We start from the raw sequence: 57,671 nt of genomic DNA, 5'->3' as shown, positions 1-57,671 counted from the left end.
GAGCACGGTCAGCCAGTTCAGGGTCGCCGGGTAACCGTCTCGCTTCTTCTTGTCGGTATAGGGCCGACGCAGCGAGATCGCCCTCTCGGCCACCTCGAGATGCGAAACGTCGACTGGATCGACCACTTCGACGCCGATCGCCACGAGGTCTTCGATCACGTCGTCGACGTAGCCGTCGGCCTTGTCGTGAGCCGCGTCGACAAACCTCGTGAGGTCGCGCCGCAATCCCAGTCGGTCGTACATGCGCGCCTGGACGCTCAGGGCCGCGATCATCTCCGCCGATTCCTCGCGGTAGCGGCTCGCAACCTCGAGTACGACCAATCGCGGCACGACGACGCGGTGTCCTAGTGCGCGCGCGTCGGCGATTGCGGTGTCGAACCGTGCACCCCTGGTCAGGGCCGAAGAATCGAGAACGATGATCATGGGCTCGATTCTCTCTCGAGAAACCGGACGAATGCGCTAATCCACCCCGAACCGTTACTTGATCTTGAAGATCACTGCCCGCTGAACGATGAAGTTGATGACCGTCGCGGTGCCCTGCGCGATGACGAAGGCCAGCGGCATGCGCCACCACTCGTCGGCGAGCACATGCAACATCACTGCGTTGAGCCCGACCTGAACGGCAAAGGTCACCGCGTACAGCACGACAACAGCGATAAACCGGGCGCGCGAAGGCTCGGCCTTGAACGTCCACCGGCGATTGATCAGATACGCCGTGGTGGTACCGGCAACGAAGCTCAGAGCTTTTGCTGCGGTGTACGACAGCCCCAACGCGTGGAGCAGCGCATACAGCCCGTAGTCCACGACCGCCGACAACCCACCCGTCGCGACGAACCGGACGATCTGCGTTTTCAGGTCCAACGCGTCGTCGGCGATGTCCGTCGTGACAGGAATCTCGACGGGCAGCGGGACGTGGGGTTCGTGCTGGTGACTTGCAGGTGTTTCGGGCACGACGACGAGAGTAACCACTCGAGTCGGAGCCGTCGGCACTACTCCCAGGTAACCTCTACCTTGATGTCCACGACAGCAGAAGAGACGCCGAAGCCGGCTCTCCACACCCAAGCCCGCACCCTCACCGGTTGGGGACGCACCGCCGCCACCACTGCACAGGTGCTGTCCACCCCCGACGTGGAAGTGATCGCGAACGCGGTCGCCCAGGTTGCGGAACAGAACGATTCCAAGCCCTCGCATCTGCGACGGGGCGTCATCGCGCGCGGCCTCGGCCGCTCGTATGGTGACCCAGCGCAGAACGCCGGCGGCCTGGTCATCGACATGAATGCACTCGACCGCATCCACCGCATCGATCGCGACACCGCTCTGGTGGACGTCGACGCCGGCGTGAATCTTGATCAGCTGATGAAGGCTGCTCTGCCGTTCGGCCTGTGGGTTCCGGTCCTGCCGGGTACTCGCCAGGTCACGATCGGCGGCGCCATCGGCTCGGATATCCACGGCAAGAACCACCACAGCGCGGGCAGCTTCGGCAACCACGTCGTGTCGTTGGATCTGCTGACGGCCGACGGCAAGGTGCGCACGCTCACCCCCAAGGGCGGACGCAACGACCCCAAAGCCGCATTGTTCTGGGCCACGATCGGCGGCATGGGCCTGACGGGCATCATCTTGCGGGCGACCATCAAGATGACACCGACCGAGACGGCGTACTTCATCGCCGACGGCGACGTCACCAACAGCCTCGACGAGACCATCGCGCTGCACAGCGACGGCAGCGAGGCCAACTACGAGTACTCGAGCGCCTGGTTCGACGCGATTTCCGCGCCCCCGAAGCTCGGTCGTGCGGCAGTCTCGCGCGGATCGTTGGCGAAGCTCGACCAGCTTCCGGCCAAGCTGCAGAAGAACCCGCTCGCGTTCGACGCACCGCAGTTGTTGACGTTCCCCGACGTCTTCCCCAACGGGCTGGCCAACAAGTTCAACTTCACCGCGATCGGTGAGGTCTGGTTCCGCAAGTCCGGCAAGTACCGCGGCAAGGTCCAGAATCTGACGCAGTTCTACCACCCGCTCGACATGTTCGGTGAGTGGAACCGGGCGTACGGATCCAACGGATTCCTGCAGTACCAGTTCGTGGTTCCGCCGGAGGCCGTCGACGAGTTCAAGAAGATCATCGTCGACATCCAGCGCAGCGGGCACTACTCGTTCCTCAACGTGTTCAAGCTCTTCGGCGAAGGCAATCAGGCGCCGCTGAGCTTCCCGATCCCGGGCTGGAACATCTGCGTCGACTTCCGCATCAAGCCGGGCCTGAACGAGTTCGTCACCGAACTCGACAAGCGTGTCCTCGAATTCGGCGGACGCCTGTACACGGCCAAGGACTCGCGGACGTCCGCGGAAACCTTCCACGCCATGTACCCGCGCATCGACGAGTGGATCGCGACGCGCCGCAAGTACGACCCCACAGGCGTTTTCGCCTCCGATATGTCCAGAAGGCTGGAACTGTGATCAACGCTGTAGGTAACCCGCAAACCGTTTTGCTTCTCGGTGGAACCTCCGAGATCGGCCTCGCCATCTGTGAGGAGTACCTGAAGAAGGCGCCGTTGCGCGTCGTTCTGGCGGCGCTCCCCGGCGATCCGGGACGCGAAGCTGCGGTCAAGCAGCTCGAAGCCAAGGGCGCCACCTCGGTGGAGCTCATCGACTTCGACGCCGTTGATTTCGAGTCGCACCCGAAGGTGATCGACCAGGCGTTCTCGAACGGTGACGTCGATGTCGCCATCGTCGCCTTCGCACTGGACGGTGACTCCGAAGAGCTGTGGCAGAACCAGCGCAAGGCCGTTCTGGTGGCAAACGTCAACTACACCGCTTCCGTCTCGGTCGGTGTTCTTCTCGGCGAGAAGATGAAGGCTCAGGGCTTCGGCAAGATCATCGCGATGTCGTCGGTTGCCGGCGAGCGCGTCAAGCGTGCCAACTTCGTCTACGGCTCCACCAAGGCAGGCCTCGACGGTTTCTACCTCGGGCTCGGCGAGGCTCTCGCGGAATTCGGACCGCAGGTGACCGTCGTTCGTCCCGGCATGGTGCGCACGCAGTTCAGTGCCCACGTCAAGGAAGCTCCGCTGACGGTCAACAAGGACATCGTCGCGAAGCTCGCTGTTGCCGCCTCGGACAAGGGCAAGGAAATCGTCTGGACTCCCGGCCCCTGGCGCTTCGTCATGATGGGCCTGCGCCACGTGCCGCGCCCGATCTTCCGGAAGTTGCCGGTTTAAGCTCCTCCCGTGCCAGAAACAACAACTGCTCCGAGTACAGACCTTTCGACCCCGTCGCCGTGGCGTAATGCCGCGGCGACGGTGGTGGAAATGGCCCTCGGAGCGCTGGTCGCCGCTGTTGTAGCTGCTGTCGGGCTCTTTGCTTTCGGCCGAGTGCAGTGGCCGGCGTTCACCTCTTCCAACGTCACGCAGGCAGTCACGACGGTGCTGCAGGTGCTCTGCATCGCAGTGGTCGGTGTTGCGGTTCTGATGTTCCGTGCCCGCAAGGCCGAGCGGGTCGCAAAACTCCTCTCGTGGGCCGGGCTCTCCGGCTTCGTCACCACGACGCTCGGACTTCCCCTCGCCGCGACGAGTCTGTATCTGCACGGCGTCTCGGTCGATCAGCAGTTCCGCACCGAGTACCTGACCCGGCTGACGGATTCGGCTGCGCTGCAGGACATGACGTACGTGGATCTGCCGCCGTTCTACCCGGCCGGCTGGTTCTGGGTCGGTGGACGCGTCGCGAACCTGCTGGGTATGGACGGTTGGGAAGCGTTCAAGCCGTACGCGATCGGCTCCCTGGCGGTCGTCGCCGTCGTAGCACTCGTGTTGTGGACCAAGCTGATTCGACGCGATTGGGCCGTCGTCGCAGCATTGGCCGTCACTGCCGTCGTGTTGGCGTACAACTCCCCCGAGGCATACGGCGCCGTCATCAACCTCCTGATCCCGCCGGTGCTGATCCTGGCGTGGGGTGCGCTCGATCGCCCGGGTGCTTCTCGATTTGCCGGAGCCGGCGCAATTCTCGGGACGGGCCTGTTCCTCGGTTTTGCCGCAACCGTCTACACGCTGTATCTCGGATTCGCCGCGTTCGCAGTGACTCTGATGGCCGTCGTTGCCGCAGTACTTGCCGCCCGCGCCCAGAACACGTGGAAAGCCGCACTGGGACCCCTCATTCGACTTGCAGCAATTGCAATCATCTCGGGTCTGGTTGCTCTGACCGTTTGGGCGCCATACCTGCTGAAGGCACTCTCCGGTGCCACTGCAGAGTCCGGCACCGCAATGCACTACCTCCCAGATTCCGGTGCGGTGCTGCCCTTCCCGATGCTGAGTTTCTCGCTCGTCGGCGGCCTGTGCCTGCTCGGCACGGTCTGGCTGATTTCGCGTTTCCTGTTCTCCCGCCGCGCCCGAGCACTCGGTATCGGCGTCATCGCCGTGTACCTGTGGGCGCTGCTGTCCATGACGTTCACCGTTGCCGGCAGCACGCTCCTCGGATTCCGGCTCGAGCCGGTACTGATCGGACTTCTCGCGGCCGCCGGCGTGTTCGGTTTCTTCGAGTTCGCGGGCTGGATCGTGCTGGCCACCAGCGAGAATCCCCGAGTCAAAGCGGTACTCGTTGCACTCGGTGTCATCGGAGCCATCGCTTTCGCGCAGAACATCCCGCAGGTGCTGGCGCCGGATATCGCTGTGGCATACAGCGATACCGACGGCAACGGCGAGCGCGGCGACAAGCGACCACCGGGCGCCGAGGCCAATTACGCCGACATCGACCGGATCATCCGCGAGCAGTTGGGACGCGAACCCCGTGACACGGTGGTGCTCACCGCCGACATCGGCTTCCTGAGTTTCTACCCGTACTTCGGTTTCCAAGGGCTGACGTCGCACTACGCAAACCCCCTCGCCGATTTCCGTGCGCGCGCCGCGCTGATCGAGCAGTGGTCGGAACTGAAGACCCCTGACGAACTGATAGCTGCGCTGGACTCGGCGCCGTGGCGCAGCCCCGACGCCTTCGTCTTCCGCCAGGGCGCCGACGGGTACACACTGCGGTTGGCCGAGGACGTCTATCCCAACGACCCGAACGTCCGCCGCTACACGGTCACGTTCCCCAAGGAACTGTTCGACGATCCTCGTTTCACCGTCACAGAGCAGGGTCCGTTTGTGGTCGCTACCCGCTCTGACGCGAACTAACCAGGAGATACGTCACAAAAGGCTTACCGTCGGGGTCGTTGACGCGACCCCGACGCACCCCTAACTTCATACCGTGACCCGAACCGATGCCCGAGCGGCAATGATCGATGCAGCCGAGCGTCTGGTTGCCGAACGAGGCCTGGCCGCTCTGACGCTTCGTGACGTTCAGACCGAAGCCGGTCAGGCCAACAAGTCGGCCGCGCAGTATCACTTCGGTTCACGTGAAGGTTTGCTGGCGGCAGTCGTCGAGTCCAGAATGCGACCTGCCGCTGACCGTCGGCGTGAGTTTCTCGACATGATCGATCTCGACCCGAATCCGCCGACCATGCGTGCCCTCGTCGAGGCTCTCGTCCTGCCGTTGGCAGAACAGACCATCTACCGCGAGGGCACTTTGTACGCGCGGTTCCTGGTGCAGTCGATCTTCGACCCGGCCATGTCGTCGACCATCCGCGATCACATGCAGGCCGAGAGCTTCCGCGAAGTTCAGCGGCGGATCATCGCTGCTTCGTCGTTGCCGACAGACATTGCCGAACTTCGGGCGGGAACTCTGACCGTGCTCACCGTCGTCACGTTTGCCACGTGGGAGGGTCGCGTCGACAGCCGCGATCGGGCTCACGTGATCGCTGCTGACCTGATCGAAAGTTGCCTCGGAGCACTCTCGGCCCCGGCTGCGCAAATCTGACACGCCACCCGGCGAGTTTGTTTCCGAAACTGCCGGGGTACTCAGCCCCTCCAAGCGCAGTCGAGCAAACGGCCGCATCAACCACCGGCGGGGTAGGTGATGACAGTGAGCGAACTCGTTGCGCAAAGCCGCGAGCTAGTACCGCATCGTGCAGTTCTCGATTCCGCAGAGCATGTTCTGGTCATTGCACGCGGCAAACCGTTCGGGCGCGAGCAGGCCTTTCACGAAGTGTTGAGCGTCGCGATTCGCAACCGCATCGAAGTCCTCACTCTGGCAAGGGCTCTCATCGACGTTTCCGAGTCTCGCGATTACCGCACGATCCCGACCGACACCGCGCACACCGTTGCGGTGCTCGAATGGGGTGAGCTACTCGAGATCCCGACCGAACACCACGAGAGGTCCAAGGCTGAATCGGCCGGGGACATCGATGAATCGAGCGAACCCGACGATCCGGTCGAGCCCGAGTACCTGGTCGAGACCGATGTGGGCGGACGTGTCGTCTTTGTCGCCCTCGCGTTCACGGTCGGCGGGATAGTCGGATTCTTCGCGCACGACTGGGCACTCCTGCTTCTGATCACCGCCGTGTACCTCGTGTGGATCGCGGCACGGTTGGTCGCGAAACTCGTCAGTGTTTCCCGCAGTGCCCATTGGGCAGACGCTTCGCCTATACGCGGCACCGATTCGACCATACGCAAGGCGGAGAGCCCCCACCATCACGCTGTTGCAGCGTGACGGCGGGAGCACCCGCTTCCGCTAAAGCCTCTGCGGTACACCGTAAGTGACGACGGTATCGCCATTCGACGTGACTGCCTTCGCGTACGGTCTGATAGTCACCGGCCCGATTGCTCCCTGTACGTATCCGTGAATACCGGACAGGCGGACAGCGGCCTCGGGACCGTCGAATGTCTGATCCTCGAGTAGCGCGACGTCGGTGATACCGCCCGGCGCCAGATCGACATCGAGTTCCTGCGACGGAATGATGTCACCGCCGAGAATGAAGTGATTGGTGAAGTCCACGCCCAGCGCCGGGTCTGGTATGAGTCCGATGCCGATGTCGGTGCCACTGTCTATCGCCCAGTCCAGACCGGGACTGTTGAGAACGACCGTCGCGCCGGTCAACGCGATCGGGTAACCGATCTGATAGCCGATCGTCAGCTTGGTTCCGGTGAAACTTGCTGCATCCGGCCCGTCGATCTTCACGCCGGCAACCCCGTCGTGGAAGAACTCGACGCTCAGCGGCGAGCTGTCGAGTGGCGGAAAGACGTGGATAGCGGTATCTGCTTGGTAGACCTCTATCCGATTTCCTTTGACGTCGGTGATCGAACTGGTGTTGTCGACGCCTGCCGACGCCGTCCCACCCCCCAGGACAACGGCCAACAGGGCCACTGCTCCCACTGCGCTACTACGAACTGCTGTCTTCGACATGCACAAGCACCATCCCATCCGGTATAGGCCCCGGACGTAGGTTCCAACTCTTCGTCGAGGATGGGATTCGTCGGGGCTGCCTGAACAAACGCGAGCAAGATCCTTGTTGCGATACCCCGGTCACGAACCCGTCAAACGATGCACGAAAACATTACTTTCCGGACAAGTCGGGCGGACCGGTTTGTCTCGCTGACTGCGCCCGCTCGCGGACGCGAACCGTTTTGTTCGTTACTCTGACAGTGGAAGTTATCGAATCGAGACCTAAGTAGGCCACCCCGAACTTCTGAGAACGCCACTTCAGGGATGGGCGCCAGAACCGAAAGGCACCGACTGCATGACCGAGACCCTGCCCGACGTCCAACTGCTCGAAGAAGCACGTCCAGGGCGAGTCCGTTCAGCAATCAGACGCTCGGTCGTCCAGCGCGGCCGTCTGGTCGATCTCGCGATCATGGTGACGTTCACCGTCGCGGCGATCTACGTGATGTCGAACCTGTGGAGCGATCTGCAGTCCGGCTACCTGTTCAACGCGGGCCGCGACCAGGCGATGTGGGAATGGTTCTTCGCCGACACCGCCCACGCGCTCGCCCAGTTCCGCAGCCCGCTGTTCAGTGACCTGCAGAACTACCCACTCGGCGTGAACCTGATGGCCAATACCGCCATGTTCGGGATCAGCATCCCGCTGGCCCCGATCACGCTGATCTTCGGACCCACGGCCACGTATGCGATCGGGCTGACTGCCGGCCTCGGCGGCACCGCTATCGCCTGGTACTGGGCATTCTCGCGGCACGTACTGACCGGCGTCTCGGTCCGCTCCAAGGTCGCCGCCGCCGTCGGCGCGGGGTTCTGCGGATTTGCACCGGCCATGATCTCGCATGCCAACGGCCATCCGAACTTCGTCGCGTTCTTCGTGCTTCCGTTCATCTTCTTGCAGGTAGTGCGCATCTCGAACGGCAAGCGCCCGGTTCGCGACGGAATCGTTCTCGGCCTGCTCGTCGCGTGGCAGATCTTCCTCGGCGAAGAGCCGCTCCTCATCTTCACGATGTCGGCGATGGTGTTCGGCGCCGCGTATGCCCTGCCCGGCCTGGCCAAGTCGCGCCAGGCGATCAAGCGTGCGATGCCCGGCCTCGTGATCGGCGGTGCAGTCACACTGCTGATCACCGCAGTGCCGCTGTGGTCGCAGTTCTTCGGCCCAGCGAGCTACGACGGCGTCTCACACGGCCAGGCCGGCAACGACACCGCTGCCCTCACCACGTTCCCGACCGAATCGGTTGCGGGAGATCCCGAGGGCGCCGAGTTCCGGATGAACCCGACCGAGGAGAACGCGTACTTCGGGTGGCCGCTGGTGATCCTGCTCCTCGGTGCCACGGTGTGGTTGTGGCGCATCCGTCTGACCCGCGCTGCCGCCGCCGTGATCGTGGTCATGGGTGTGCTCTCGCTCGGTTCCGAACTGATCATCGACGGTGACAAGACCGGCATCACCCTGCCGTGGAAACTCCTCGCCGACCTGCCGCTGTTCGAATCGGTGCTCGAATCCCGTTTCGCCATGGGCGCGATTCCGGCGATCGGACTGCTGCTCACCCTCGGCACCTACCGCGCCTTTGTCGAACTTCGTGGACCGCGCCGCACTGCTGCCGGTGTCTGGCTGGTGGCTCTCGCCGTCGCGATGATTCCTCTCATTCCGACGCCCATCGACGCCGATCAACGATCTGCGACGCCCGAATTCATCACCAGCGGCTCGTGGGAGAACTACGTCAGCGACGGCACCCTGGTGACGGTCCCCGTCGCGAGCGCGGAAGACGCCCGCGCACTGAGTTGGCAGGTCGACGCCGACTTCGGGTTCCCGATTGCCGGCGGATACTTCGTCGGCCCGGATTCGAAGACCCGCGCCGGAATCTACGGCGCCGAGTCCCGGCCCACCTCGACCCTGCTGGTCAATACCAAACAAACCGGCAAGGTCCCGTTGATCGACGTGGGCACCAGGGCGAACGCACTGACTGACCTGCGGTACTGGCACGCCGACGTTCTGGTACTTCCGCGATTCAAAGGCGACGACGCCCTGCGCCACACTGTCGACGAACTGGTCGGCTTCGAGGCCAAGCGCGTCGACGACGTGTGGGTGTGGGACGTACGAGACCTCGTGAGCGGCAAGACCTCGAACCAGAGCTAGTCAACGGCGGGGTTGATCAGCGAGTCATGATCACCGGACCGTCTTCGGTGATCGCGACAGTGTGCTCACTGTGCGCAGCCCTGGCGCCCGAAACGGTACGAAGGGTCCACCCGTCGGCGTCGTGCCGGTAGTCGTCGGTTCCGTCGGCGATGAGCATCGGTTCGATGGCGATGACCAGGCCGGGACGCAGCCGGAAGCCTTTGCCTGCTCGACCTTCGTTGGGCACGTCCGGTCCTTCGTGCATCTCACGGCCGATGCCGTGACCACCGTGATCGGCGAGCATGCCGTATCCGAGGCCGCGCGCGTACTGTCCGATCGCGGCACCGATGTCGCCCAATCGGTTTCCGGGCTGGGCGGCGGCGATCCCGCGGGCCAGTGCCTGATCGGTCGCGTCGATCAGTGCCTGATCCTCACTGCTCCCCTGCCCGACAGTGAAGCTGATGGCGGAGTCGCCGCACCATCCGTCGAGTCTCGCACCGCAGTCGATGCTGACCAGGTCACCGTCACGGAGTCGGTACCCATTCGGGATACCGTGCACCACAGCATCGTTCACGCTCGCACAGATGGCACCGGGGAACGGTGTCGGCGCCGTTGCCGGCCGATAGTTCAAGAACAGTGCCGAGGCACCGGCCGCCGAAATAACCTCCGCGGCAACGGCGTCCAATTCGAGCAACGTCACCCCGACGCTCGCCGCCTCACGCGCTGCAGCCAGAGCCTGCGCCGTGATTCTTCCCGCCGCCGCCATCGCGTCGATTTCGCCTGCGGTCTTGATTTCGACCATCTCGAACACCTTCCTTGTCGAATAACTATACCGGTATTACTATAAGCACATGGTGCGCGTACCGCTGACGGCGGAAGAACTCGAACGAGGACTACGACTGGGTGAACTCCTGCGATCGGCACGGGGAGACCGAAGCATGGTTCAGGTAGCGCTCGACGCCGGCATCTCGGTCGAAACGCTGCGCAAGATCGAAACCGGCCGCATCGCGACACCCGCCTTCTTCACCATCAGCGCGGTCGCGGAAGTGTTGGGTATTTCACTCGACACCATCGCCCGAACACTTGAAACACCACAATCCCAACAGGAAGTTGCATCCTGAGTAGTTCTCTCAGGATGTGCGGGCCCACACTCGCCTAACATCGTTCCTTGTGCCGTCTGAAGTAGTAGTGCCCCCGAAACCCGTGCCCACTGGCCCCGAAGCTCCCCGAGAATCGGATTCCCAGAGAGTCCGGACGGCACGACTCATCGCGATAGTCACCGGCCTTCTGGGCCTGCTTCTTGCACTTGCGACGCCGTTCCTGCCTGTCAAGCAGGAAGCCGCAAGCATCGACTGGCCGCAGGGTGGGACCGTCAACAGCGTTTCGTCGCCGCTGATCTCCTACTCGCCCACATCGCTCGACATCAGCATCCCCTGTTCCACCCTCGGCCAGTTGGGCGGCAGCGGCGGCACACTGCTCTCGACCATGCCGAACGGGGCGCCGGACCGAAACGCACGCGGCCTCACCGTCCGCACCACTGCCGACCGCCTCGAAGCACTCACTCGCGATTCGGTTCTGATCTCAGCTCCGCTCGATCAACTCGGCGGATGCACCGCGCTCACCATCACGACCAACTCCGAGCAGACCGTCGCGGCCGTCACCGGTGTCGACGGCGTCGGCACCACCCTGACCGGCGACTACCGCCCACAGGTTGTCGGCATCTTCACCGACTTGCAGGGCGCAGCGCCCGCCGGACTGTCCGCCCACATGGACGTCGACTCCCGGTTCTCGTCCAGCCCCACATTTCTCAAACTGTTCGCGATGATCGTCGCGGCACTCTCGACCATCGTCTCGCTGTACGCACTGCACCGGATCGACGGCGTCGACGGCCGTCGTGCGCGGCGGTTCCTGCCGGCGCGATGGTGGAAGTTCACCGGCATCGACGCCCTGGTGATCGGCACGCTGGCTCTGTGGCATGTGTTCGGCGCCAACACTTCCGACGACGGTTACCTGCTCGGCATGGCCCGAGTCTCGGAGCACTCCGGGTACATGGCCAACTACTTCCGCTGGTTCGGAGTCCCCGAAGCGCCGTTCGGTTGGTACTACGACGTGCTGGCACTGTTCGCGAAGGTCAGCACCGCGAGCATGTGGATGCGCCTGCCCGCGTTGATCGCCGGCATTCTGTGCTGGATGGTCATCAGCCGCGAGGTGATCCCGCGACTCGGGGTTGCGGTGCGCCGCAACAAGGTTGCCATCTGGACTGGCGGGCTCGTGTTCCTGGCCTTCTGGTTGCCGTACAACAACGGCCTGCGTCCCGAGCCCATCATCGCCCTCGGCGCTCTGCTCACCTGGTGCTCCATCGAACGCGCGATCGCCACCGGACGACTGTTGCCCGCCGCGATGGCAGTGCTGATCGCCGCATTCTCATTGGCCGCCGGCCCTTCCGGGCTGATCGCGATCGGCGCGTTGATCGCCGGCGCCCGGCCGATCCTGCAGATCCTGATCGCCCGTGGCAAACGCGTCGGCTTCCTGTCTCAGATCATGCCGATCCTCGCGGCCGGAACCGTGGTTCTCGTCGCGGTCTTCGCAGATCAAACCCTCGCGACAGTTCTCGAGTCGACGAGGGTGCGAACGGCCGTCGGGCCGAACGTTCCGTGGTTCGAGGAACGGTTGCGTTGGGACGCATTGATGACCATCTCCCCCGACGGTTCGTTGGCGCGCCGCTTCGGCATGTTCGTCATGATTGTCGGGCTCGTCTTCTGCGTCATGATGATCCTGCGCAAGGGCCGGATCCCGGGCACCGCGATCGGGCCGTCGCGCCGGATCCTCGGCATCGTGTTCGCGTCACTGCTCCTGATGCAGTTCACCCCCACCAAGTGGACTCACCACTTCGGTGTGTACGCCGGTCTGGCCGCCACGGTTGCCGTGCTCGCCGCCGTCGGCGTGAGTGCGTCGAGCATGCGTTCGAAACGAAACCGCGCGCTGTTCGCCGCGGGCATCCTGTTCATCCTCGCTGTGGCGTTCACCAGCTCCAACGGCTGGTGGTACGTCTCGAGTTACGGCGTCCCGTGGTGGGACAAGCCGCCGTCAATCGCCGGCAAGGGATTCTCGACGGCCTTCCTCGGTCTGACGATCCTCGCGCTCCTGTTAGCCGCGTGGTACCACGTCATGGAGCCGCGCGAGCGAAACGGAGCGGAGGACAGCGTCAAGAAGACAAGGCGACTCCGCCTTCTCGCCCCGTCACCGTTGACCATCGCCGCCGGAGCCGTAGTGCTGTTCGAGGTGCTGTCCCTACTCAAGGGCGCGGTTGCTCAGTACCCCGCGTATTCGATCGGCAAGTCCAACATCGAATCGGTCTTCGGCGGAAGCTGCGGTCTCGCGGGCGAGGTACTCGTGGAGTCCGATCCGAACGCCGGCGTTCTGCAATTGACGGATCGGCCCACCGATCTCGCCGGCGCGGGTGCGTTCGGCGCGAGTGAGTCGACCGGATTCTCGCCGGACGGAGTCGCCGGCGACCTCACGGCCGACGCCGAAGATTCGACGGCAGGCAGTGCAAACAGCCTCGACACCTCGACCTCGCAGTCCGGCACCACCACGCCGGGAACCGGATCCGGCACCGCCGGTGGCTCGCAGTCGACGGCGGGCGTCAACGGCAGCAATGTCGCGCTCCCGTTCGGGCTCGACCCCGCAAAAACCCCGGTGCTCGGTAGTTACGGGGCTGCGCAGGCTGCTGCGCTGACCACCGGTTGGTACTCACTGCCCGAGCGCAACGACGCCGCACCGCTCCTGACCGTCGCGGCCGCCGGACGCATCCGCTACGTCAACTCCGACGGCATCGTCACCCCCGGTGCGGTCCTGCAGGTCGAGTACGGCAAGAAGCAGGCAGATGGGAGCGTCGACGCACTGGGACGTGTCGATCCGATCGACATCGGCCCGTCGCCGTCGTGGCGCAACCTGCGCGTTCCGATGGATCAGCTGCCCGCCGACGCCGACACCGTGCGTCTGGTGGCCAGTGACACCGACATCAGTGCCGACCAGTGGCTGGCGGTCACACCGCCACGAGTGCCGACCATGCGCACCCTGCAGGACGTCGTCGGATCCACCGATCCCGTGCTGATGGACTGGGCTGTCGGTCTGGCCTTCCCGTGCCAACGTCCGGTGGATCACCTGTACGGCGTCGCCGAGATCCCCGACTGGCGCATCCTGCCCGACCGCATCGGCGCGGAGTCCACCAACGCCTGGCAGGACCACTACGGCGGCGGGCCGCTCGGCTGGACTACCGAACTGCTCTCGGCCAGGGCATTGCCGACCTATCTGGACAACGACTGGGATCGTGACTGGGGTTCGCTCGAGCAGTACACACCGCTCGATTCGGACGCAGTTCCCGCGCAAATGAACGTCACCACCGAGACGCGTTCTGGCACCTGGACGCCGGGCCCGATTCGTTACCAGTCGTAACTGTTACGCGTGGACCTACCAACCACCTGGGCACGGTAGGTCCACGCTCAGCCCTGACATACCATCGGTAGCCGTGCCCGACGCAGTGACAGCTTCACCTCAGACTTCGAGTTCGCCGCCTCCTGCTGGTCAGGATGCCCGCGAGCGTTTCCATCGCACTCGATGGGTTGCGATCATCGCCGGCTTGCTCGGCTTCGTGCTCGCACTGGCAACTCCGCTGCTTCCCGTCGTACAGACGACGGCGTCGGTCAACTGGCCGCAGAACGGCGTGATCGGCGACGTCGAGGCACCTCTGATGGCGCAGGTTCCCATCGACGTCAACGCGTCGATCCCCTGCACCGCGGTCAGCGCACTGCCCGAGGGCGGCGGCATCTTGCTGTCGACGGCACCTGCACAGGGCGACGGCGCGGCACTCTCGTCGATGTTCGTCCGGGTGTCCGCGACCAGCGTCGACGTGCTCGATCGCAACGTCGTCGTCGCTTCGGCGGCGCGCGAGGACGTCGAGTCGAGTCGCTGCGGCGCCATCGCGTTCAGCTCGGACGTCAACCGGACCACCGCAGAGTTCGTCGGACTGAACTATCCCGACGGCAACCCGGTTCGTGGTCAGCTCGACGGTGACTTCCGCCCGCAGGTGGTCGGTGTCTTCAGCGACCTGCCCGACGGCGCTGCCCCCGAGGGCCTCGGCTTCTCGATGACAATCGACTCACGTTTCTCGTCGAGCCCCAGTGCCTTGAAGCTGGTCGCGATGATCGTGGCCGTCCTCTCGACCATCGTCGCTCTGGTCGCCCTGGCCCGCCTCGACGGCACCGACGGACGCAAGCACCGCCGCTTCCTGCCCGCACGCTGGTGGAAGTTCTCCGGCATCGACGGGGTTGTGGTCGGAACGCTGGTCGTCTGGCACTTCATCGGCGCGAACACCGCCGACGACGGTTACCTCCTCACCATGGCCCGAGTCTCGCCGGACGCGGGATACATGGCCAACTACTTCCGTTGGTTCGGTGTTCCCGAGGCCCCGTTCGGTTGGTACTACGAAGTGCTGGCCGTGATGGCGAAGATCTCGACCGCGAGCCCGTTCATGCGTCTGCCCGCTCTGCTCGCGGGAATCCTGTGCTGGATGGTCATCAGCCGCGAGGTCGTCCCGCGTCTCGGCCGGGCGGTTCGGCGGAGCAACGTCGCCCTCTGGACCGGCGGGCTGGTGTTCCTGTCCTTCTGGTTGGCGTACAACAACGGTCTTCGCCCCGAGCCCATCGTGGCTCTCGGCGCACTGCTCACCTGGTGCTCCATCGAGCGCGCCATCGCCACCGGACGCCTTTTCCCTGCGGCGACCGCGATCTTGATCGGCGCCTTCACTCTTGCCGCGGCGCCCACCGGATTGATGTGTATCGCAGCCCTTCTCGCCGGTGTGCGCCCATTGGTGCGCATCGTCGTCAAGCGTCACCGGCTGGTCGGCACACTGCCGCTTCTCGCTCCGATCGCCGCCGCCGGAACCATCGTGCTGGTGGTCATCTTCGCCGATCAGACCTTCGCCGGCGTCATGGAAGCCACCCGCGTCCGAACGATCATCGGCCCCAATCTCGAGTGGTATCAGGACTTCCTGCGCTACTACTACCTCTTCGTCCAGACGGTCGACGGCTCGGTTGCCCGACGCTTCGCGTTCTTGACGATGATCCTGTGCCTCTTCACGACGCTCTTCGTGTTGCTGCGCCGCGGCCGCGTCCCCGGCGCCGCGACAGGTCCGTCGTGGCGCCTTGTCGGCGTCGTCTTCGGCACGATGTTCCTGATGATGTTCAACCCCACCAAGTGGACTCACCACTTCGGTGCGTACGCGGGCATCGCCGGTTCTCTCGCCGCGCTGACGGCCGTCGCCGTGTCCGCGTCGGCCCTGCGCTCGCGTCGTAACCGATCGGTGTTCGTGGCCGGACTGCTCCTGATGCTGGCGTTGACGTTCGCCGGCATCAACGGCTACTGGTACGTCTCGAGTTACGGCGTGCCGTGGTTCGACAAGACCATCTCCTACGACGGCCGTGAATCCAACACACTCTTCCTCGCGCTCTTTGCCCTCGCCTTGGCTTTTGCCGCGTGGCAGTACCTGCGTGAGGGATTCGCGGCCCCGCCCGAGAAGCCGAACACGGCCAAGGGCAGACGAATTCGCAAGTTCGCGGCCGCTCCCCTCACCGTGATTGCCGGTCTGATGGTCCTGTTCGAGGTGCTCTCGCTACTCAAGGGTGCAGTGTCGCAGTACCCGGCGTACTCGCTGGGCCGAAGCAACATCGAGGCACTCGCGGGCAAGACCTGCGGCATGGCCGAGGACGTACTGGTCGAGACCGACGTCAATTCCGGGAATCTGCGGCCACTGACCGCTCCCGGATTCAACGCCGAGGATCCGCTGTCCGGAGTTGATTCGAAGGGCTTCTCCCCCAATGGAGTTCCCAGCGATCTGACTGCGGATTACATCGAGGTCAAGCAGGGCATGGGCAATACCGACAACCAGAGTGTCGGCCCCAGCTTCGCCACCGGCTCCGGCGCCGGAACCAGCGGCGGCACCGGCAACGTCGGCGTCAACGGCAGCACGGCCAAGCTCCCCTTCGGTCTCGATCCTTCGAAGACGCCGGTCATGGGCAGCTACCAGCCCGGCGTGCAGGAACCCGCTTCCCTCATCTCGAGTTGGTACGGATTACCCACTCGCAGTGAGGAATCACCGTTGGTGGTCATGTCCGTCGCCGGGCGCGTGTGGTCCGTCGACAACACCGGAGCCATCACGTACGGCCAGTCACTGCTGGTCGAGTACGGCAAGACTCAGCCCGACGGAACCGTGCAGGTTCAGGGTTCGTACATGCCGCGAGACATCGGACCCGCACCGTCGTGGCGCAACGTCCGTATCCCGATCGACGAACTCGCGCCGGACGCCGACGCCGTACGGGTGGTTGCGTTCGATCCCAACCTCACGGGCGATCAGTGGATGGCATTCACCCCACCGCGCGTGCCCAAGCTCGAGTCCCTGAACTCGTACATCGGCAACGAGCAGCCGGTTCTCCTGGACTGGGCTGTCGGCCTTCAGTTCCCGTGTCAACGTCCGTTCACACATCAGAACGGCGTGGCCGAGATGCCGAACTTCCGTATCCTCCCGGATCGCCCCCTGGCCGTCAGTTCCACCGACACCTGGCAGTCCGCGGACAACGGCGGCCCGCTCGGGTTCACCGAGGTCATTGCCGGTGCGACGACGGTTCCGACGTACCTGAAGGACGACTGGGCGCGGGACTGGGGATCACTCGAGCGCTACGACCGGTACTTCCCGAATGCTGTTCCGGCAGAGGTGGAGACGGGGACCGCAACCCGCTCGGGCATGTGGATGCCCGGCGAGATGCGGGTGCACTAGCCGGCACTACCTACTCGGGGGACTGCTCGGGTGCGACGTACGGAGACGGCCGAGACCGCTCCGACAACGATGACGCACCCGAGCAGCTGCCCGACACCGGGCCTTTCGCCGAGCAGCACAACCGCCAGTAGTACGGCGAGTACAGGTTGCATGAGCAAAAGCGTCGCGCCCACCTCGGCGGGAAGCCGAGGGAGCGAGTGCCCCATCAGCATCCAGCCGAACACCTGGCCGACCAGCGCCAGTGCCGCGAGCCAGCCGAACGCTTCCCAACCCGGGACGAAATCGATCCGGCCCCACAGTGATCCGATGACGGAGCCGGCGATGCCCGCGGACGTCGTCGAGATCAACACCTGGCTCGCTGCCCGATCCGCCTCGCCCGTACGGCCGACCACGAAGATGTAGCCGCCGTAGGCGATTCCGGAGACGAGCGAGAGCGCCGTTCCCCACAGCAAGTCGTCGCCGGTTTCCCCACCCCCGAACACGCCGCCCGCCAGGGCAATTCCCGTGAACATGAACGGTAGGGCAAAAACGAAGCGCATCGGAACCCGATTACCGAACACCAACCAGGACAGTGTGGGCACCACGATCACCTGCACGTTCACGACGACGCTCGCCATCCCCGCGCCGATCATCAGAATCGACTGCGACCACAACGCAAAATCCAGCCCGAGCAGCAGACCGCCAAGCACCTGCAGAACGACTGCCCGCCGGCTCGGCTTGCCCACCCGGCGGTATTCCCGCCACGCCAACCACGCCAGTGGCGGCAGGGCCAGGAAACAACGGAAGAAAACGGCGGTCGAGGGCCCGACATCGGCCAGCTTGATGAGGAGCGAACTGATCGAGATCGCGGCCGCGCCTCCGACCACCAGCAATCGAGGGTCGATGCGCCCCCGAGGAGTTCGGGTGGGTGTCGGTGTCTGCGCAGTCGCGGAGGTCAGAGTGGTCACTCGGCAATGTTCCTGCCGCTAACTATTCAGCACAAGCAAATGTTCAGACCGTATATTCGGTAGTATTACTACCGTGTTGAATCTCGAAAGACTTCGCGCCCTGCACGCTGTCGCCGAGAACGGATCAGTGGCGGCAGCCGCCCGCACCTTGCATGTCACACCATCCGGAATTTCGCAGCAGTTGAACAAACTCGAGCGCGAAGTCGGTGTTCCGCTCCTCGAACCACAGGGCCGCGGTGTGCGGCTCACCGAAGCCGGCCGGATCCTCGCGCGCCGAACCGCAGAGGTTCTCTCGACGCTCGCCCAGGCCGAGGCGGAAATCGCGTCGCTGCAGAGCGAGGTGACGGGCCGCGTGCGTATCGGCGCCCTGGTCTCCCCCAGCAGGACGGTGCTGCCGCGAGCCATCGCCGAGATCAGGCATGCGCACCCCCAGCTCGAAATCACCTTCAACGAAGGCGAATCCGAAGAACTGCTCCCCGCACTGATTCGCCGCGACCTCGACGTCGTGGTGGTCGACAGTTGGAGCACTCTGCCCGTCGAACTTCCCGACGGACTCTCCTTCACTCCCGTGTACGACGACGTGGCTCTGCTCGCTCTCCCCGCGTCGCATCCGCTGGCGGAGAACAAGGTTGTCGCGCTCAGCGAGCTGTCCGAGCACGCCTGGGCGACGTGGACGCGGGGAACGGACTTTCACACGTTCACCGTCAGGACTCTGCGCGCGCAGGGGTTCGACCCTCGAATCGAGTACGAGGTCGCCGAGTTTCCCACCCAGGTCGAATTCGTCGCTCAGGGCCTCGCTGTCGCTTTGATCCCGCGACTGGCGAGAGTTGTACCACCGGAAGGTGTTCGAATGCTCGACACTGTTCCGCCGCTCGGCCGAGACATCTACCTGGCCTGGCGGACAGACAGCGAAAGGCCGGCCGTCCTGGCGGCGATAGAAGCGCTACGCCGCCAGTTCGACGCCCTCGGTGACAAGAAGAATTAGAGCGGCATCAAGTTGTGCTTGCGCGGGTTCTTGAAGATCGTCTTGTCCTTGAGCAACTTCAGAGCCTTGCGGATTTCGAGACGCGTCTGCGAAGGCTCGATCACCGCGTCGATGTATCCGCGCTCAGCCGCGATGTACGGCGTCGCGACGAACTCGTTGTAGAAGTTGATCAGCTGAGCACGCACCGCGGGTGCGTTCTCGCCCGCCTCGGCGAGCTGACGACGTCCCATGATGTTGACGGCACCCTCGGCACCCATCACGGCGATACGTGCCGTCGGCCACGCGAGGTTGATGTCGGCACCGAGCTGCTTGCAACCCATGACGGCATAACCGCCGCCGTACGCCTTGCGAACCACCACCGTCACCTTCGGCACAGTGGCTTCGATGTACGCGAACAGGAAACGCCCGCCACGCTTGATGACGCCGACCTTTTCCTGATCGACGCCGGGAAGGAAGCCCGGTGTGTCGACGACAAAAACGAGCGGGATGCTGAAAGCGTCGCACAGGCGCACAAAATGGGCAGCCTTGTCGGAGCTGTCTGCATCGAGGGCACCACTGAGGTACGTGGGCTGGTTGGCCACGACACCGACGGGCAGGCCGTCGACGCGGGAGAACCCGGTGATCACGTTGTGCGCGACCTGGGCTCCGATTTCGTGGAAGGTTCCGTCGTCGAAGATCCGCAGAATGATGTCGTGCATGTCGTAGCCGGCGTTGTCGGCATCCGGCATGAAGGCGTTGAGTTCGAGATCCGACTCGGTGATCTCGGGTTCGAGGCCCGGGTTGATCAGCGGCGCCTTCTCCGTGCACGAGGACGGCATGAAGCTCAGGTACTCGCGGACCCAGTCGAATGCAGCCTTCTCGTCGGGAGCGACGTGATGGATGTTTCCGTACTCCGCCTGCTTGCGTGCTCCGCCCAGATCCTCGAGGCTGACCTCTTCGCCGGTGACCGACTTGATGACGTCGGGTCCGGTGACGAACATGTACGACTCTTCGGTCGCGACCACGACGTCGGTGTTGATCGGTGCGTACACGGCACCGCCGGCGCACTTACCGAGGATGACCGAGATCTGCGGGCAGACGCCGGACAAAGGCTCCTGACGTGAACCCATGTTGGCGTACCAGGCCAATGAGGAAACGGCATCCTGGATTCGAGCTCCACCGGAATCGTTGATACCGACGACCGGGCAACCAACCTTCAGCGCAAAATCGTTGACAGCTGCGACCTTACGGCCGAACATCTCTCCGGCGGCACCGCCGAACACAGTCTGATCGTGCGCGAACACGGCAACCGGCCGCCCCTCGACGGTTCCGTGACCGGTCATGACGCCGTCGCTGTACGGATTGTCCTCGCCCGCCATCTTCACCAGGGCGCCGACCTCGACGAAGCTACCGGGATCGAGCAACATGTCGATGCGCTGGCGCGGCGTACTGTGCCCTGCTGCATCGCGCTTGGCAATGGCCCGAGCCGAGCCGGGTTCCTTTGCCTTCTCCAACTTTTCGCGGAGTTCAGCGAGCTTCTCCGCGGTGGTTGTCGTCACTTCTGAACTCCGGTTTCCGATGCTTTGGTCTGGGCTGTCTCGATCTGGGCCAGCTTTGTGGTGAGGTCTGCCGCGACCTTCGCGATGTACGGCTCGTCGACGATCTGCAGGTGATCCCCACCGATGTAGACGACCTCGAGGTTCTTCACGTAGTCACCCCAACCACCGTCTGCCTTGCGGGTCTTGAATGCAGGCTCCAGCGTCATCAGCTCGTCGTGGTACTTGTCGGCCATGTAGAGCACGACGTCTCCGTCGTAGCTGCTGAACGCGGCAGTCTGGATGGCGCGGTTGTCCAACCAGGACGTCCGCTGATGCTCGATGATGCCGCCGGGAATCTTGGCGCCGCTCATCTTGATCATGTCCATCAAGATCTGGATCTGATCCTCGTCGGCTTCGGTGGAGGCCAGAACGTCAAGCGGCAGCGGAACATCCAGGTTGTAGGTGCGCTTGGCGAACTTGCCGTAGCGCTCCCAACGCTTGCGACGTTCCTCCTCGGTGTCCGGCACGACCTCGCCGGCCATCACGGTGTCGAGAAGTCCGACCACACGCACGTCGGCGCCCTGCTCACGCAACAACTTCGCGACCGCATACGACATCACGCCGCCGAACGACCAGCCGCACAGCACGTACGGCCCGTCACCCTGGATCTCGCGAAGCAGCGGAACGTAGGCAGCAGCGCGGGTTTCGATCGAGCCCTCGACCCGCTCGAACCCGTACATCGGCGTGCCGGCAGGCAGGCGCTTGAGCAAAGGCTCGTACGTCACCGTCGAACCACCGGCAGCATGGAAGACGAATACCGGTACGGCCGTGGAACCTTCAGGACGGGCACGCAGAGTACGAACGAGTCCGTCGATCTTTCCGTCGTCCTCGAGGTACTGGCGAACGACGTCCGCAAGCTCTTCGATGGTGGTGGAGTCGAGAACGTCGTCGAGAGTGATCTCGCCGCCCGCACGCTCGGAAAGCCGAGCAGCAAGCTTCTCGGCGACCTCGTCACCGACGATCGGCAGATCGTTGAAGATGCCCTTGGCCGACTTCCCGGTGACGACGGCCCACGTCGCAAACGTCAAGCGCTCGGCCGCATCTCGCGGCGGAACGTCGGAGCCGGCATCGTCGGCAGTTCCGGCACGCGAAGGATCGGCGGGCGCGGCAGCCGGTACAGCCGCCGCAACGGGAGCAGTGGCAGGTAATTCCGTCGCCACCTCGGCGGGAGCAGCGTCCTCGTCGTCAGCAGCATCGGCCGCCAACTTCTCCGCGGCCTGCTTGTCGGCCATCGCCTGAACCTCTTCGCGATTGTCGATCGCGTAACGCAGGTACTTGTTGACCTCGTTGAGGCTCGCGTCCTTGACTGCTTGGAGCTGGAGCTGAGGAATGTCGAACTCGTACTCGACGCGGTTCTTGATACGCATCGCCATGAGCGAGTCGAGACCCAGTTCGATGAGCGGAACCTCGGCCGGAAGATCCTCCGGCGAGTACCCCATCGACTCGGCGACAACGATCTTGAGGCGGTCGTCGAGGCTCTGCGAACCGTTCGGATCCCACTTGTCTCCGGCGTCTTCGACGACCTCGGCCAGGGTTTCCATCGTTGCGCTGGTCTTGACCGGCGCGCTGACGACCAGCTCGGGCAGCGGCTCACCGGACGTGACGACGGCGTCGAACAGCAGACGGAACGTAGCGCCCTCACGAGCGTGCACCTGCACCGACGCTCCACCCGGGTGCGGGTTGAGTGTCGTCGTCAGGGTCGCGGCACCGGCCAGCTCACCGTGCGGAACAGTGGCGGTCAGAGAGACATCCGAGAGCACCTGTCCGGCAGCAGCGCTCACCAGCACCGCCAGGTCGGTGACGGCGGACGCGTCGACCTCCCACACGTGGCGGCCGTCGGGCAGAGCGACGTGCGAACCGGGAACGCGAGCCGAACCACCGGCACTGACGCGAATGTCGAGCCAGTACGGCTTGCGCACGAACGCGGTACGCGGAACTGATGCGAAATCGCCTGCGGGAAGCAGAGATTCGAGATTCACGGCATGGCCGTGCACGTACAGCTGCGCGAGAGCAGCAAGCACACCTGCGGACTCGTCTTCCTTACGCTTGAGCGTCTGGATGAGCTCCATGTCGTGCAGGCCCGAATCGAAAGCAGTGGCCGCCACCGACATCAGCGTCACCGGGTTGGGTGCAAGCTCGACAAAAGTGGTGTGGCCGTGGGCAACTGCACCGCGCACCGCATTGGTGAAGTACACGCTGTGGCGAAGACCCTTGACCCAGTACGCCTCTTGATGGATCGGCTCGTGACCGGGACGGTAGAAGGTGTCCTTGTCGACGGACGAGTAGACGCCGAGCTTCAACGTGGTCGGCTCGATACCGGCCAACTCCGCGGCGAGTTCGCCGAGCAACGGATCTACCTGCGACGTATGGCTGGCGCCCTTGGTCTGCAGGACACGCGCCATCTTGCCGTCGGCCTCGGCGGCAGCGACGATCGCCTCGATGTCCGGCTGCGGTCCACCGATCACCGTGTGCGTCGGAGCTGCGTAAACGCAGACCTCGAGCTTGGGGTACGTGGGCAGCAGCGCCTCGATCTCGGATGCGCTGTACTCGAGCAGTGCCATCAGACGGATGTCGTCACCGACAAGTGCGCCCTCGGCCTCACCCATCAGCCGTGAACGTGAACAGATCACGCGGACAGCGTCTTCCAGGTTCAGACCGCCGGAAACGTACGCGGCAGCGGCCTCACCCATCGAGTGCGGAACCACGGCTTCGGCCTCGGCTCCGTGGTGGCGCAGCAACGCAGCCAGACCGACCTGGATGGTGAAGATTCCCACCTGTGCGGTCTCGACGTTGTACTCGATCGAATCGTCGAGGAACATCTCGACCATCGAGTAACCGGCCTCGTCCTGGATCAGCGCGTCGACCTCGTCGACGGCTGCCTTGAAGGCCGCGTTCTCCGTGTACAACTGCTTGGCCATCTTGCGGTGCTGCGAGCCGAAGCCCGAGAACACCCACACCGCACCCTTGGGCGACGGCGAGTCGGCCGAGAAGACGCCCTGGGCCGGCTTGCCCGCGGCGACAGCGCGCAGCGAGCTGATGGCCTCGGACCGCGTCTTCGCCACAACAGCGGCGCGCGAGCGTCCGTGGTTGCGACGCGAAAGTGTGCGGGCGACGTCGGCGAGGGGCGTCTTGCTTCCCTCTTCGGTCTCGAGCCAGTCGGCCAGATCGGCAGCTGCGCGGCGACGACGCGAAGGCAGCGCGCCGGACACGGCCAGCACAACCGTGATCTCGTCCTCTGCTGCCGGTTCGTCCACGACCGGGGCATCCACAACCGGTTCTTCGACGACGGCGTCGGCAGGCACGTATTCCTTAACCACGACGTGGGCGTTGGTTCCGCCGAAACCGAAGCCGGAAACACCGGCGACGGCCTTACCGGTGTAACGCGGCCAGTCGGTGGCCTCGGGCGTCACCTGCAGGTGCGCCTTCTCGAAGTCGATGTGCGGGTTGGGGCCCAGGTAGTTGATCGTCGCGGGAATCTTGTTTTCCTGCATCGCCAGAACGACCTTGATCAGGCCGGCGGCGCCTGCAGCTGCTTCCAGGTGCCCGAAGTTGGTCTTCGCGCTGCCGAGCAGTGCCGGCTTGTCGTCGTCACGGCCACGACCGACGACCCGGCTGAGAGCGTCGGCCTCGATGGGATCACCGAGATCGGTGCCCGTTCCGTGGGCCTCGATGTAGTCGACGGTGGTCGGCACGATGCCGGCGTCGCGGTACGCAAAACGCAACACGTCGGCCTGGGCGTCAGGGTTGGGCGCGAGCAGACCGTTGGAACGGCCGTCCTGGTTGATCGCGGATCCGGCGATCACCGCCAGGATGGAATCGCCGTCACGCTCGGCGTCTTCGAGGCGCTTGAGCACAACGAGTCCACCACCCTCGCTGCGAACGATTCCCTGAGCCTGAGCGGAGAAGGCACGCAGTTTGCCGTCGGGAGCGAGCATCCCGGTCTGATCGAAACCGAGGGTTCCGGGAGGGGCCAGCAGCATGTTGACGCCACCGGCCAGCGCGATGTTGGAATCGCCGCTGCGCAGCGAGCGCACAGCCTCGTGAACGGCAACCAGCGAAGACGAGCACGCGGTGTCCAGAGCGATGGACGGTCCACGGAAGTCGAAGAAGTACGAGACCCGGTTCGCGACGATGGCCGTCGACGTTCCGGTCAGCGCATACGGGTGCGCCGTCGTCGGATCACTGACCGCGAGCAGCTGGTAGTCGTTGGCGGAACTGCCGATGAAAACACCGACCTGCTTGCCCTTGAGCCCACTTGCCGGAATGCGAGCGTGCTCGAGTGCTTCCCACGCGAGTTCGAGAGCGAGGCGTTGCTGCGGATCGACGTTGACGACCTCGAGCGGAGACATCGCGAAGAACTCGGCGTCGAAACCCTTGACGTCGTCGAGGTACCCGCCCTTGGTGTTCGCGTTCTCGACCGCGGCCTTGATGGCGGGATCGGACATGAACTCGGCCCAGCGGTCCTCGGGGAGGTCGCTGATGCCGTCGCGTCCGGCCGCCAGCATTTCCCACATGTCCGAAGGCGTGTGCCCGGCACCGGGGAATCGTGTGGAGAGTCCGACGATGGCGATGTCGTGAGCGTCCGTCGCGGCGCCTGAGACGTAGTACGACGCGTCGATGGTCTCCTCCGGCGCCTCGGGCTCACCTTCGATGATCCGAGTCGCCAGCGAAGCGATGGTGGGATGTTGGTAGGCAACCGTGGCGGTCAGCGTGACGCCGAGCAGATCCTCGATGTCACCGCTCAGCGCAACTGCGTCGCGTGAAGCGAGCCCGAACTCTTCCATCGGGCGGTCGTCCGTGATCGTCGACACCGGCTGACCGGTCGCGTTGGCGATCCAGTTGCGAAGCCACTCACGCAACTGCGCGACACTCATCTCGCTCACAACGTCTTTGCTCTGCGCACCATCTTGTTCAACCATCAACTCACCAAGCCACCGATCATGAAGGGACTGCTCCTCAAACGCTATCGGGGAACGCGGTCTGCTGATAGCCGCCTCGCAACGTTCCCTCGATATAGCTCGCTTTACACGCGCGGCGAGCGATCTTGCCGCTGGACGTACGCGGAATCGAACCGGCAGGAACGAGCAGGATGTCTCGGGCCGTGACGCCGTGACGGGAAGAAATCGCCGCACGCACGGTGTCCGCGATCGGCTGCGGATCCGCCTTGCCTGCACCAGGAGCGCGCTCGGCCACGATGACCAGCTGCTCCGAGGAATCGTCGTCGTCGAACTTCAGACCCGAATGCGTGTTGGAGAACACGACAGAAGGCAACTGGTTGGCCGGTACGGCAAACGCAGCGATGAATCCGGGACGCAGAGCCGGGCTGGCTTCCTGAGCCGAAGACTCGAGGTCCTGCGGGTAGTGATTGCGGCCGTCGACGATCACGAGGTCCTTGACGCGCCCGGTGATGTACAGCTCGCCGTCGACGTAGACGCCGAAGTCGCCGGTACGCATCCAGTTGGCATCCGCCGGTGTGCCCTCGGTGTGGCTGTCTTCGCTCAACCGATTGTCCAGCTTGTTGTGGAAGGTCTCGGCCGTCTCGTCGGGGCGTCCCCAGTAGCCGATACCGATGTTCTCGCCGTGCAACCAGATCTCGCCGACGTGATTGTCGGGGACCTCGGTCAGCGTCTCGGGATCGACGATCGCCGCCCACTGACTGCGCGAGACGTATCCACAGGAGACCTGCGCGATCGCGTTCTCGGAGTACTGGTCGACGATGACCATGCGGCCCTTGTTGAGCTCCGTGCGGTCGACGTAGATGACCTTGGCCTCGTCGGAATGCTTGGTCGAGGAGACGAAGAGCGTCGCTTCGGCCATGCCGTACGACGGCTTGATCGCAGTCTTGGGCAGACCGTACTGAGCAAAAGCCTCGTTGAACTTGCGCATCGACGACGTCGTGACCGGCTCACTGCCGTTGATCAGTCCGATGACGTTGCTCAGGTCGAGGGTCTCGCCGTCCTTCGGCAGACCGCGCGCGGCGGCATGCTCGAACGCGAAGTTGGGAGCAGCAGCAAAGGTGCCGGCGCCGTCGGACACCGCAGCAAGTTCCTTGATCCACCGGTACGGCCGCTGCACGAAAGCGCGCGGGCTCATGATGGTGATGTACTTGCCGCCCAGAGCAGGCAGGATGACCGTCAGCAGGCCCATGTCGTGGAACAGCGGCAGCCACGTGACGCCGCGTGAGTCCTCGTTGAGCTCGATGGAATCGACCATCTGGAGCGCGTTCGTTCCCACAGCGCGGTGGGTGATCTCCACTCCGGCGGGAACTCGGGTCGAACCGGAGGTGTACTGCAGGTACGCGATGTCGTCGAGCTCGATGTCGGGGCGAACCCACGTTTCACCGACGGTGTCGGGAATCGCGTCGACGGCGATGATGCGCGGTCGCTCGGCAGCGGGAAGCGAGCGGAACAACTGACGAACACCGGCTGCCGACGAAGCGGCAGTCAGAATCGCGGTCGGCTTGCAGTCACCGAGAACAGCGTGGAGACGGTCGCTGTGACCGGGCTCGTCCGGATCGAAGAGCGGCACCGCGATGGAACCGGCCTGAATGGCCGCGAAGAACGAAATGACGTAGTCGAGCCCCTGCGGCGCAAGAATCGCAACACGGTCCCCGCGCTTGGTGACCTGCTGCAGACGGGCTGCAACAGCCCGCAGACGCACACCGAACTGCTCCCAGGTCAGCTCCAGGGCTTCACCGTCACGCTCGCGTGAGTAATCGATGTACCGATACGCGAGCTCGTCCGCGTTGACACGCGAGTGTTGCTCGACGTAGTCGACCAGCGTGAAGCCTGGTTGCAGGCGGATCTGGCCCTTCTCGTCGAGAAAGCCATCGAACAGCGCGTTCATTCCATCTCCTCCGAAGCGATCACACAAGCACTGTCCTTCATGCCTGCGCCCCAGACTTCCTTCGCTCTCTCGGGTCCATCTTCGATCAATCGAATCGCACTTTGTGCGCAACTCACCTGAATCACTTCATCGATCCCAAACCATCGATATGTTACAGATTCGCATCGTCCGTATTCTCCGGCCTACTCGCCCGCCAGTAACGGGATGATCGGGGCGAACGCTTCCATCTGCGTCGGGAAGACCCCGACGTACGACATCGACGTCTTTTCGCGGACCAGTCGAATCTGGTCTGCGATTTCCTCGAAAGTGCCCACAGCCAGGTAGGGAGAGTTCAGCAACTCCTCCACGCTCAGCTTACGATCCACTTCGATGTTCGGCGGAAAACCTTGGTCCAGAGCGGCGATTGCCATCTCGGCAGCCTGCTCTCGATCGTCGGTGATCATGATCATGGTGATGGTCCAGTTGAGTTCGATCTCATCGAAACGCTCGCCGGCGGCTTCGCGGATCCGCTCGACACGTTCGATGGTCTTTTCCATCGTGATTCCGGAGAGCAGAAGGCGCCCGTCACGGTTGGTCGGTGTGGCGACCGAGATGATGTCCGCGTACTTCGCCGCGAGAGCTAGCATCTTCGGGCCGCCGCCGCCCACGATGATCGGTGGCCGCGGGCCCTGCCGCGGTCGGGGGCTGCCTTTGAGGCCGCGCACCTGATAGTGCGTGCCTTCGAAAGTGCATTCCTGCCCGCGCAGCAGAACGTCGAGAATCTGCAGAGACTCCTCGAGCTTCTCGATACGAACGCCCGGGCTCTCGTAGGCGATGCCGCCCTTGTCGAACTCTTCCTTCATCCAGCCTGCGCCGATTCCGAGTTCGAGTCGACCGCCGGACAGTACGTCGATGGTCGCCGCGTCCTTCGCCAGCACAGCGGGATGACGGAAGCCGTTGGCCAACACGGCGGTGCCGAGACGAATCTTGTCCGTGGCCACCGCGAGCGCTCCGAGAGCGGCGATCGGGCCGACCTGATTACCCAGGTGATCCGGAATCATGAACGAGTCGTAGCCGAGTTCCTCGGCCTTCTGCGCAAGCTTGACGAAACGTCGCGCACCACCCTCTTCGGCGTTGCCCTCGCCACCGGCCGCAAACCGGAATTTGCGTCGGGCATCGCTGCCGTGGGTGGAACTCATATATCGATCTCCTGTGATGGACACGTACGTCGTACTCGAACTAAAAACTCGGACAAACCGAACCTACTCGCCAGTCACTTACGTGACAGCACTGTAGAGGAAGCCCCCGGACCGTGCAGCACTCTACCGGGACCAAACGAGCAGATTACCCGCGAGCGAACTCCCGAGACGCCCGATTGTGACGAATCAACAGTGCGGCGGTGACTCAACTGTGGGGCGGGTCAACTGTGAGGCGGGGTCGGCGCGGCGTCGATCTTCTCCGCAGCCCACTGTGCCATCCACTGGGTGGCCGTCGTGCCGTTCGGATCAACTTGGAAGGAGTTGTACATCGCGTGCACAGGATTGTTGTAGTACTCGAGCAGTCGCGGTGCCGAACTCAACCAGTTCGTCGGATTGAGAGCAGCGGCCGGAGCGTCGCAGATACCGTCACTGGGCGCACAGATCTGATAGGTCCGGTCGTTGAGGTCACCGAAACCGCCAGGCCTCGGGCCGGTCATCGTGAGACCGGGAAGCTTCAGCCCGTTCAGCGACAACTCGGCGCCGACACCGGCAACGCTTGGGCCAACGGTGTTTCCGAACGCCGGATCGCGCCGACCGTCGGCAATCAAGCCGACGCCCAGAACCAGATCGGCAGGCACCGCGCCGCTGCCGTCGCCGATACTCGCTGCGACGTCACCCGCGATCACCGCGCCCTGGGAGAATCCGGTCAGGACGTAGCTCGTGAGCGGGCACTCGGCGTGCCGCTTGATCAGAAAGTCGTTAGTCGCAGCAGTTCCCGCGGCCCGACTGTTGTTGTAGGACTGCTGTCCGTCCGGCGGGATCGCAACCGGATTCGAAAACTGTGCGACATACGGAACGGTGTAGACGTCGGCCCGTGAAGTATCGAACTTCTCCTGCAGAGGACGGGTCACGTTCAGCATCAACGACGCCGGATTGGCCGTCGGGTTGTACGGGTCGTCGGTAGCGCTCGACTCCCACGTACCGGGTATGGCTACCACCTGGACATCGGGGCAACTGGCCGGCTGAGACACCGGAGGCTCCGGGCTCGGCGGGATCGGAGTCGGCGAAGGCACCCGCCCGGCCAGAATGTACCAACCGCCGATCACGACCGCTGCGACCACAAGAATGATCAGCAGCGGGATCAGGCACCCACGACGCTTTCCAGACCTCGCCATTTCCCGCTCCTACTTGCAGTAGGTGGCGTTGGCGACGTCGATGTAGATCTGAGCGTTCGCACCTGCCTGATCGGGAGTGATCTGCTTGCCTTCCGCCGACGCTTCCTGGCCGACGAAGGCGGTCACGAAGGTCAGGACCTCGTCGTCGGTCTGAGGACCGGCAGCGCAGATGTAATTGGCCGTGTTGACGGCGATGCTGCCGTCACCGGCCGGGGTGATGCCCTTCGCCTTCAGTCCGTCGAGGAATTTCTGTGCCTCGGGGCTGACCTCGACGACTGTGGGACCCGGGAAGCCCTCGATGCTCTGCGGCTGTTCCGGCGGCGCGGTGGCCGCGGCTCCCGGACTGGTGGGCGCGGCCGATGCCGTCGTGGTCGCCGCGGCGGACGCAGACGCCGAACCGCTCGAGGACGAAGCCGCAGCGGACGTCGTGGTGACCGGATTGGAGGTTGCAGTGGAGTCGTCACTACCGCACGCGACAAGTGCGCCACCCGTGGCGAGCGCCAGGGCGCCGACCGCGATCGCGCGTGCACAAGTGTTTCGGTTACCCGAGAAAAGCGACATCAATGTCCGTCCTTGCCTTCAGTCGAAAGTCCATCAACAGGTTACGCAACGCACGCGGGCGGGCACCGATCCGTGATCGGGCCCGCCCGTCGTGCACCACTGTGAGTTAGTGAACTTCTGTCTTGTCACCGATCACCGTGATGTAGCCGAACTGGAAGTTCTGCTGGACACCACCGGGAATGTCGAACTTGTCACTGATCGGGAATCCGAGTCGTCCACCTTCGTATCCGACGCTCTTCCAACCGTCGAAGAGCGGGCCGTTCTCGACGGACCAAGCACCGGTGCCGGGGCTCCAGTAGATGTTGCCGCCCTCGAACTCGGTGAAGCGTCCGTTGTCCTTGATCGGAACCTCGTTCGACTTCGGGAATCCGAGCCAGCCGTTCTCCCAGCCGAGTTCGCCGTACTTGCCCATGATCATTCCGAGAACCGCGTGAGTTCCGTTGGCGCTGCTGTACATTGCGCCGATCTCGAATCCCTGGACCTTGCCGGGCTTGCCGGGAGTCGCGATCTCGTCGGCGGTCGGGTAGCCGAGCGGGCCACCTTCCCATCCCTGTGCGGACCACTCGGCGAGGATGTCGCCGCTGACGGGGTGAGCGCCGGTCTGCGGGGTCCAGTAGATGGAGCCGTTCTGGAAGTGGTTGAAGCGTCCGCGTCCGTCGGGCGTACCGAGTTCGGGTGTACGCGGGAAGCCGAGCGGTCCCGCTGCTGCTCCGGCGTTCATGTACGCGCCGGCGATACGACCGGCGACAGGCTGAGCGCCCGTTCCACTGGTGAAGTAGATGCGACCGTTGCGGAAGTCCTGTGCCAGGCCACCCGCGACGCTGTACTCGGGCGTGATGCAGTCGCCGATCCAACCGTTGGCTGCAGCCGTCGCACCGATTTCACCCGACGTGCCGCACGCCGGCTTCTCGACCTCGACGCCGATGGCGTTGGCCAACTGCGGCCACAGCTGATGAAGCTCGAACTGCCAGTACGGCCACGAGTGGGTACCGGACGGGCGGTAGTTGACCTGCGCGGGGATTCCCAGCTGGTTCAGCTTGGTCGCGAAGGTCTGCGAGGTCAGGCGAGCGAGGATCTCGAGGCCCATGCCTGCGTAGTTGGTGCTCACACCGGGAATTCCCGACGGCTGGTCGTACGGGCCGGTCGTACCGCTACCGCTGGAGACGTACAGGCTGACGCCCTTGAGCTTCTCGGCAAGCGCGTACGGATCGTGTGCAGCCCACTGCGCGTTTGACGGCGGTCCCCACATCGCGGCGGAGTTGTATCCACCGGCGTCGGTCATCGCGAACTGGATTGCCTGAGGCATGCCGAGCGAGGTGGTGGTGAGGATGCCGGACAGCGAAGCCGCGAACTTGAAGAAGCCGGGGTTGCGCGCCGTGAGGAACATCGCGGACGTTCCGCCCATCGACAGTCCGACGACTCCGCGCGTCTGCGTGGTGCGCCAGTCCTTTTCGAGGATGGAGGGCAGTTCCTTGGTCAGGAACGTCTCCCACTGGTAGTTCTTGCCGTTGTCGGGCTGGAGCCAGTCGGAGTAGAAGCTGGATTGACCGCCGACGGGAAGAATGACGTTGACGTTCTTGTCGGCGTAGAAGGACTCTGCGTCGGTTTCGTAAGTCCAGGCGTTCTCGTTGTCGGTCGCGCGAAGACCGTCGAGCATCCAGACCGAGGGGAAGCTGGCCGACGGATTGACGTTCCAATCGCGGGCCAAGAGGATCTGCACCTGAATCGGGATGCCCATCGCGGGAGAGTTCACCCACAGCGCGACGCGACGCTCACTGAGCCAGTCGACCTTCGTGACCGCTGCGCCGGTGGGGTTCTGGGTAGCGGCCGGTGCGGCCTGAGCAGGTGCCGGCGCGGCTGCCGCGGTTCCGGCCGTGGTCAAGCCCGCGGCGATCGGCAGAACCAGCATCGCTGCCACTGCGCCGACGACCTTTGTCCGGAAGGTTGCCCGGGACCGGCGACGGTCCTCCGTGGCAAGGCCTACTCGCATGAGCTCACTCTCTTTCCTTACGTTCGGTCCGCGCGTCGATCGTGGAGCCGCCTGAGCAGCCAGACCCCCGTTGAAACTATTTCTACACGCAAACGATCCCCGCTTGGGGTAGCCGCGCTGTTACTGGTGGTGCAATTGTTACTGACATCCGGCGCTCGTGCAGCACCTGAATACACAAGTGCCGTCCCGGTTCTCCTTCGAGGAGTCCGGAACGGCACTGGTGAAGTGACTAGGTCACGGGATCGCGCACGATCACCAAGCGTTCATGGTGTCGAGGATCTGGCCGCGAGCCTTCCACAGCTCTGCCGACCAGTACGGCCACGAGTGCGTTCCGTTGGACGGGAAGCTGTAGGTGGCCGGGATACCCAGCGAGTTCATGCGGATCTGGAATGCACGCGTGTTGACCAGGGCGAGAGCTTCGAGGCCCATGCCGTTAGCCGTGTTGTAGTAGTCGATCGGTGCGCGCGGGTGGTCGTATTCACCCGGCAGGCCGCTTGCCGACGAGATGTACATCGACAGGCCCTGCAGACGCGGCGCGAAGACGAACGGGTCGTTGCGCAGCCAGGACGGGCTCCACGGCGGTCCCCACATGGAGTCGACGTTGAAGCGACCGGCATCGAGCATTGCGACGCGGATTGCCTCGCGCATGCCGGGAGCCGAGATGTTCAGGTAGCCCGACAGCGAGCCGGCGAACTTGAACTGGTCACGGTGGTAAGCAGCCAGCGTCAGAGCGGCGCTGCCACCCATCGAGAGACCGAGAACCGCGTTGTTGGTGGGCGAAACGCCGTAGTTCGCGAGGAAGTTGGGGAGTTCCTGCGTGAGGAACGTTTCCCACTTGTACGTGATCTGCTGGCCGTTGAAGTTCGACGGTGCATACCAGTCGCTGTAGAAGCTGGACTCGCCACCGACGGGCATCACGAGGGTGATGTTGTCGTTGCGGTACTGGTCCATCGCATTGGTCTCGAAGCTCCACGCGTTGGCGTCGTTACGCGCACGCAGGCCGTCGAGGAGGTAAAGAGCAGCGTTTCCGCCGCGAGCGGCCCACTGGACCTGGACCTTGATGTTGCCCATCGAGGAGGGCACCCACAGCTCGTCGTATCCGCCCGACTGGACGGTGCGGCTGGGAGCAGTGTGCGCGGGCGCAGCAGAGGCGACAGCACTACCGGCAACACCTGCAGCAAGGGGAAGCACAAGTGCTGCGGCACCGATGGCCAACGCTCGGTGCTTGAGGCGCTGGGTCAGCCTCTTTCTGGCAAAACGCATGGATACTGCTCTCTCTCTTCGTCTGCGGCACCCACTCGGTGAGTGGTTCCGGCGGATTCCGTCGGGGAACAGGCTTTTCTGCCAGCCTGAACGAGTTCAGGTCGGCAGCGGACCTCTTCCAAGTCACACTGCGCTCGCTGGACTTTATGTCACAGGTTCAGCTGTGACAAATAGACAGACCGTTACGTCCCAGTCCGCGAGCGACACCGTCGTCACCCCTGGGGGGCGATTCAGGTTAGGTGAATCGTCTTCGAGTACATCGTGGCCAATCGATTCGGTGTTACTGAATCGAAATATTCAAACCTTCAACTGTCGGTGATGCTGATCACATCACCTGGGTGACTCCGGTGGCACTAGCCCGCAGCGTTCCAATTCGTAGGCCGGAACCCGGTCGAATCGGTACTTCGCGAAGTCGAATGCCTGCTGAAAGTTCTGTTTGAATCTGGCCCAGGTCAGCTCGGAGCGGTACGACGTCAGCAGCTCCTGCGTTTCCGGGCAGGTGATGGCCAGCTTCGCGTCCGCAACCCAGTCCTCGTCGAGGAAGAACGGCAGCCACGGGCGAACGTCGATCATTCCCGTGTCCGCGACTACCCAGTCCGGATAGAGATTCTTGTCGTGCCCGATCCGGCCGTCCTCGAGTCGCTCGGTGTGAGCTGCCAGCGGGTACGCCAGCCCCATCTGATCGAGCACGCGGACGTCGAGGCCGACGTTCATGCTCGTCATTCCGAGGTTGAGGAAGAAGACGACGTGCTCGGCCGGCTCTTCGAGCGGTCCGGGCGGTGGGACGACGAACCAGGAGTCGTAGCTCGCCGACGGCAGCAGCAGCCCACCCTCCGGGGTGCGCGCGATGGTCTCGACCATGGCACGCATCCGCGGATAGTCGAGGTAGTCCTCGGCGAGGATCGGGTGCTTGTGACCGGTGTTGAGTGCGTAGAACGCGCGCTCGTCGACGATTCCCGAGCGACCCACCACGGAGCCTTCCGGCATCCCCGTCGTGTTGGCGGCGAAGAAAGCCCAGATGATCGTGCCGATCCACAGCACCGCCGAGACACCGAAGATTGCGGTGTCTCGGTTACTGCCGAACGCTGACCGGGCGGGCACCCGCAACGGAATGACCGCGACCGGGATGAGCAGACAGAACAGCACCGGCAACAGGACGCGGCCGTGCATGAAGTCGCCGCCGACGCGCAGCGAGTAGATCCCGAGGATCAGCCCACTGCCGAGAATGAAGGTGACAATCGCCCGCGGGGTACGCAGGAACTGTTGAAAGAGCTGCCACAGTGGGCGTGCTGGTTGATCGATGGCGGTGGCTGGTGCATCCGCTCGGCTTCGCCACACGAGCAGCAGCGCACCGATGAGCAGGAACAGCAACGGCAGCCAGAGCAGGTACGGCCCGACGAGGTTCCACAGGTACGCAAAGCCCTGCGCCCACTTCGCGCCACCGGCGTCCTTCGACACCGCGGTGTTCGGGTACGGCAAGGCGTAGTAGCCCATTCGCCAGATCTGATAGGCCACCGGGACAAGTCCGGCGACGACCACGATCAGTGCGCGAATCTTCCAGGTCAGGCCCGCGGAGAGAACGATCATCATCAACGCGGCAGCACCGGGAATCGCCATCTCCGGGCGCACGAGTGGCCCGAGTCCGGCAACAAAGGAAAGGACCAGAATCGACGCCGTGGACGGCACTGACGCCTGCGCCCACCGAACGAGCAGTAGCCACAAGAGCGCAATCCAGAAGATCACCAGGCACGTTTCGAGCCCGGACGTGGCGAAATCTCTCGCAGGCGGGACCGCGATGTAGACGAGAACACCTGCCGGGACCAGCAGGATCGTTCCTCCCGCCGACGGCCGAACGCCGCGGTACAGACGACCGGTGCCGAGCATCGCCAGCACGACGGCGGCCGTCGAGAGCACGAGCGCGATCGTCAGGACGACGTATTCGAGGCGGATCTGTGTGAGCCAACTGAACGCGTAGACGATGTACGTCCACGCGGTACTCGTGTTCGCCTCGACACGCTCACCCGCATTGAAGACCGGGCCGTTTCCCGCCAGCAGATTGCGGACGGTTCGTAAGACGATCAGTCCGTCGTCAGCGATCCAGCGACGCTCCCACGCACCCCAGAACATGAGGGCAGCAGCAAGCACCACCCCGCCGAGAAAAACTCCTCGACTGAGGGTGGTGCGATTCGCCGCAGTGTCGACGTGCGGGTCGGCCTCGGTGCGTGGCTCAGACGAGGTAGACAGCGACACCCACTACTCCGATCCACGCAATCGCGAGGAGTTGCAGCACCCGGTCACCGAGCGCGATCTCCTCAGGCTCTCCGGCTTCGCCGCCGTCGACGTCCACCGCGTATCGCAGCACCGCGATGGTGAACGGCACCATCGAGATGGCGTACCAGTTGGTGCCCTTGATGGCGTCCTGTTGGAACGCCCACAGTCCGTAGCAGAGGACCAGCGTCGTCGCTGCCATTGTCCACACGAAACGCAGGTACGTCATCGTGTAGCTCTCGAGGGACTTACGGATCTTCGCGCCGGTCTTCTCGGCCAACTGCAGCTCGGCGTAGCGCTTGCCTGCGGCCATGAAGAGCGAACCGAACGCCATCATCAGCAGGAACCACTGCGAGAGATCGATCTCGGCGGCAACGCCACCGGCGATCGCTCGGAGCAGGAAGCCGGACGAGACGATGCAGATGTCGATGACGGCTTGATGCTTCAGACCGAAGCAGTACGCGAGCTGAATGACGATGTACACGCCCATGACCACGGCGAGTTGCCAGTTGGCCAGGAAGGACAGTCCGATCGCGCCGGCCAGCAGTACGACTGCCATGCCGTAGGCGATATTGACGGGCAGAACTCCGGCCGCAATGGGACGGAACCTCTTCGTGGGGTGTGCTCGGTCGGCTTCGACGTCCATCGCGTCGTTGACGAGGTAGATGCCCGATGCCGCCATACAGAACACGACGAACGCCAGCGCGACGGGCAGGAGCACGTCGGCTTCGGTGGCGGTTCCGGCCGCGATGGGCGCTGCCAGCACAAGGACGTTCTTGACCCACTGACGTGGGCGAAGCGCCTTGACGATGCCGGCGGGCAGCGACTTCGGGGGTCCGCTGACCGTAGCCGGTTCCTCGCTCATTTATCTCCACATTTCTGTTCGGCTCTGGCTTCTTCGACCCGGCGAAACTACCGCCGCGGATGCGGCTCCCAGTGCCGCTCCGGCGAGTACGTCGGTCGGGTAGTGAACTCCCAGGACCAGACGCGAGAGCATCATCGGGGGCACCAGCAACGCCGGTAAGGGTAGCCCGGTGAGTCGACCGATCAGCACAGCCGCTGCCGTCGTCGACGTCGCGTGTGAAGACGGGAAGCTGAGCTTGCTCGGCGTCGAGACGTTGACCTGCACCGACGGATCTGAAGGCCGCTTGCGCCGGACGACTCGTTTGATCACCACGGAGGCGGCGTGTGCACCGAATGCTCCGACAGCTGCTCCGGCCCATTCGCGTCGGCGCGGCTTGTCCACGGCAGCTCCGACGGCAGCGATCGCGATCCACCCGAGGGAGTGCTCACCGAAGTGAGACATACCGCGGGCGACCTTGACCGCTCCGGGCAGTTGCCCGACGGTCGATTGAATTCCGGCCAGAATCTGTACTTCAGGAGATACCGAAGACACGTTCCCACCTTTCCGTGCTGGTCAGTGAAGGAACGGCGTCCTGATACTGCTTCTTGAGCTCAGGGAAACGTGCGGCGAGCTCGCGCCGCAAACGCATGGCTTCCTTGAGCAGTTCGAGGGCCTGCTTGGGGTTGCGCTTGCGGTAGACGACGCCGCGGCCGTCGGCGGTGGTGACGGTGACGCCGTCGACCTGTGAGAGCAGGTACCACCTGGCGTCGATGGTCGGCACGTTGAGCTGAGGACGCTCGTGATGCTCCGGGTGCGCAGGCTTGAGGTTGTGTACCACGGCCTTGCCGACGCGGACGATCTTCGCGACCGGGTTGGTCGGCGCGCTGACGTCCCCGACTTCGGCGCCGGAGGGCAGCGGTAGCGCGGTCGCGGAGGGCACCACGACGGCGTCGGGGTACTCCTTGCGCTGCGCGTGGACCTCACCGAGTGCCGTCGGCAGCATGTTCGCGACGTGTTCCGGTCCGGCGAGGAAGTCCGCGATTGCCTTGTTCTGGATCGCGACGGTGGAGTATTCGAGGCACAGCAGGTGCTTGAGAGTCGCCTTCACCGTGTTGACGACAAGGCCGCGGCCGTTGCCCGGCATGTGGAGCGCGGCCACCACCAGACGGTTACGGAGGTGGAAGTACGCCTGCCAGTCGATGGCGTCGTCCTTGTCGCTCCAGGCCATGTGCCAGATCGCGGCACCGGGCAACGTGACGGTCGGGTATCCGGCTTCCTTTGCGCGCAAACCGTATTCGCAGTCGTCCCACTTGATGAACAGAGGCAGCGGCTGCTTGAGTTCTTCCGCGACCTGGCGCGGGATCATGCACATCCACCAGCCGTTGAAGTCGACGTCGATGCGGCGGTGCAGCAGTTTCGAATCTCGCAGCGAATTCTTGGAGAAATCGTGGTCGTATTCGACGTTCGGCGCGGCAGACCACATGAAGATCCCGCGGTTGACCACTTCACCCATCACGTGGAGGTGGCTGCGTTCCTGCAGGTTGAGCATTTGCCCACCCACCAGCATCGGCGACTTCGCGAAGCGCGAGAAAGCGAGCGCGCGAAGGATCGAGTCGGGTTCGATCTCGATGTCGTCGTCCATGAACAGGATGTGCTGGCACTGCGTGGTCTTGAGTGCCTCGTACATGATTCGGCTGTATCCGCCGGAGCCGCCGAGGTTGCCCTGATCGTGAATGGCGAGCCGATCACCAAGTGCTGCAGCAGCTTCGGCGAACCCGGGTTCGTCGCGCACCTTGCGGGTGCCCTGGTCCGGCATGATGACGGCCTTGATCACGTCCGACACCAGCGGATCCGAAGACAGCGCAGCCAGAGCCTTGACTGCGTCGGTCGGGCGATTGAACGTCGGAATACCAACGGCGACCGTCGCTTCGCCGGGAGCCTCGACGGGCGCGTACCAGCCACCACTTTCTACGACTACGGCTGTATCAGTGGTGATGTCGAACCAGATCCAGCCGCCGTCCTCGAACGGTGCCAGTTCCACCTCGAGTTCGACCGCGGCATCGCCGTCGGCAAATTCCTTGCCTTCCACGTGAATTCGCGAGGAGTCCGCCTTGGAACGGTAGACATCGACGCGGCCGTGTCCGGACAGTTCGAGCCGAAGGACCACCGATTTCAGGATGGACCAGCGACGCCAGTAGCTGGCGGGGAACGCGTTGAAGTACGTGGCGAAGGAGACCTCTGTCTCGGCTCCGAGCGCGACGGACGTACGCGAGGTGGAGTGCGCCCGACGACTGTTGGTCGAGGCTTCCTCCAGGTACAGCGTGCGAACGTCGAGTGGTTCGCCGGCGCGGGGAAGGATGATCCGAGAGAGCAGGGACTTGCCGAGGTAGGTCACCTCGTCGCCGGTGACGGCGTCTTCGCCTTCGAGTAGATGACGTGCGTTCATTCGTTCTCCCCTGCCAATTCCGCACCCGTTTCGAGATGCGGGCGCAGGGTGTTCTCGAACATGGTCAGCGCGCTGGCGATTGCCATGTGCATGTCCAGGTACTGGTAGGTGCCGAGACGTCCACCGAAGAGGACCTTGTTCTCCGCGGTCTCCTTCTTGGCGCGTGAGCGGTACGCGGAGAGCTTCTCGCGATCCTCGGGCGTGTTGATCGGGTAGTACGGCTCGTCCTTCGCCTCCGCGGCACGTGAGAACTCACGCATGATGACGGTCTTGTCGGCCGGGTACTCGCGCTCCGGGTGGAAGTGACGGAACTCGTGGATGCGGGTGAACGGGACGTCCGCGTCGTTGTAGTTCATGACGGGGGTGCCCTGGAAGTCTCCGGTGGGCAGAACCTCGGTCTCGAAGTCGAGGGTGCGCCATCCGAGCGAACCTTCGGAGTAGTCGAAGTAGCGGTCGAGCGGGCCCGTGTAGATGACAGGTGCGTCGGGGCTGGCGGTGCGAAGTTCGTCGCGGACGTCGAAGTAATCGGTGTCGAGGCGGACCTCGATCTTCGGATCCTTTGCCATGTTCTCGAGCCACGCCGTGTAGCCGTCGACGGGCAGACCCTCGTACGTGTCGTTGAAGTAGCGGTTGTCGAAGTTGTAGCGGACCGGCAGGCGGCTGATGTTCGCCGCGGGCAGCTCGGTGGGGTCGGTCTGCCACTGCTTTGCGGTGTAGTCACGCACGAATGCTTCGTAGAGCGGGCGTCCGATCAGGGAGATCGCCTTCTCTTCGAGGTTGGAGGCATCCTTCGAGTCGATCTCGCTGGACTGCTCGGCGATGAGGGCGCGTGCTTCTTCGGGCGTGAAGTACCGACCGAAGAACTGCGACACGAGGCCGAGTCCCATCGGGAACTGGTACGCCTGTCCCTTGTGCAGCGCGAAGACGCGGTGCTGGTAGTTCGTGAACTCCGTGAACTGGGTGACGTAGTCCCAGACCTTCTTGTTGGAGGTGTGGAACAGGTGGGCACCGTACTTGTGGACCTCGATGCCGGTCTCCGGCTCTGCCTCCGAGTATGCGTTTCCCCCCAGGTGGTGACGGCGATCCAGCACCAGCACGCGCTTACCCAGTTGGGTAGCGGCACGCTCGGCGATGGTCAGCCCGAAGAATCCCGAACCGACGACGATCAGGTCGTACTGGGCACGGGCGGTCTCTGAATTTGCAGCGGTCACGATGAACCAGGGTATCGGACCTGTTCGGAAGCCGAGGGTTGGATGCGTCACCAGGGCCGATGCGGCAAGTCAGGACGCTGCGAGACCGACCAGACCGACGGCACTCGGCACACCCGTCGCATCGAAACCGATGGTGATCGGTTCGTCGACCGGAAAGTGCGCGGGAAGAAGAAGGAGTCCCTCTGACGCGCAGCGTTCGAGAAGTGCGCGGCGGGTGACCCTGGCGATGTCGGGGTCAGCGTCACCGCCCTGGCTGAGGTCCGGGTACAGAAACTGAATCGGATGGTGGATCACGTCGCCGGAGATGACGGCGCCACCGTCGGCGGTGCGAATCTCGATCACGATGTGACCGGGCGTGTGGCCGGGCGCGCTGCGCACGACGACGCTTGCGCCTTCGGACTCGGCCAGGACATGGCCGTCGTCGACTGCCGCCCACTTCGCCCCGTCCAGAACGGGACGGACGCTGTCCTCGAAAGTCTGCGCGAGATCCGAGACCACTCCTTCGTGTGGACCGTCGGCGGCGAGTTGTTCGAGCGCGGTCAGTTCGGCGCGGTCGAAAATGTAGGTCGCGCGGGGAAAGGTGGGCCGCCAGGTTTCGGCGTCGAGGTTGGTGTTCCAACCACAGTGGTCGGGGTGCAGATGTGTGCTGACCACCAGATCGACATCGTCCACGGCGACGCCGGTGGCTGCGAATCGCGAGAGGTAGTCGGTGCCGAACATGTGGTGCGGCAAGAGGTTCGGCCGGTGCTTGCTGTTGCCGTTGCCGGTGTCGACGACGATGGCCTTGCCGCCGATCTCCACCAGGTAGGTGTGGATGGCAAGCACGAGGTCACCACTACCCTCGTCGAAGAACTCCGGTGTCAGCCGCGCCGACGCTTCACTGATCTCGGCCTCACTCGCCTGGGGAAAGAGCTCTCGCGGCGGGAACGGCCAGTGCGCCAGTTCGGTCAGTTGGGTGATGCGCGCCGATCCGACGTCGATGGTGAAGCTCATCAGTGTTTGCCTTCCGAACAGCTCGATACCGCTTGTAGGCACACAAAGGGCACCCACCGAAATGCTCGGTGGGTGCCCGGTCGGTGTCAATGGTTTTCGACGCCGGTGATCAAAGACTCTTTGCGATGATGCCCTTCATCACTTCGTTGGCACCGGCGTAGATCTTCTGCACGCGGGAGTCCTCGTACATGCGCGCGATCGGGTACTCACGCATGTAGCCGTAGCCGCCGTAAAGCTGCACGCACCGGTCGACGACGGCGCATTGCTGTTCGGTGAGCCAGTACTTGACCATTGCGGCGTCGGCGCCGTCCAGCTCGCCGTTGAGATGATCCTCGATGCAATTGTCGAGGAACACGCGGCAGGTGCGTGCGATCGTCTGGCACTCGGCCAGCTCGAAGGCGGTGTTCTGGAACTCGAAGAGACTGTGCCCGAACGCTTGACGCGCCTTGGTGTATGCGACGGTCTCCTCGACCGCACGCTCGATGGTGCCGATGGCCTGCGCGCCGATGATGAGGCGTTCCTGCACCAACTGCGCCATCAGTTGACCGAAACCGAGACCCTCGGACTCGCCGAGGAGATTCGAGACCGGAACGCGAACGTCGGTGAAGGACAGCTCGGACGTATCGGCGCCGTGCTGACCGACTTTGTCGAGCACGCGGCCGACGGCAAAGCCTTCGCAGTCACGAAGATCCACGATCAAGAGCGAGACTCCCTTGGCCCCGGCCTTGGGATCGGTCTTGACGGCGAGCACGATCATGTCGGCGCTGCCACCGTTGGTGATGAAGGTCTTCGACCCGTTCACTACGTAGTGGTCACCGTCGCGGATCGCGGAGGTGGTGATGGCCTTGAGGTCGGAACCTGTTCCGGGCTCGGTCATTCCGATGGCGCCGAGGATTTCACCCGTGGCCATGCCAGGCAGCCAGGCCTTCTTCTGCTCTTCATTGCCGTACTCGAGGACGTAGTGGGCGACGATGCCACTGTGCACCGAGTTGCCGAGTGCGTAGTCACCGCAATAGCCCTGCGCCTCGAAGACAGCGAGATCGTGCGCGAAAGTTCCACCGCCCCCGCCGTATTCCTCGGGAATCGAGCAGCACAGCAGGCCGAGCTTGCCGGCTTCGAGCCACACGGATCGGTCGACGCGATGCTGAGCGTCCCACTGCTCACGCTTGGCGATGAGTTCACGATCGAAGAAACCACGGGCCAGTTCGGCTACTGCGGTGATCTCGTCGTCGTGCCACGACGGCTTGCGCTTGGTCGCCATGATCAGACCCGCTTCAGCAGGGCAGCGAGTGCCTGACCGCCGCCGATGCACATGGTGACGATGCCGAATTCGAGGTCGCGGCGGACCATGTCGCGGGCCGCGCGCAGGGTCAGGATGGCTCCGGTGGCGCCGACCGGGTGTCCGAGGGCGATTGCTCCGCCGTACGGGTTGGTCTTCTCCGGATCCAGGCCACTGTCACGGATGACGGCGATGGCCTGCGAAGCGAACGCCTCGTTGACCTCGGCGGTGCCGATGTCGGAGGGCTTCAATCCTGTTTGCGCAAAGAGCTTTTCGAGGGCGAGCACGGGAGCGTAGCCCATCAGGCCGGGCTCCATGGCTGCTGTCGTGACTGTTTCGAGCGTGACAAGTCCGGTGAGGCCGCGCTTGGCTGCCTCGGTGCCCGTCGCGAGGACGAGTGCGCCGGCGCCGTCGTTGATGCCCGACGCGTTACCGGCAGTGACGGATCCGCCCTCTTCGAATGCGGGGCGCAACTTGGCGAGGGTTTCGACGGTGGTTCCGGGCTTGGGATGCTCGTCCTCGGTGACTGTGACGGAGCGCCGACCACCGGTCTCGACAGGAGTGATTTCCTCGGCGAATGCTGCCTTCGCTGCGTCGGTAGCGGCGCGGCGCTGCGATTCGACGGCGAACTCGTCCTGCTGCTCGCGGCTGACGCCGTACTTGCGGGCGACGGCTTCGGCGGTGCGGCCCATGTGGGCTTTGCTGAACGGGTCGGTGAGCATGGCGACGGTGCCGTCGACGAGGCTGCGATCGCCGAGCTTGTAGCCGGATCGGGCAGCGAAGTCGTAGAACGGCATGCGGGACATGCTCTCGTCGCCGCCGGCGAGGGTGATGGCAGCTGCGCCCCAGCGCATCTGCATCGCCGCAGACCACACGGCCTGCAGGCCGCTGCCACAGAGGCGGTTGACGGTGTAGGCGGGGACGTTCTCGGGCAGCCCGGCGGCGATGCCCACGCGTCGTGCGTTGTAGGCGTCGGGGCCGACCTGGCCGATGCAGCCCATGACGACCTCGTCGATGTCTTCGGGTGCAACGCCGGCGCGGCTCAGCGCGGCCTTGGCTGCTGCGGCGCCCAGCTCGTGTGCGGGGACGTCCTTGAAGACGCCGCCGAAGCTACCGACGGGGGTCCTGGCCCCGTCGACGATGACGATCGGTTCGGGTGTGGTCATGATTGTCCCCATCTGCTGTGCTCACGTCGATTTCTTCGTCCGTGGCCGATACTAGGACATCGAAGTATCTCGCAGATGGGGACGTTGGTGTCAGGGTGTGGGAGCGCTCTCGGCGACGGGCACGACCTCGGCGTCGGTGTCGGTGTCCTTGTGGTTCCGGTAGCGGTAGAGCCCGATACCCACGAGGATCGCTGCGAGTCCCAGAGACACGAACATCTGACTGCGAGTCGAGTCCAGAGTGAGCATGCCGATGCAGAGCGCGATGATGGCTGCGATCGTGGCGTAGGTCAGGTACGGGAAGAACCACATCTTCAGCTCCAGCTCCTGGCCCGACGCTTCGAGCTTGCGGCGAGTGCGCAGCTGGGACACCGAGATGACGAGCCAGACGAACAGCGCGATCGCACCGGAGGAGTTGACCAGGAACAGGAAGACCTTGTCCGGGGAGAGGTAGTTCATGCCGACGGTCAGGAAGCCGACGATCGTCGAGACCAGAACCGCGCGCATGGGTACGCCGGTCTTCTCGATACGTGAGAGCGACTTGGGGGCGTCGCCGCGACCGGCGAGGGAGAAGATCATGCGGCTCGCGGTGTAGAGACCGGAGTTGAGGCAGGACAGAACCGACGTGAGGACGACGACGTCCATGATGTTGCCTGCGGCCGGAATGCCGTACGAGTCCATGACGGCGACGTACGGGCTGAGCGCGACGGACGCGCTGTCCCAGGGAAGCAGCGTGACGACAACGGCGATCGAGCCGATGTAGAAGATGAGGATTCGCCAGACGACGGATTTGACGGCTGCGCGAACGGCTTCGAGCGGGTTGGCCGATTCACCGGCGGCGATGGTCGCGATTTCGGCGCCGAAGAACGAGAACACGACCACAAGGACTGCGGCGAGCATGGCTCCTGTTCCGTTCGGCAGGAAACCGCCGTGACCGGTCAGGTTGGTCATGCCGGGCGCTTCGACGCCGGGCATCCATCCGCAGATCGCCACGATGCCCATACCGAGGAACGCGATGATGGCGACGACCTTGATGGACGCGAACCAGAACTCGAACTCGCCGAACGACTTGACCGAGATGATGTTGGTCAGCGTCAGCACGATCATCAGAATCAACGCCCAGGTCCACTGGGGAACCCCGGGAACCCAGCGATTCATGATGAGGGCACCGGCGGTGGCCTCGATACCGAGCACGATGATCCAGAACCACGCGTACAGCCAGCCGATCGAGAAGCCAGCCCAGCGGCCGATGGCCTTGTCGGCGTACGAGGAGAACGAGCCGGTTTCCGGCGACGCTGCCGACATCTCACCGAGCATGCGCATCACGAGGATGACGACGACGCCGGCGAGTGCGTAGGAAATCAGGACGCCTGGGCCCGTCTCCTGGATCGCCACACCGGAGCCGACGAACAGTCCGGCGCCGATGACGCCCGCGATCGCAATCATCGACAGATGCCGCTTCTTCAGCGTGTGCTGAAGTGCGGGCGGTTCTGTACTGGACATCAGTACTCCTCGTTGGCTGTTCGGGACGTGGATCTCGGTGACGCTCTGCTGGAGCGCAATTTCGATAGCGCCAGTGTCGGACCTTCGGCAAGCTCGCGTCAGGCTCCACTTTGTACAAACGTGACCGCAGGCACTACAAAGTGGCGGGTTCGGGGTGCCAGACTGGACCCATGCCCATCACGCTCCGTCAACTCTGTGCGACCGAACAGTTCGGCCTTCGCGTCCTGGCTGGGCACGACCAGCTCGATCGCACCCTGACCTGGGCACATGTCTCCGAACTTCCCGATCCGACGCCTTTCCTCGACGGCGGTGAACTACTGCTCATCACCGGGGTGTCACTACCGACGACGGCCGCGGAAACGACCCGATTCGTACGGACCCTGGTTGCGGCCGGAATTGCCGGAATCGGTTTCGGAACCGGCCTCGGATACGAGCAGGCGCCGCAGACTCTGGTGGATGCGGCCACCCGTTTCAGTGTGCCCCTACTCGACGTCCCGTTGCGAACTCCTTTCATCGCCCTGACCAAAGCGGTGTCGAAGGCGCAATCCGACGACGACATGAAAGCGCTGCGCAGCAACTACCAGAGCCTGCGGCGACTACTTCAAGCTGCGGTGACGGTCAACGGCACCCGGGCGGTCGTACGACGGGTGGCGGAATTGATCGGCGGATGGGCGGCTCTGCTGGACTCGGCCGGACATACCGTCGAGATCTCACACACCGCCGCGGCCGCCGGAATCGAGCGAACGGCCCCTGAGCGCGATGCTCGCCCGATGGAGGTCAGCTTCCTCACGAGTGAGAACGAGGACGTCATCTCCCATCCCCTGCTGACGTCGAGGGGAAAGCTGATGGGATACCTCGTCGCCGGTTGCCCTGGCGCCGTCGGTTCGCTGAATCAGGGCATCGTCATCGCAGCCGCATCTCTGCTCACCTTGATGACGGCTCGGACCCGAGATGCGCAGTTGACGATGAACCACTTGCGCACCGTTGCGATGCATCAACTGTTCGAAGGCCAGAATGCGCTCGCCCGCAACATCTCCGGTGAACTGTGGGGAGGATTTCCGGTCGAACCTTTCCAGGTCTTCCACGTAGCGGGTCCCAGCGGCCTGCTCGAGAGCGTGTCCGTCTCACTGCTCGACGGCCTCAGCCGCGATCTGGCCTTCGGCATCACCGACGGCGCACTGATCGCCGTAGTCTCGGCCACGGACAGTGGACGAATTCTCGCTCGTGTCAATGAGATCGACGTAACCGTCGGCGTGTCGGACATGTTGTGGTGGGACGATCTTTCGCGCGCCAGACGCCAAGCAGCGCAAGCAGCAGCCGAGGCCGGCGCCCGCAACCTGCCCTCGATGCGGTTCGCCGAACTCTCGGAGAGTGGATTGTCCGCGTTTCTCGATCAGGATCGCTCGACGGCATTCGCGGCGGCACACTTGCGCCCGCTTCTGGAAGCGAAGGGCGGTAGCGATCTCTACCGGACCTTGGCCATGTGGCTGGCACACAACGGGGTGGGCGACGCCGCAGCAACAGCGCTGAATATTCATCGACATACGTTGCGCAGCAGACTCGCTCGGATCGAGAGCCTTCTTCAGCTCGATCTCGGCTCCCCCACGGAACGCGCGGAGTTGTGGCTCGAGTACCGTCTGCTCGGCGACGCTCCGACCATCTGACAAGTCGACCGATATCCCCTGAAGCGACCTGAAGGGCCCCCACCGGATTGCGGCGGAGACCCTTCAGAGTCGATACGTGCGAGTCGCTACCGACCGACCTTCCCCTAGCTTCCGCCCGTCGGTATCCACTCGCGGAGCACGTTGGCATCAACTACCTGCGCACCCAAAACCTTTGTCCAGATGATGGTTCCGTTTTCGTAGACACGGAAAGTGCCTGCTTCGGAGGGCAACTGCATCTCCGGGCCGACAGGAGCACCGAGAGAGCCGGTTTCACCGCCGAGCTCCCGATACTTCTTCTCGATCTGCGTCTCCGTAACCGTACCCGATGGATCCAGGGATTGCGAATTGGATTCCGGCACTGTCGATTCCGAATCCGGTGCCACTACCACACCGGCACCGTCACCGATGGTGAACCAGTCCGATTTCAGGCCGAGTTTCTGACGGAATTGCATTCCGGTGGCACCGACCGTGCCGCCTGTACCGACCACCTCGACTGCCGTCACTCGTCCACCGTCGGTGCCGAACCCGTTGCGCGAGAGAATCTTGAGTGATTGCAGCTCGCCGACGCCGAAGGCGTCCGCAATCTGCCCTGCGGTCAGATTCACGGTCCAATCGTGATTGGGAGACAGCGCGTCGCCAAGATCTTCGACGGCTGGGAACTCACCGCCGGAGCTGTAACCTCCTGTGGACGAAGAGAATTCAGTGGCCACGATCTTGCCGTCACGTGACAGAACGGCGCCGGCGGTGGAGCGAACCGCTTCGGTGGTGCGGGGATCTTCCTTGCCCGCCCCGCCGTACACCTGGCAGTCCTGCGTGTCGCAGGTGTCGGCGTACGAGGACCGATGTTCGGTTGCAGCATACGAGCGCGCTGCCACGGCTTGAGCCCGGAGTGCTTCGGCCCCACCGGAATCGGCCCATTCCGCCTTTGCCTCCACCGGCACTACGCCGAGCAGGTAATCCTCCATGTCGAGAAGATTCACCGTCCGCGCCGAGCCGTTGTCGAGCACTACGCCGAGGGCACCACGATAGGGCGCGTCGTTGTCGCACAGCTTCAGGAACTGGTCGGCGGGTCGATCAGGACCGAGATCCACCGGGTCCACCCACGGATGATCGGTGACCGCTTCCCAGACGACCCCACCACCACATCCACTGGTGACGACCACCTGTGCACCGCCACCGGGCAGTGCAGTGAGGTGGGCAGCCTCGCCGGGCGCGGTGCGCTGGCCGTTGACCACCAGGCCGGCGTCGGAGTAGACGTCGAGCGTCGAGTTGTCCTGGGCCGTGAGCCGCACACTCATCTGCGCGGGCGGAATGGAGTCCAGGACAGTTCCGCCGTAGTAGTGACTGAGGATTCGCTCGCCGGACCACCCGTCATTCTTGGCGTAGCCGTAAGCGCCCCACTGACCCATTCCCCGGCCGTGTCCGTTGCCGTGACCGGAGAGCGTGAATTGTGTATCGGCGGCGACGGCGTGCAAAATCGACGGCTCGTCAGCGCGGATTTGCGTGAAACCTCCGATCGCGACGCCGAGTGCGAGAGCTGGAACGAGTCCGAGGACCGAGACCCGCATCAGTGAGGTTCGCCTCCCGGGTCCGCCCACCAGAAAGCGACCTGCGCGACCGGACACAGGCTTCTTACCTGCAGTTCCGCTTCTTCCGCTTCTCGCCATCAATGCTCTCCTCATCGCTACCGGCCTCACGAGTCCGCGAAGTCGGTACTCCGCGCGCAGGCCAGTCCACAACGATTTAACTAAAGTCTCACCCTAAGGTTGAGCGTTATGGACTTTTGTGACTAGTGTGGCAAGAGTGTTTGGAGTTAGCAACACCAGTCACACGAGTCACACCAGCATCACGAGTTGCAGACGTACGCGTCCGAAAACTGGAGTTCAACCCCAGAACATGGCATCCGACCTGCTCGGATCCGGTTTTGAAGGATTCCGTTCACGGCCGTCATCGGCCCTGAAGTTCGCTCGCAAGTAACTACAACCGAGGAGTAATCCCTTGCCACACCGTCGACCGAAGCCCTCGCTCGTACTCGGGGCTGTAGCCGCAGTGGCTGTCGCAAGTCCTTTTGCGGTCTACGGCTTCACGAGCACTACGTCCGATGTACGTTCCGCGAACGAAACGACGTCAGTAGCAGTGCCGACCCAGATCGCAGAGGTGCTCCTCGCGTCGGTGCCCGACATCATCATTCCGGTCAAGGAGCTGACCGGTCTCGATCTCCCCGACATCAACCTCGGTGATCTGAGAAACCTCAAGCTCCCGACCGAAATCCCGCTACCTCCCGGGATCACGCTGCCGACCGAGCTGTTCCCGGCACCCGCTGCTCCCGGCGGCCCGACCGAGACCGCTCCGGTTCCTTCCCTGGAAGAGCCAGGCGCTGTGGTCAAGGAAGTCACCCGCGATTCTCCGTTCAGCATGGTCGCGTTGACCTCGGACACGATCGCCTCGGCGCAGTCCAAGGTCCGCGCCCTCGCCGAAGACGGCACCTGGGGCCCGTGGTTCACCCCTGATGCCATCGACTCCGCCAGCTCGGATCAGGCCACCAACTCCGGTACCGCCACCGAACCGGTCTTCGTCGGCGCCACCAAGTCCATCCAGATCCTCACCCCGCAGGGTGCCGCTGCCCCCGCAGCCGAGGCTGTGCCGGTTCCGGCACCGGCTCCGGCTCCGGAAGCAGCACCCGTGCCGGAAGCAGCACCCGCTGAGGCGCCTGCGCCTGCTGAAGCACCCGCGGCCACCGGCGAACTCGGGTACACCCCAGCTTCGGTGTCCAAGCCGCTTCGCCAGGTGACGACGGCAGCAGATGCCGTCACCGCCGTGTTGATCGACCCGGGTGCCAGCGAGGCAGACAGCAATCTGCAGGCCGTCGCAGCGCCGCTCGGCGGCAGCGGACCGTCCGTCATCACCCGCGCACAATGGGGCGCAGACGAGTCACTTCGGTGCGACTCCCCCACGTACGACGACTTCATCGGCGGCGCGACCGTTCACCACACCGCGGGTAGCAACAACTACACCAAGGAAGAATCGGCCGGCATCGTCCGCTCGATCTACGCCTACCACGCACGGACTCTCGGCTGGTGCGACGTCGGATACAACGTCCTCGTCGACAAGTACGGTCAGACCTTCGAAGGCCGCGCAGGCGGACTCGACAAGGCAGTGCAGGGCGCACACGCCGGCGGCTTCAACGAGAACACCACCGGTATCGCAATGATGGGTGACTACTCCACCGTCGAGCCTTCGCAGGCGACGCTCAACGCCGTCGGCAAGTTCCTCGGTTGGAAGCTCGGCATGGCTGGACTCGATCCCAAGGGCCGAACGACGATGTACTCCGAGGGCACCGAGTTCACGCCGTACCCGCAAGGCGCAGCAGTCGATCTGCCGATCATCTTCGCGCACCGCGACGTCGGAAACACGGCTTGCCCTGGCGATGCCGCATACGCACACATGAACGACATCCGGAACATCGCGGCCGCGAACATCGGGGGATCGTTGAACCCGTCGAACCCCTCCAATCCGTCGACGCCTGCGCCCAAGCCGACCACTCCGGTCGACACGGTCACCGGTGGCACCGGATCGTCGATCCCGGATCTGGTCACCCAGATTCTGAAGATCACCGACAATTCACCCCTTGCGCAGAAGTGGATCGCCGAGGGCGGAGACCTCGGACGTCTCGGCCAGGCGCTGTCCGGAATTCTGCAGGCGAAACTCGGCAACCAGGGTGCGTTGTTCCAGAACGGCGCTGTTTACACCTCACCCAACGGCGGAGTGTTCACCGTGCTCGGCGAGATCTTCAAGTCGTGGCAGAGCTTCGGTTCCGACGCGGGTGAACTCGGATTGCCGATCTCGGACGAGTACTCGATCCCGGACGGCCTGCGCAGCGACTTCGAGAACGGTTCGCTGATCTTCAACCAGATCACCGGCATGGTCACCAAGGTCCTCAAGACCTACAACGAAACCTTTGCCCAGGAAATGGCCAACAGCGCGCCTGTCGGCTGACAGTCGAGCAGTACACGTCCTCGGGCGCTGGTGGGTTCTACGACCACCAGCGCTCGAGGACTTTTGCGACCCCGTTCTCCGAATTGGTGTCCGTGACCTCGTCGGCTGCGGCTTTGGCTTCGGGGTGAGCGTTCCCCATGGCCACGCCGAGGCGTGCCATCCCCAGCATCGGGATGTCGTTGGGCATGTCCCCGAAGGCAACCAGACCCGACAGGTCGAAACCGAACCGCTCCGCGGCGGCAACCAGTCCCGATGCCTTCGTGATTCCCGGCGCCGAAAGTTCGATCAGTCCGTTCTCGGTGGAGTACGTCATGTCGGCGAGCGCACCGACGTGTGGGGCGAGCGTGTCGAACATCGCCGTGCTGGTCATGCCCGGACGACGAATCAGGAGTTTGACGGCAGGCGCCGCAAGCACTTCGTCCTCGGACATCTCGGTGTTGTCCGGATTGAGCCAGGCGTGTTCGTAATCCGGTGAGCTGACGAACTGCGGAGTGGCGGCGTCATGTGCGCTCTCCCCCACCCGTTCCGCGGCCAAACCCGACCCGGGGAGTGCGACCAAAGCCAGTTCGGAGAGTTCGGTGAGTGCGTCGACCGACAAGGTCGCGGCACTGAGGACGCGGTCGGCGTAGCTGTCGTACACAACGGCTCCGTTGGCGCAGACGGCGAGTGGCGCGTATCCCAAGCCTTCGACGACGGGCGAAATCCAACGCGGAGGACGCCCGGTTGCCAGTAGGAACGGCGTGCCGGATTCGACGACGGCATGCACGGCGGCGCGGGTGCGGGCGCTGACCAACTCGTCGTGATCGATCAGGGTGCCGTCGACATCGGAGGCGACCAAGGTCGGGCGGTCAGGGCTGATACGACGGTCTGGGCTCACACCGCCATTGTGCCCGTCCGGTACGACGGTCTCGTTCAGCGCGCCCGCTTCGCGCGTCCGCACCGCACCGGACATCGCGAAACCTCGAGAGATTCGCACAAATCGCATTTCAGTCCGACCGGTCTGGTATCTATTGCGGGAGAACACGACTTTCACAAAGGGAGAAACGCCCATGTCCGTGCCGCCCGATCTGCCCCCGCCGCCCTACGGGAACCCCCAGCCTTACGGGAACTCGCAGCCTCAATTCCAGGTGCCTCCGCCGCAACCGCAACCTGAGAAGAAGTCGAGGAAGTGGCCGTGGATTGCCGGTGCGGTCGTCGTGTTGCTCGTCGTCGCAGGCCTCCTCGGTGGACGCGACAAGGACGACTCGAAGTCCACCGCTGCACCGACCACCACCGCTGCACCGACCACCACCGCTGCACCGACTACCACTGCTTCTACGACGCCTGCAGCTGTCGCACCGATCGTCAGTGCGCCGCCCGCTGCTCCCGCCCCGCCGTCCAGCAAGGTGGCGGCGCCCACGACGACCACTTACCAGGCGCCTGCACCTGTGGTCACTCCGACAGTTGCGCCTGCCCCGGCCAGGCCGCAGGTCAGTTCCGGTCAGCGAAACGCCGTCCGATCTGCCCAGCAGTACATCGACATGACTGCCTTCTCCCGCAGCGGACTGATCGAACAGCTCGAGTACGAAGGGTTCTCCACCGAGGATGCGACGTACGCGGTGGATAATTTGAACGCGGACTGGAACAAGCAGGCTGCACTGAGCGCCGAGCAATACCTCGAGATGACGTCGTTCTCCAGGTCCGGACTGATCGAGCAGCTCGAATACGAGGGCTTCACGAGTGCGCAGGCCGAGTACGGAGCTGACGCCGTGTACTGACGCATCAGCGCACAGCGCCCTTCTCTCAACGCGCCCGCTTCGCTCGTTCCTGTGCGTCCATTGCGGCGGCTTCCTCCGGCGTCGGTGCGCCACCGCCGAGTCGGCGCGGCACCCAGTACGCCCCGGGCTCGTGCACGAACCCGTCCTGCACGTGGCACAGGATCGCATCCATCTCGATGCGTAGGATCTCGCTCAATGCTTCGGCGGGCTCGACCGGATCGATCGGTGCGCCCACTTCCACCGAGATCGGGAAGTGATTGCGGCCCAGATTCTTCGGTCCGCCCTTGGTGACGATCCGCTGGGCTCCCCAGACGATCAGCGGAATGATCGGAACACCGGCGTCGATGGCCATCCGAGCTGCCCCGGATTTCATTTCCTTTATCTCGAAGCTCCGGCTGATCGTCGCCTCCGGGTAGACGCCCAACAATTCGCCCCGCTTCAGGGCGTCGACTCCGGCTCGATACGCCTGCGCTCCGGCAGAGCGATCGACTTCGATGACTCCGCATCCACGCATGAGGAAGCCGAGTACCTTGTTGTCCGCCAACTCGGCCTTGGCCATCACCCTGAGCTTGCGTTTTGCGGTGCCGACCGCCAGAGCGGCCGGGATGAAATCGAGGTAGCTCGTGTGGTTGATCGCGATGACGGCGCCACCGGACACCGGGACGTTCTCAGTCCCGGTGCGGGTGACCTTCACACCCTGGAAACCGCTCAGACCACGCGCGACTACCTCGACGGCGGTGTAAACGGGTTCGAAGGGCATGGGTCAGCCTTCGGACTTCCGCGCCTCGCGGGCTTTGGCTTTTGCCGCGGCTTCGTCGGCGTCCATCTTGTCCGCCTGCTCGAGCGTCGGCGCGCTGCCACCGAGGCGGGCCGGCACCCAGTACTCACCTGCCGGATGGTCGTAGTTCTTCTGCAGATCGAGCAGCAACTCCTGCATTGTCGAGTGCAGCTTCGCCGTCAGCTCACTCGCCGGCTCGAAGGGCGCGATCGGCTCGCCGACGGCAATGGAGATAGGAGTGTTGGTGCGGCCCAAACGCTTCGGATAACCCTTCGTCCAGACGCGCTGAGCGCCCCAGATGACGACGGGAACGATCGGGACGCCGGCCTCGATCGCCATCCGGGCGGCGCCGGACTTGAATTCCTTGATTTCGAAGCTCCGACTGATCGTGGCTTCGGGGTACACACCCACCAATTCGCCGCGCTTGAGGAAATCGACGGCTGCCTTGTAGGAGTCGGCGCCCGCGCCGCGGTCGACCGGGATGTGCTTGAGGGCCCGCATGATCGGTCCGGAGATCTTGTTGTCGAAGACTTCCTTCTTGGCCATGAACCGGATGTAGCGCTTCGGGGTCCGCGCCGGCAGTCCCGCATACGTGAAGTCCATGTACCCGGTGTGGTTGATCGCGATCACGGCGCCACCGGACGCCGGGATGTTCTGCTCTCCCTTGACGGAGAACTTCAGGCCCTCGAAAGCGAAGACGGTACGGGCGATGCCGATGACTGTTCTGTAAACGGGATCCACAGTTCGCTAGCGTAGACGGGAATCCGTGATCTGACCCGCAGCAGTTCTGGGGTGGATGTTGGTCAGAATGTCGCAAAAGGGGCGTACGAACGAATGAAGTCGGCAGGACGAGCGGCAGTGGGGGCAGTCGCACTCGCCATGACGTTGGCGATAACCGCATGTGAGGACGACGGACGGACGGGAATCCTGACCGACGAACCGTCTCCGCCCACGACTGAAACCACGACGACAACCACTCTCGCACCCACGACGACTATTGCGCCCGCCGCGCCGGTCGCGCCACCGCCGGTTGGTGACGTGCCCGGCAATCCGGCCGCTGCGCCGGCCTTGGCGGCCTGGGCGACGGACCTGGTGTCTTTGGACGTGGACGGACTCACGAACGCGTGCTGGACGATGCCGCCCACCACGGTCGCCGACCGATACTCGGACATACCCGCCATCCTGACGGCCATCTCAGCACCAGGTATCGACGGCCAGTACGCGGTCACGTGGAGTGGCGGCGGACTGTCCGTCGCCGCCAAGCGCTCGGAGATCGCGTCCGGCTACGCGTGCCCGTTCGTCTTCCCTGCGGGGCAATCCAATTTCTACACCGCGGCCGACGCTTCCCATGCCGTCGTCAGGTTTCTCTCGCGCGCAACCGGACGGCCGGTCAACACCCGTGACGTCGAGACGTTCTATCCGCTGATCTGCCCCGGCAACGGTCCGTGGGATCCGGACGGCACCGGGGCCACCGGACAACCGCCGCTCAAGCTCGACCCGAATCAGCTGGCCGGTATCAAGTCTTTTGATGCCGACGCTGCAACAGTCACTCCGGTTCGCGGCGACTACGTCCGTGTCACCCTGCCCGTCACTGACAGAACCGGTAACTCACGCTCGATGCAGTTCACCCTGTCGATCGGCCCCGAGGGATATTGCCTCGGGGCCGCGACCTGAGCTGCTTCGGTCAGGAACCGAACGGATGGAAATCGCTCGAACCAGCACTGCCGGAACCGAGACTGCCTGAGCCACCGCCGGTTGCAGCCTTGATCTGAATTGCGTGGGCAGTCGAGGTCGAGCCCGTGAATCCGGCTGCGCCGCTGTAAATTGCCGTGATCGAGTGCGTGCCAGTTGTCGTGAAGGTGTGGTTGAGCGCCGCGATCCCGTTGACCACCGCAACAGCGTCACCGATCGGGGTGTCCCCATCCATGAACTGCACGGTTCCACCGTTCTGCACCGAACTGACAGCCGCCGACAGGGTCACCGACTTGTTCACGACGGCATCGGCAGGCACCGTCACCACAGTTTCCGTGGTGACATCCGAAGGCGCAGGAGCCGTCACATTCACCGTTCGAGCCTGCGCCGAAGACCCGATTACACCGGCTCCGCCCGAGTACACCGCCGTGATGCTGTGTGCACCAGCAGAATTAAATGTATGCGATAGACCAGCAACTCCGGCCGTCACCGCTGAAGGACCGCCGATTGCAACGCCACCGTCGTAAAACTGCACGGTACCGACACCGACAGCGTCATCCGACGACGTCCGGACAGATGCCCACAAGTCTTTCGCCACACCAGTTTTGGCGTCGGTGGGGACGTTCAGTTCAACTACAGATTCCTGGTCGGCAACGCTGACCTGAACAGACTTCGCACTCGCAACCGAGTTCTTGAATCCGGCGCCCGCAGTGAAATCAGCGGTAACACTCTGCACGCCAGCAACATCGAACGCATGCGACAGAGTCGCGGTCCCACCGGCAACAGTCACCGGGCTTCCGATTGCCGTGCCGTTCGACTTGAACTGCACCGTACCGACAGCGTTCGAGGGAGCCACCGTGGCCGTCAGATCAACCGCCGTACCCGTGATCGCCGTAGCCGGAACCGAGAGTGACGTCGTCGTCTCCACATCAACCGGAGCCGGATCAGAGACCGTCACCGTCTGAGTCGACGCCGACGAACTCACAAAGCCCGCACCGGCAGTGAAGTCAGCGGTAACGCTCTGCGCGCCAGCAGCATCGAACGCATGCGACAGAGTCGCGGTCCCACCGGTAACAGTCACCGGGGAACCGATCGCCGCACCGTTGGACTTGAACTGCACCGAACCGACAGCAGTGTTCGGAGCAACCGTCGCCGTCAGATCAACAGCCGTACCTGTGATCGCAGTCGCCGGAACCGAGAGTGACGTCGTGGTCTCGACATCCACCGGAGCCGGATCAGAGACCGTCACCGTCTGAGTCGACGCCGACGAGCTCACGAAGCCAGCGCCAGCGGTGAAGTCAGCGGTAACACTCTGCGCGCCAGCAACATTGAACGCATGCGACAGAATTGCGGTCCCACCGGTAACAGTCACCGGGGAACCGATCGCCGCACCGTTGGACTTGAACTGCACCGAACCGACAGCAGTGGAAGGAGCAACAGTGGCCGTCAGGTCAACCGCCGTGCCCGTGATCGCCGTAGCCGGGACCGAGAGTGACGTCGTGGTCTCGACATCGACCGGAGTCGGATCCGACACGGTCACCGTCTGAGCCGACGCCGAAGAACTGACGAAGCCAGCGCCAGCGGTGAAGTCAGCGGTAACACTCTGCGCGCCAGCAGCATCGAACGCATGCGACAGAATTGCGGACCCACCGGAAACCGTCACCGGAGAACCGATCGCCGTGCCGTTCGACTTGAACTGCACCGAACCCACAGCAGTGCTCGGAGCCACCGTCGCCGTCAGATCAACCGCAGTGCCCGTGACCGCCGTAGCCGGAACCGACAGCGACGTCGTCGTCTCGACATCCACCGGAGCCGGATCCGAGACCGTCACCGTCTGAGCCGGCGCCGACGAACTCACAAAGCCCGCACCGGCGGTGAAGTCAGCGGTAACACTCTGAGCGCCAGCAGCATCGAACGCATGCGACAGAGTCGCAACACCCGAAGCAACTGCAACCGGAGAACCGATCGCCGTGCCGTTCGACTTGAACTGCACCGTACCGACAGCGTTCGAGGGAGCAACCGTCGCCGTCAGATCAACCGCAGTGCCCGTGACCGCCGTAGCCGGAACCGACAGCGACGTCGTCGTCTCGACATCCACCGGAGCCGGATCCGAGACCGTCACCGTCTGAGCCGACGCCGACGAACTCACAAAGCCCGCACCGGCAGTGAAGTCAGCGGTAACACTCTGAGCGCCAGCAGCATCGAACGCATGCGACAGAGTCGCAACACCCGAAGCAACTGCAACCGGAGAACCGATCGCCGTGCCGTTCGACTTGAACTGCACCGTACCGACAGCGTTCGAGGGAGCAACCGTCGCA

General features: G+C 63.9%; 41 protein-coding genes (1 of these 41 only partly in view). 14 read left to right on the top strand and 27 right to left on the bottom strand.

Translation table 11 applies throughout. The features are described from left to right. Both ACFWEM_RS20870 and ACFWEM_RS20865 read right to left on the bottom strand, forming a co-directional pair. A protein-coding gene (locus tag ACFWEM_RS20870) for a PIN domain-containing protein (RefSeq protein WP_378536565.1) crosses the window boundary here: on the bottom strand, nucleotides 1-423 show its 5' end (the start). 495 nt of this gene lie to the left of the window's left edge; the window shows 423 of its 918 coding nt (coding positions 1-423); its start codon is at nucleotides 421-423; the stop codon falls past the left edge of the window. 54 nt (nucleotides 424-477) lie between these two features. Beyond that, nucleotides 478-951 carry a GtrA family protein gene (locus ACFWEM_RS20865; RefSeq protein WP_378536563.1) on the bottom strand — a complete coding sequence of 158 codons (474 nt, stop codon included), beginning with the start codon at nucleotides 949-951 and terminating at the stop codon, nucleotides 478-480. A 63-nt stretch (nucleotides 952-1,014) separates the two neighbouring features. Here ACFWEM_RS20865 and ACFWEM_RS20860 point away from each other — a divergent pair, with 63 nt between their 5' ends. The 5 genes from ACFWEM_RS20860 to ACFWEM_RS20840 all read left to right on the top strand — a co-directional run bounded on the left by ACFWEM_RS20860 (nucleotide 1,015) and on the right by ACFWEM_RS20840 (nucleotide 6,564). Continuing rightward, nucleotides 1,015-2,448, top strand: a complete 1,434-nt coding sequence (locus ACFWEM_RS20860) for an FAD-binding oxidoreductase (protein ID WP_230817627.1) — start codon at nucleotides 1,015-1,017, stop codon at nucleotides 2,446-2,448. Beyond that, complete coding sequence (locus ACFWEM_RS20855; RefSeq protein ID WP_007731800.1) at nucleotides 2,445-3,206, top strand: decaprenylphospho-beta-D-erythro-pentofuranosid-2-ulose 2-reductase; 762 nt, start codon at nucleotides 2,445-2,447, stop codon at nucleotides 3,204-3,206. The genes ACFWEM_RS20860 and ACFWEM_RS20855 overlap by 4 nt, the downstream gene beginning before the upstream one ends. A 90-nt stretch (nucleotides 3,207-3,296) precedes the next feature. Further along, complete coding sequence (locus tag ACFWEM_RS20850; RefSeq protein WP_378537159.1) at nucleotides 3,297-5,150, top strand: galactan 5-O-arabinofuranosyltransferase; 1,854 nt, start codon at nucleotides 3,297-3,299, stop codon at nucleotides 5,148-5,150. A gap of 73 nt (nucleotides 5,151-5,223) precedes the next feature. Continuing rightward, on the top strand, nucleotides 5,224-5,832 hold the full coding sequence (locus ACFWEM_RS20845) for a TetR family transcriptional regulator (RefSeq protein WP_378536559.1): 609 nt from the start codon (nucleotides 5,224-5,226) through the stop codon (nucleotides 5,830-5,832). Between the two features lie 99 nt (nucleotides 5,833-5,931). Next, on the top strand, nucleotides 5,932-6,564 hold the full coding sequence (locus tag ACFWEM_RS20840) for a hypothetical protein (RefSeq protein WP_378536557.1): 633 nt from the start codon (nucleotides 5,932-5,934) through the stop codon (nucleotides 6,562-6,564). A gap of 21 nt (nucleotides 6,565-6,585) precedes the next feature. Here ACFWEM_RS20840 and ACFWEM_RS20835 read toward each other — a convergent pair whose 3' ends face one another. Further along, nucleotides 6,586-7,275 carry an MspA family porin gene (locus tag ACFWEM_RS20835; protein ID WP_378536555.1) on the bottom strand — a complete coding sequence of 230 codons (690 nt, stop codon included), beginning with the start codon at nucleotides 7,273-7,275 and terminating at the stop codon, nucleotides 6,586-6,588. A 316-nt stretch (nucleotides 7,276-7,591) separates the two neighbouring features. Between ACFWEM_RS20835 and ACFWEM_RS20830 the strand changes: the two genes are divergently transcribed. Continuing rightward, nucleotides 7,592-9,424: a glycosyl transferase gene (locus tag ACFWEM_RS20830; RefSeq protein WP_378536553.1), complete on the top strand. Its 1,833-nt coding sequence runs from the start codon at nucleotides 7,592-7,594 to the stop codon at nucleotides 9,422-9,424. Between the two features lie 16 nt (nucleotides 9,425-9,440). Here ACFWEM_RS20830 and map read toward each other — a convergent pair whose 3' ends face one another. Then, nucleotides 9,441-10,205: a type I methionyl aminopeptidase gene (map, locus tag ACFWEM_RS20825; protein WP_378536551.1), complete on the bottom strand. Its 765-nt coding sequence runs from the start codon at nucleotides 10,203-10,205 to the stop codon at nucleotides 9,441-9,443. A 49-nt stretch (nucleotides 10,206-10,254) separates the two neighbouring features. On the opposite strand from map, the gene ACFWEM_RS20820 reads away from it, so the two are divergent. The 3 genes from ACFWEM_RS20820 (at nucleotide 10,255) to ACFWEM_RS20810 (ending at nucleotide 17,237) form a co-directional block, all read left to right on the top strand. Continuing rightward, the gene (locus tag ACFWEM_RS20820; protein WP_378536549.1) at nucleotides 10,255-10,524 is read left to right on the top strand and encodes a helix-turn-helix domain-containing protein; all 270 of its coding nucleotides are present in this window, start codon (nucleotides 10,255-10,257) and stop codon (nucleotides 10,522-10,524) included. An 82-nt stretch (nucleotides 10,525-10,606) separates the two neighbouring features. Then, entirely contained in the window at nucleotides 10,607-13,861 is a 3,255-nt protein-coding gene (locus ACFWEM_RS20815; protein WP_378537156.1) for an arabinosyltransferase domain-containing protein, read from the top strand. Nucleotides 13,862-13,934: 73 nt separating this feature from the next. Further along, nucleotides 13,935-17,237 carry an arabinosyltransferase domain-containing protein gene (locus ACFWEM_RS20810; protein WP_378536547.1) on the top strand — a complete coding sequence of 1,101 codons (3,303 nt, stop codon included), beginning with the start codon at nucleotides 13,935-13,937 and terminating at the stop codon, nucleotides 17,235-17,237. On the opposite strand, the gene ACFWEM_RS20805 is transcribed toward ACFWEM_RS20810, so the two are convergent. Then, nucleotides 17,234-18,184, bottom strand: coding sequence for a DMT family transporter (locus ACFWEM_RS20805; protein ID WP_378536545.1), 951 nt, complete (start codon nucleotides 18,182-18,184; stop codon nucleotides 17,234-17,236). The genes ACFWEM_RS20810 and ACFWEM_RS20805 overlap by 4 nt on opposite strands. Before the next feature lie 73 nt (nucleotides 18,185-18,257). Between ACFWEM_RS20805 and ACFWEM_RS20800 the strand changes: the two genes are divergently transcribed. After that, nucleotides 18,258-19,169: a LysR family transcriptional regulator gene (locus ACFWEM_RS20800; protein ID WP_007731813.1), complete on the top strand. Its 912-nt coding sequence runs from the start codon at nucleotides 18,258-18,260 to the stop codon at nucleotides 19,167-19,169. Here ACFWEM_RS20800 and ACFWEM_RS20795 read toward each other — a convergent pair. The 17 genes from ACFWEM_RS20795 to ACFWEM_RS20715 all read right to left on the bottom strand — a co-directional run bounded on the left by ACFWEM_RS20795 (nucleotide 19,166) and on the right by ACFWEM_RS20715 (nucleotide 45,466). Continuing rightward, a complete protein-coding gene (locus ACFWEM_RS20795; protein ID WP_378445549.1) occupies nucleotides 19,166-20,707 on the bottom strand; it encodes an acyl-CoA carboxylase subunit beta in 1,542 nt (513 codons plus the stop codon). The genes ACFWEM_RS20800 and ACFWEM_RS20795 overlap by 4 nt on opposite strands. Next, a complete protein-coding gene (gene pks13, locus ACFWEM_RS20790; protein ID WP_378536542.1) occupies nucleotides 20,704-25,665 on the bottom strand; it encodes a polyketide synthase Pks13 in 4,962 nt (1,653 codons plus the stop codon). Before pks13 ends, ACFWEM_RS20795 begins: the two co-directional genes overlap by 4 nt. Before the next feature lie 37 nt (nucleotides 25,666-25,702). After that, complete coding sequence (gene fadD32, locus ACFWEM_RS20785; RefSeq protein WP_378536540.1) at nucleotides 25,703-27,592, bottom strand: long-chain-fatty-acid--AMP ligase FadD32; 1,890 nt, start codon at nucleotides 27,590-27,592, stop codon at nucleotides 25,703-25,705. 182 nt (nucleotides 27,593-27,774) lie between these two features. Continuing rightward, nucleotides 27,775-28,770 carry an LLM class F420-dependent oxidoreductase gene (locus ACFWEM_RS20780; RefSeq protein ID WP_378536538.1) on the bottom strand — a complete coding sequence of 332 codons (996 nt, stop codon included), beginning with the start codon at nucleotides 28,768-28,770 and terminating at the stop codon, nucleotides 27,775-27,777. A gap of 221 nt (nucleotides 28,771-28,991) precedes the next feature. Continuing rightward, the gene (locus ACFWEM_RS20775) at nucleotides 28,992-29,945 is read right to left on the bottom strand and encodes a cutinase family protein (RefSeq protein WP_378536536.1); all 954 of its coding nucleotides are present in this window, start codon (nucleotides 29,943-29,945) and stop codon (nucleotides 28,992-28,994) included. A gap of 9 nt (nucleotides 29,946-29,954) precedes the next feature. After that, nucleotides 29,955-30,506, bottom strand: a complete 552-nt coding sequence (locus ACFWEM_RS20770; RefSeq protein ID WP_378536534.1) for a DUF732 domain-containing protein — start codon at nucleotides 30,504-30,506, stop codon at nucleotides 29,955-29,957. 106 nt (nucleotides 30,507-30,612) lie between these two features. After that, on the bottom strand, nucleotides 30,613-32,496 hold the full coding sequence (locus ACFWEM_RS20765; RefSeq protein WP_378536532.1) for an alpha/beta hydrolase-fold protein: 1,884 nt from the start codon (nucleotides 32,494-32,496) through the stop codon (nucleotides 30,613-30,615). 252 nt (nucleotides 32,497-32,748) lie between these two features. Beyond that, nucleotides 32,749-33,759, bottom strand: a complete 1,011-nt coding sequence (locus ACFWEM_RS20760; protein WP_230817654.1) for an alpha/beta hydrolase family protein — start codon at nucleotides 33,757-33,759, stop codon at nucleotides 32,749-32,751. Between the two features lie 330 nt (nucleotides 33,760-34,089). Then, nucleotides 34,090-36,009 (bottom strand): flagellar motor control protein ZomB, encoded by a 1,920-nt coding sequence (gene zomB / locus ACFWEM_RS20755; protein WP_378536529.1) that lies wholly within the window; start codon nucleotides 36,007-36,009, stop codon nucleotides 34,090-34,092. After that, entirely contained in the window at nucleotides 35,987-36,892 is a 906-nt protein-coding gene (locus ACFWEM_RS20750) for a decaprenyl-phosphate phosphoribosyltransferase (protein WP_003943808.1), read from the bottom strand. The genes zomB and ACFWEM_RS20750 overlap by 23 nt, the downstream gene beginning before the upstream one ends. Beyond that, the gene (locus tag ACFWEM_RS20745) at nucleotides 36,893-37,423 is read right to left on the bottom strand and encodes a phosphatase PAP2 family protein (protein ID WP_378536527.1); all 531 of its coding nucleotides are present in this window, start codon (nucleotides 37,421-37,423) and stop codon (nucleotides 36,893-36,895) included. Then, complete coding sequence (locus tag ACFWEM_RS20740) at nucleotides 37,404-39,317, bottom strand: glycosyltransferase (protein WP_003943981.1); 1,914 nt, start codon at nucleotides 39,315-39,317, stop codon at nucleotides 37,404-37,406. Before ACFWEM_RS20740 ends, ACFWEM_RS20745 begins: the two co-directional genes overlap by 20 nt. Continuing rightward, a complete protein-coding gene (glf, locus tag ACFWEM_RS20735; RefSeq protein WP_378536524.1) occupies nucleotides 39,314-40,528 on the bottom strand; it encodes a UDP-galactopyranose mutase in 1,215 nt (404 codons plus the stop codon). The genes ACFWEM_RS20740 and glf overlap by 4 nt, the downstream gene beginning before the upstream one ends. Before the next feature lie 69 nt (nucleotides 40,529-40,597). After that, nucleotides 40,598-41,521: an MBL fold metallo-hydrolase gene (locus tag ACFWEM_RS20730; RefSeq protein WP_378536521.1), complete on the bottom strand. Its 924-nt coding sequence runs from the start codon at nucleotides 41,519-41,521 to the stop codon at nucleotides 40,598-40,600. Between the two features lie 109 nt (nucleotides 41,522-41,630). Then, complete coding sequence (locus ACFWEM_RS20725; protein ID WP_283306458.1) at nucleotides 41,631-42,782, bottom strand: acyl-CoA dehydrogenase family protein; 1,152 nt, start codon at nucleotides 42,780-42,782, stop codon at nucleotides 41,631-41,633. 2 nt (nucleotides 42,783-42,784) lie between these two features. Beyond that, nucleotides 42,785-43,966, bottom strand: a complete 1,182-nt coding sequence (locus ACFWEM_RS20720) for a thiolase family protein (protein ID WP_007731825.1) — start codon at nucleotides 43,964-43,966, stop codon at nucleotides 42,785-42,787. 90 nt (nucleotides 43,967-44,056) lie between these two features. After that, nucleotides 44,057-45,466, bottom strand: coding sequence for an amino acid permease (locus ACFWEM_RS20715; RefSeq protein WP_378536518.1), 1,410 nt, complete (start codon nucleotides 45,464-45,466; stop codon nucleotides 44,057-44,059). Nucleotides 45,467-45,636: 170 nt separating this feature from the next. Here ACFWEM_RS20715 and ACFWEM_RS20710 point away from each other — a divergent pair, with 170 nt between their 5' ends. After that, a complete protein-coding gene (locus ACFWEM_RS20710) occupies nucleotides 45,637-47,130 on the top strand; it encodes a PucR family transcriptional regulator (RefSeq protein ID WP_003943944.1) in 1,494 nt (497 codons plus the stop codon). Between the two features lie 104 nt (nucleotides 47,131-47,234). Here ACFWEM_RS20710 and ACFWEM_RS20705 read toward each other — a convergent pair whose 3' ends face one another. Beyond that, nucleotides 47,235-48,797: a SpoIID/LytB domain-containing protein gene (locus ACFWEM_RS20705; protein ID WP_378536516.1), complete on the bottom strand. Its 1,563-nt coding sequence runs from the start codon at nucleotides 48,795-48,797 to the stop codon at nucleotides 47,235-47,237. Between the two features lie 331 nt (nucleotides 48,798-49,128). Here ACFWEM_RS20705 and ACFWEM_RS20700 point away from each other — a divergent pair, with 331 nt between their 5' ends. Continuing rightward, a complete protein-coding gene (locus tag ACFWEM_RS20700; protein WP_378536514.1) occupies nucleotides 49,129-51,126 on the top strand; it encodes an N-acetylmuramoyl-L-alanine amidase in 1,998 nt (665 codons plus the stop codon). Between the two features lie 37 nt (nucleotides 51,127-51,163). Here the strand turns inward: ACFWEM_RS20700 and ACFWEM_RS20695 are convergent, their stop codons facing one another. Next, nucleotides 51,164-51,985, bottom strand: coding sequence for an HAD family hydrolase (locus ACFWEM_RS20695; protein WP_378537153.1), 822 nt, complete (start codon nucleotides 51,983-51,985; stop codon nucleotides 51,164-51,166). 190 nt (nucleotides 51,986-52,175) lie between these two features. Here ACFWEM_RS20695 and ACFWEM_RS20690 point away from each other — a divergent pair, with 190 nt between their 5' ends. After that, nucleotides 52,176-52,883, top strand: a complete 708-nt coding sequence (locus ACFWEM_RS20690) for an Ltp family lipoprotein (RefSeq protein WP_378536512.1) — start codon at nucleotides 52,176-52,178, stop codon at nucleotides 52,881-52,883. 25 nt (nucleotides 52,884-52,908) lie between these two features. Here the strand turns inward: ACFWEM_RS20690 and ACFWEM_RS20685 are convergent, their stop codons facing one another. Together ACFWEM_RS20685 and ACFWEM_RS20680 are read right to left on the bottom strand one after the other, a co-directional pair. Beyond that, entirely contained in the window at nucleotides 52,909-53,643 is a 735-nt protein-coding gene (locus tag ACFWEM_RS20685; RefSeq protein ID WP_378536510.1) for a lysophospholipid acyltransferase family protein, read from the bottom strand. A 3-nt stretch (nucleotides 53,644-53,646) separates the two neighbouring features. After that, on the bottom strand, nucleotides 53,647-54,402 hold the full coding sequence (locus tag ACFWEM_RS20680) for a 1-acyl-sn-glycerol-3-phosphate acyltransferase (protein WP_230817678.1): 756 nt from the start codon (nucleotides 54,400-54,402) through the stop codon (nucleotides 53,647-53,649). 93 nt (nucleotides 54,403-54,495) lie between these two features. On the opposite strand from ACFWEM_RS20680, the gene ACFWEM_RS20675 reads away from it, so the two are divergent. Further along, a complete protein-coding gene (locus ACFWEM_RS20675) occupies nucleotides 54,496-55,335 on the top strand; it encodes a hypothetical protein (RefSeq protein WP_378536508.1) in 840 nt (279 codons plus the stop codon). Between the two features lie 10 nt (nucleotides 55,336-55,345). Here the strand turns inward: ACFWEM_RS20675 and ACFWEM_RS20670 are convergent. Continuing rightward, the coding region (locus ACFWEM_RS20670; protein WP_378536506.1) for a beta strand repeat-containing protein at nucleotides 55,346-57,671 on the bottom strand (2,326 nt) is incomplete at its 5' end.

The organism is Rhodococcus sp. NPDC060176 (genome assembly GCF_042728675.1).
In the GTDB taxonomy this organism is placed as follows: Bacteria; Actinomycetota; Actinomycetes; order Mycobacteriales; family Mycobacteriaceae; genus Rhodococcus_F.
The sequence above is the reverse complement of the archived record's forward strand: the minus strand, read 5'-3'. Positions and strand labels throughout refer to the sequence as shown.

What these genes read in the sequence shown, in the direction of transcription:
- ACFWEM_RS20775 (WP_378536536.1), bottom strand. Translation starts at nt 29,945, where the DNA reads ATGGCGAGGTCTGGAAAGCGTCGTGGGTGCCTGATCCCGCTGCTGATC.
- pks13 (WP_378536542.1), bottom strand. Translation starts at nt 25,665, where the DNA reads ATGGTTGAACAAGATGGTGCGCAGAGCAAAGACGTTGTGAGCGAGATG.
- ACFWEM_RS20690 (WP_378536512.1), top strand. Translation starts at nt 52,176, where the DNA reads ATGTCCGTGCCGCCCGATCTGCCCCCGCCGCCCTACGGGAACCCCCAG.
- ACFWEM_RS20710 (WP_003943944.1), top strand. Translation starts at nt 45,637, where the DNA reads ATGCCCATCACGCTCCGTCAACTCTGTGCGACCGAACAGTTCGGCCTT.
- ACFWEM_RS20685 (WP_378536510.1), bottom strand. Translation starts at nt 53,643, where the DNA reads ATGCCCTTCGAACCCGTTTACACCGCCGTCGAGGTAGTCGCGCGTGGT.
- ACFWEM_RS20675 (WP_378536508.1), top strand. Translation starts at nt 54,496, where the DNA reads ATGAAGTCGGCAGGACGAGCGGCAGTGGGGGCAGTCGCACTCGCCATG.
- ACFWEM_RS20715 (WP_378536518.1), bottom strand. Translation starts at nt 45,466, where the DNA reads ATGTCCAGTACAGAACCGCCCGCACTTCAGCACACGCTGAAGAAGCGG.
- fadD32 (WP_378536540.1), bottom strand. Translation starts at nt 27,592, where the DNA reads ATGAACGCGCTGTTCGATGGCTTTCTCGACGAGAAGGGCCAGATCCGC.
- ACFWEM_RS20860 (WP_230817627.1), top strand. Translation starts at nt 1,015, where the DNA reads ATGTCCACGACAGCAGAAGAGACGCCGAAGCCGGCTCTCCACACCCAA.
- ACFWEM_RS20760 (WP_230817654.1), bottom strand. Translation starts at nt 33,759, where the DNA reads ATGCGTTTTGCCAGAAAGAGGCTGACCCAGCGCCTCAAGCACCGAGCG.
- ACFWEM_RS20820 (WP_378536549.1), top strand. Translation starts at nt 10,255, where the DNA reads ATGGTGCGCGTACCGCTGACGGCGGAAGAACTCGAACGAGGACTACGA.
- ACFWEM_RS20780 (WP_378536538.1), bottom strand. Translation starts at nt 28,770, where the DNA reads ATGAGTTCCACCCACGGCAGCGATGCCCGACGCAAATTCCGGTTTGCG.
- ACFWEM_RS20750 (WP_003943808.1), bottom strand. Translation starts at nt 36,892, where the DNA reads ATGAGCGAGGAACCGGCTACGGTCAGCGGACCCCCGAAGTCGCTGCCC.
- ACFWEM_RS20740 (WP_003943981.1), bottom strand. Translation starts at nt 39,317, where the DNA reads ATGAACGCACGTCATCTACTCGAAGGCGAAGACGCCGTCACCGGCGAC.
- ACFWEM_RS20830 (WP_378536553.1), top strand. Translation starts at nt 7,592, where the DNA reads ATGACCGAGACCCTGCCCGACGTCCAACTGCTCGAAGAAGCACGTCCA.
- ACFWEM_RS20835 (WP_378536555.1), bottom strand. Translation starts at nt 7,275, where the DNA reads ATGGGATGGTGCTTGTGCATGTCGAAGACAGCAGTTCGTAGTAGCGCA.
- ACFWEM_RS20725 (WP_283306458.1), bottom strand. Translation starts at nt 42,782, where the DNA reads ATGGCGACCAAGCGCAAGCCGTCGTGGCACGACGACGAGATCACCGCA.
- ACFWEM_RS20705 (WP_378536516.1), bottom strand. Translation starts at nt 48,797, where the DNA reads ATGGCGAGAAGCGGAAGAAGCGGAACTGCAGGTAAGAAGCCTGTGTCC.
- ACFWEM_RS20730 (WP_378536521.1), bottom strand. Translation starts at nt 41,521, where the DNA reads ATGAGCTTCACCATCGACGTCGGATCGGCGCGCATCACCCAACTGACC.
- ACFWEM_RS20850 (WP_378537159.1), top strand. Translation starts at nt 3,297, where the DNA reads ATGGCCCTCGGAGCGCTGGTCGCCGCTGTTGTAGCTGCTGTCGGGCTC.
- ACFWEM_RS20770 (WP_378536534.1), bottom strand. Translation starts at nt 30,506, where the DNA reads ATGTCGCTTTTCTCGGGTAACCGAAACACTTGTGCACGCGCGATCGCG.
- ACFWEM_RS20720 (WP_007731825.1), bottom strand. Translation starts at nt 43,966, where the DNA reads ATGACCACACCCGAACCGATCGTCATCGTCGACGGGGCCAGGACCCCC.
- ACFWEM_RS20765 (WP_378536532.1), bottom strand. Translation starts at nt 32,496, where the DNA reads ATGCGAGTAGGCCTTGCCACGGAGGACCGTCGCCGGTCCCGGGCAACC.
- map (WP_378536551.1), bottom strand. Translation starts at nt 10,205, where the DNA reads ATGGTCGAAATCAAGACCGCAGGCGAAATCGACGCGATGGCGGCGGCG.
- ACFWEM_RS20840 (WP_378536557.1), top strand. Translation starts at nt 5,932, where the DNA reads ATGACAGTGAGCGAACTCGTTGCGCAAAGCCGCGAGCTAGTACCGCAT.